Source organism: Paraburkholderia sp. BR13439 (assembly GCF_040948805.1).
GTDB lineage: Bacteria > Pseudomonadota > Gammaproteobacteria > Burkholderiales > Burkholderiaceae > Paraburkholderia > Paraburkholderia youngii.
In genome coordinates this window covers 229,389-287,059 of record NZ_JBFPKN010000002.1, presented here as the reverse complement: position 1 = coordinate 287,059, position 57,671 = coordinate 229,389, and the positions used below count along the sequence as shown (strand labels likewise).

Sequence of the window (57,671 nt, the reverse complement as noted above, 5' to 3'; positions counted from 1 at the left end):
TCGAGCTTGTTCAGGTCGGCGCTCTTGCTGTCATTCCTCAGCACCTCTTTCATGACGCGCTCCACGAGCTTCGACCTGGCGGCCTCCGAAGTCAGCGCCACCACTCTGGTCAGTTCGCGATTCATCCGGGTGCCACCATCACCACCGAGCTTGAGCGCGTCTATCAAGCAATCGCGTGCTGCGGTGCCGGGATTGCTCACGTGGTTGTAGTCCGTGAGCATGATCTTCGCGCCGTTGTGATCATAGGCAAACAACGTAAAGTTCTTCGAACGGAAGTAATAGATATGCACTCCGCCTCCGCTGTCCGCATAAGTGACCTGCGTCTCGTGCCCTGCATTTTGCTCCCGGTCCGCCTTGCGAAATTCGGTCAGAAACCGCGAGTACGCGGCCGGTACCAGTTCTAGCGTCAATGTCGTCGTCACGTTGGGTTACTCCACTTCGGATAGCTGCGAGTCGGGTTGAACATTCGCCCCGAAGCGATACGCGAATTCGCCGTCCGTCACGCCGACGTCCACATGCGCGACGTGCTCGCCGCGCATCATGCGATCGAGAAACTCGCGGCTCAGTGCAGGCAACATGGTGTTGGTCAGAATCGCGTCGATCATCCGGCCGCCCGATTCGCTTTCCGTGCAACGGCTCACGACGAGTTGCACGACGGCGTCGTCATAGGCGAAAGGCACGTTATAGCGATCCTCGACACGCCGCTTAATGCGCTCTAGTTGCAGCTTCACGATCTTCGCGAGCATCGCGGGACTGAGCGGGAAGTAAGGGACCGGCACGAGGCGGCCCAGCAACGCGGGCGCGAACACATCGAGCAGCGGTTCGCGCAACGCCGTGGCGAGCGCACTGGCATCCGGCGTCCGCTCAGGGTCGCTGCACAACCGGGCGATCAGATCCGTGCCCACGTTGGTCGTCAACAGGATCAGCGTGTTCCTGAAATTGATCGAGCGGCCTTCGCCGTCATCCATCGCGCCCTTGTCGAACACCTGAAAGAAGATTTCGTGGACATCGGGATGCGCTTTCTCGACTTCGTCGAGCAGCACGACCGAGTAGGGCTTGCGCCGCACGGCCTCGGTCAACACGCCGCCTTCGCCATAACCGACATAGCCGGGCGGCGCACCCTTGAGCGTGGAAACCGTGTGCGCTTCCTGAAACTCGCTCATGTTGATGGTGATGAGGTTGTGCTCGCCGCCGTAGAGCGCTTCGGCCAGCGCCAGCGCAGTCTCGGTCTTGCCGACACCCGACGTGCCGGCCAGCAGGAATACGCCGATGGGTCGATCGGGGTTGTCGAGCCCGGCCCGCGATGTCTGGATGCGCCTCGCGATCATCTCCATCGCGTGGTCCTGGCCGATCACGCGCTCGCCCATCAGACTAGCGAGGTTCATCACCGTCTTGAGCTCGCTGCGGATCATCCGTCCGACCGGAATGCCGGTCCAGTCGGCGACGACCGAGGCAACCGCCTGATAGTCGACGTTCGGCAGTATCAGCGGGTTTTCGCCCTGCCGCTCGGTAAGCTGCGCCTGCAGTCGTTTCAGCTCCGCCAGCGCCTCTCCCCTCGTGTGATCGTCGAGCGTGGGCGGCGCGCCCTCGCCTCTCAGGCGCGAGCGTAATCCGAGAATCTGCTGAACCAGCGACTTCTCGTCGTTCAACGCGGCGTCCAGTTCCCGCAAACGCCGTCTTTCCATTTCGAGCGCTGCCGAAGCCTGCGACTCGCGCGCCTGCACTTCGATGCCGACGCTTTTCTCGCGCGCGATGATCGCCTGTTCGGTCTCTAGCGCTTCGATCCGCTTGCGGGCGTCATCAATTTCCGGCGGTACTGCATGCTGGCTGATCGCAACGCGCGCGCACGCGGTATCGAGCAGGCTCACGGCTTTGTCCGGCAATTGGCGCGCAGGAATATAGCGATGCGAAAGCTTGACAGCCGCTTCGAGCGCTTCATCGAGAATCTGCACACGATGATGCTGTTCTATTACGCTCGCGGTGCCGCGCAGCATCAGAATGGCCTTTTCTTCGCTGGGCTCGTCAACCTGCACGGGCTGGAAACGCCGCATCAGCGCCGGGTCCTTTTCGATGTGCCTGCGATATTCGGCCCACGTGGTCGCGCCGATCGTGCGCAGATTGCCGCGCGCAAGCGCGGGCTTGAGCAGGTTCGCCGCGTCGCCGGTGCCCGCCGCGCCGCCTGCGCCCACCAGCGTATGCGCTTCGTCAATGAACAGAATGATGGGCTTCGGCGAGGATTGCACTTCGTCGATCACCTGACGCAGACGGTTCTCGAATTCGCCCTTCATGCTCGCACCGGCCTGCAGCAGGCCAATGTCGAGCCCGCGTACCTGCACGTTCTCCAACGGCGGCGGCACGTCGCCCCGCGTGATGCGAAGCGCAAATCCTTCGACCACGGCTGTCTTGCCGACACCCGCCTCTCCAACCAGCATCGGGTTGTTCTGGCGCCGGCGCATCAGCACGTCGACCAGTTGGCGAATCTCGACGTCGCGGCCAACGACGGGATCGATCTTGCCGTCGCGCGCCTGCGCGGTCAGATCGACCGTGAACTGCTGCAATGCCTGCTGCTTGCCCAATTGGGCGGGCGCGATACCGGCGCCGCTTTCGGCGGGTGCTTCGGCGCCGGCGAGAAAGCCGTCCGTGGCGCGCTGACCGCTTTCGGGCGAGCCTTCGACGACCCCTTCAAAGTTGTCGACCAGGGTCTCGACCCGAAGCTCGTCGAATTGCGCCGACACCTCTAGCAATGCGCGGCGCAAATGCCGCGTGCGCAACAGGCCAACAATCAGATAGCCGGTGCGCACCTGACTCTCGCCGAACAGCAGCGTAGCGAATACCCAGCCACGCTCGACCGCTTCTTCCACCTCGGCGGACAGATCGGAGATGCTGACGCTGCCACGCGGCAAACGTTCAAGGGCGGCCGTGACGTCTCGCGCGAGGTGCGAAGCATTCAGGCCAAAATGCCTGACGATGCGATGCAAATCCGAGTCCTGTAGCTGCAGGATCTGATGAATCCAGTGCGCCAGTTCGACGTATGGGTTGCCGCGCAGCCGGCAAAACACGGTGGCGCTTTCGATGCCCCTATAGGCAAGACCATTGAGCTTGCCGAACAACGCGCCGCGACTGATGTCTGCCATGATTTCGATCCTGTGTGACCGTGAGGCGGCCGCAAGGCGGCCGGTTCAGTTGAGCAATGCGCGAGCCCGCGTACGCCGGCCTTCATTCGACCGGTCTGAACACGACCTCGTCCGCGTCGCTGGGTTTCGGATAGCGGCCCATCCACGTGTTGAAGCCCATGCTGCCGCCCTGCCCCAGATGCGTTAGCGGAACTTCCTCTTTCTTCAGCACGAGTTGCACGTCCCAGCCCCGCTCCTCGCCCACGTACAGCTTGACCGCGGCCACCAGTTGCGGGAGCGTGTCGCCGCCCGGAAGAAAGCGATTGAACTCGTTGCGGGTCAGCGGCCCGACACGCAGCCGGAAGCGCTGCTGCGCGCCACGCACCTGTGCACCTAGCAATGCATCGCGGCCCAATGCCGCCATGCTCTTTCCGATGTGAAAACGCGCGTCCCGGGGTAATTTCATCCACCCGGCGACAAACTCGATCACGCCCATTTGCACGCCGAAGTAATGCTCAAGAAAACATTCGAGCCCCTCGGCATTGCGTGCCTGAGGCACGAGCCGCCCGGCGAAGAAACGCTTGTACTGATCCGGCAGCGCATCGCGCCCGTCGAGATGCGGCGTAGCGATGCCGATCAGCGCACCGATCCATGTGCGAAACCGATCGTCTTCCGGGCGGTCCATCTGCACGGTAGGCTGCGAATCAGCCCACGCGCGATAGAAGAGGCTCAGCATCCGGTGATGAAACACGTTGGCGAACGCGACCAGCGTTGGGTCTTTCGCATTCTGCTCGCGCTCGATCGCGTGTTCTGTGAGGTGCTGCGGCAACGGTCCGTGCGGCCCGAATAAGCCGAGAAACAATCCGACCACGCGCGCCGGCCGGCCGCTTTTTTCCGGCTCGAATCGCGCGATGCTGCGCGATGGGAACTCCAGCGTCGCGGCATGCGCGAGACGCACGGCATCCTCAGCCGGCCGGGTCGAATGACCGAGCCGCGGCCGCTCGGGATACCCGCATTCGAGGCGGCGCATGGCCTCGAAAAACTCGAAATCCCGGGGGCTCGCATGCAACGCCGCTGCGAGCGTTACAGGATCGGACGCTTGCCGAGCTTCGCGGGCCATCGGGCCACCTCATTTCGTTCGAGCGTGCGCAACACCGTCTCAGCGAACGAATTCAGCGAGACGTAGCGCGCAAAGAAATGCTGCAATACCGACGCGAACAGGAATGCACCGCTGCCTTCGAACGCAGCGTCGTCGCAGGTCAGCGTAACCTGCAGCCCGCGTCCGTATGTGACCGGCCCGGGCACCGGCACGCGTCGTGTGACCGGCTTCGCCGCGACATGCTTGACGCCTTCGATCTGCCGCCGTGTCGCGGCGTCGAACGGGTCGTGGTACAGGCCGAGCATTTCGCGCAGCGCCGCAGCGCCCGTTTCTCCCTCTTCGTCGAGCAGCGACAGGTAGTTCAACTGCAAATGACTGATCAGGCGCCAGGCGGATTCGCCGTTCGCCACCGACGCGCGAGGCCGGGTCGGTCCGGCTACACAGCGAATCGACGAAACGGGCGCGTCGGTGTCGAGTGTGAAATCGGTGTATGACTTGCTCACTGGCATATGCAGCGGTAAATCACGATTCGTGCACAGGAGCCGCAGCCCAAGCTGGCGCAGTTTGGTCGCATAGGGCGCGTCGTTGGCATCCACGAGTGCGATGAACGTCTCGCTGCCGCCGTAGCTTGAGCGCGCGCCGCGCTGCCTCTGGCGACCGGACAGCAGGCGCGGCTCGCGGCGCAACGTATAGAACGCCGCCTGCGGACTGTGCCAGTTACGCGCGGTGCTGTCGTAGAACGGTAGAAAGCTTTGCTCCGGCTCCTGGCGATCGCCGTAGCCCTGCACTTCGAGTACGCTATGCACTTCGAAATCCATCGGCCGGGTGCGGTCACCGAGGACGTGATATTCGGTTGCGCCCTGTTGCAGATGAATGCGGTCCGAACGTCGCTCGAACAGGTTGACGGCCGGCGTGCAAAACAGCCGAAAGTTGCCCGCGTCGATCGCGTTGTGGAGCCGCGTCGCACTGCGCTCGAGCCAAACCACGATCTCGAACTCGTTGCTCCGCGAACACGCGAGCGCCGCTCGCAATCCGGTGAACTCCGCAAACAGGAAGCGCTCCGGACAGGCGAAGTATTCCTGCAACAGCCGGTAACCGCTGAACGAGCGGCCGCCGTAGGGCAGCATCGCGTCGTCTTCGTCGAAGCCCTTGGCGCGCAGCGCCACGCCGTCATGGTGGATCTCGACGGTTTGCCCATCCTGCGCGGCCGTGCGCACCGTATAGCCGGTACGGTTCGCGATCAGCTGCTCGTACAGCAAACGCGGCAGATCGCCGGCGCCGGCGAGAAAAACCGGCAAGGCGTCGAGCGCGAGCGTGTTCACCGCCACGCCGGCCAACGTTCTGAACTTCAGGCGCAGACCCGCGCGTACCTGGCCCGCTTGCGCCGGCGGCACGAGTTCCGCGGCGGCAAGCGCCGCGGGCGTGTCGAAGTATCTCGCCTCCGCAATGGCGAGCGGCCACAGCCTCACGTCGTGCGCGGTGCGGTATTCACATGCGGTAGGCTCGCCGAAGCCGGTGAGGCTGCGCAAGACCGTGTGCCGCGCGACCGGATGGCCTGCTCCGGCCAGATCCTCCGCCTGATCAGGATGCAGTTGCACGACCGCCATCGACGGAACCGGCGTCAGGTAATGCGGGTAGATCATCTCCAGCAGATGCTGCGTGAACACCGGATACTGCGCATCGAGCTTCAGTTGCACGCGCGCGGCGAGGAACGCGAAGCCTTCGAGTAATCGCTCGACGTACGGGTCCGCGCAATCCAGGCCGTCCATGCCGAGACGGCCGGCGATCTTCGGATATTCGCTCGCGAACTCCGCGCCCATCTCCCGGACGTGTTGCAGCTCGCGATTGTAGTAATGCAGGAGTCGTGGATCCATGACGTTCAGCGCAAGCGTTGCGACACATGAAACTCGCCGGTCTCGAGATCGACGTCAGTGCGCAGATAAAGGGCGAGCGGCATCGGCTGGGCCCACATGTCCGCTTCGATCACAAACTGCAGAGAACGGCCGTCCATGCGGGTGTCGTCGATCTCGACGCTCACCTGAACGGTACTGGCAATCAGGCGTGGCTCGAAGTCGAGCAGCGCCGAGCGGATACGGTTCTGCAGCCCAGCGACGTCGATACCCGAGTGCGCTGTACCTACAAGATCAGGAATTCCGAAGTTCAGCGTGGAATGGCGCACGTGGGGGAATCCGGTCAATTCTTCGCCGCTCCATTGACGCGTGCAGTTGAGCAGCCACGCGATGTCGCGCGTAACGTATTCACGCAAACGCTTAGCCGTAATGACTCGCTGCTCCCGGCTCTCCTCGCGCTGCGCGGGATCGAGATCGGTCAGACGGTCAAGCAGCGACGGCTGCAAACGTTCCTGGGGCATCAGTTCTGCCATGACGTGCGCTTCCTCAACAACGTGTCTCGAACACGGGAAAGCCGGGCAAAAGGCAAACGGCCCGGCGCCGAGGCCTGCTTACTGCTTGGCGACCTGCTGGATATCGAAAGTGAAGTCCTTGGTGCCGCCGTTGGCTTTGCCTTCGTCGTCCTGCGGCTGGAACGCATACTTGAATTTGCCGAAGTGCAACGTAACGTTCTCTGTGAGCCGCTCGTCGCCACCGCTGCCGCCTGTCGATACCGACGTGATCAGTACACCCTCGCTCATCTCGATGGTGAGGAAATCGGTCTGCTGACCGGTTGCGTTGGTGACGTACAGATACGCGTCGTCGACGCGCGCACCCGTGCAGCAAGCGTTCAACAGTGCGTTCGAGCAACTGTCGACGTACTTCGTGATGGTGATGTCCTGAATGTTGGCCTTGCCTCCTGCCGCGTAGCCCGCGCCCGTGTGCAGGTTGCCCGTATTGCTGACGCCCCACGACCACGCGATGATCGGAACCTGGTTCTTGTGCTTCGAATGGTTGGAAGCCCCCTGGATCGTGACCGTTCCAGAACCGAATTTCAGGTGCATATCGAACGACATAGTTACCTCTATCAGTAGGCCAGATTGATGTTCTCGCCGTAGCGGCGAATGATCAGCGCCGGAACGCTCCCGCTCCGATGCTTAGCTGCAAGACAATGTGCGGCAGACGCGTCAAGCTGCCTGTGCGGACGGCAGACGCGACACCAGGCGCAGCGATACCGTCAGTCCTTCGAGCTGGTAATGCGGTTTGAGGAAGAACTTCGACGTGTAGTAGCCGGGATTGCCTTCGACTTCTTCGACGACGACCTGCGCGGCAGCCAATGGCTTGCGTGCCTTGCTTTCTTCGCTCGAATTCACCGGATCACCATCGACGTAATTCATGACCCAGTTCGACAGCCAGCTTTCCATCTGTTCTCGCGTGCTGAACGAGCCGATCTTGTCGCGCACGATGCACTTGAGGTAGTGGGCGAAACGGCAGCACGCGAACATATAGGGCAATCGCGCAGACAGATTCGAATTCGCCGTGGCCGCGGGATCGTCATACTCTTCCGGCTTCGCGACCGATTGCGCGCCGATGAATGCCGCGATATCCGAATTCTTGCGATGCACGAGCGGCATCAGCCCCATCTTGTCGAGTTCGGCCGAGCGGCGATCGGTGATCGCGATCTCGGTCGGACACTTCATGTCAATGCCGCCGTCGTCGCTCGGGAAGGTATGCACCGGCAGACTGTCGACCGCGCCGCCCGACTCCACTCCGCGAATGCGCGTGCACCAGCCGTAGTACTTGAATGAACGGTTGATGTTGACCGCCATCGAAAATGCCGCGTTTTGCCACGTGTACTTCGCCGAATCCGCGCCTGCGGTGTCTTCCTCGAAGTCGAACGCATCGACCGGGTCGGTCTTTGCGCCATACGGCAGGCGCGCGAGCGTGCGCGGCATCGTCAGCGCGAGATAGCGCGCGTCGTCCATTTCGCGCAGCGACCGCCAGCCGGCGTAGTCCGGCGTCGTGAAGATCATCGAGAGATCGCGCTTGCCCGACAGTTCGGTCCAGCTTTCCATGCCCAGCAACGTCGAATCCGCCGCCGAGATGAAGGGTGCATGCGCGGCGGCGGCAATCTGCGAAATGCCGCGCAGCATTTCGACATCCTGAGGACTGTGGTCGAAATAGTAATCGCCGACGAGGCAACCATATGGCTCGCCGCCGAGCTGGCCATATTCTTCTTCATAGATGCGCTTGAACACGGGACTCTGGTCCCACGCAACGCCTTTGAAGCGCTTCAGGTTTTTCCCCAGTTCCTTTTTCGACACGTTCACCACGCGGATCTTCAGCATCGGGTCCGTTTCGGTGTTGGTGACGAGATGATGCAGCCCGCGCCACGAGCCTTCCAGCTTCTGGAAATCCGCGTGGTGCATGATGGCGTTCAACTGCTCGCTGAGCTTGCGGTCGATCTCGGCAACATACGCGTTGATCGTCTGCATCAAATCGTCCGAGACGATGTGCGAGTCCTGCAGCACTTGTGCGGCAAGGGTGCGCACCGCTGATTCGACTTCTTCCTTCGCGCGCTCGTTCTTCGGCTTGAACTCCTTGCTGAGGAGCGCGGAGAACTCGCTGGCTTCGCTCACTGCGCCTTCAACATCCTGCTCGATCTGCTTCTGGATCTCCATGATCGCGCTCACTCCTGTCCGGATTCGGTGTCGGCCGCGGCGTCGGTATCGGCATCAGCGGGCTTCGGCGCCGCGCCCAGCGATTGCAGGAGCGCGGGGTCCTTGATTGCCTGCGCGATCAATTTTTCCGCGCCCGCCTTGCCGTCCAGGTAGGTGCCCAGATTGGCGAGCTGTGTGCGCGCCTCCAGCAGCTTTGCAAGCGCGTCCACCTTGCGCACCACTTCGGCAGGCGAAAAATCGTCCATGCTTTCGAAGCTGATATCGACGCCGAGCTGGCCCTCGCCTGTGAGCGTATTGGGCACGCTGAAATTCACGCGTGGTTTGATCGACTGCATGCGACTGTCGAAGTTATCGACGTCCACTTCCAGCGCCTTGCGCGCTTCTATCGGCGCAAGATCGTCAACATTTGCACCGGACAGGTCCGACAGCACACCCATCACGAACGGGATCTGCACCTTCTTCTGCGCACCGTACAGCTCCACGTCGTACTCGATCTGTACGCGTGGAGCCCGATTGCGCCCAATAAACTTCTGACTGCTCTGCTTCGTAGCCATTCGTCAATCCCTCAGGTATCCGTACAGTTATATGAGATCGCCGATCCGCGAGGATCCTTCGATCGGCTCGGAGTGTTGGCGGCGGGTAATTCACGCATCCATAACAGCGCAGCTTCGTGATCTATTCCATATGTTTCGTACGGAGCGCCAAGGGGTTCCCGCTCATGCTTGCCATCATCTTCGCAAACCAGAACAGCCGAGCTCGGCGCGATATTCCGTGGATGTTGCTGGTCGCGGCCGTGTTTCGGGCGCGATGCCCTAGTGTCGTCACTATGTGGGATGCGCTTGACCGCGGCATTCGTCTGAAATTCGGAATAATCCTGCGACGCAGCTGTTTTGCTAATACCCGCGCGATTCAACGCGTTGCGTTCACTGTGCGTCGTGATAGGAAATGCTCCGCAAAGCTCATTCGTTGATCCTCAACAGCGATTCAGACTCGGTCCGCCTATCTATTCAGCTACTCCAGCTACTCATCCGGCCCGGTACGCCCATGAAACTCTCGCTCGCCATCAAGTTCAATCTCGTGTTCATCGCGGTCTTCGCGATCGGACTAACGGCAATCGGTTTCGTTGCGGATCGGGTGCTGCAACAGCAGGCGCTCAACGAAACGCGTCACGATGCCGACGTGCTGCTCAGCGCCGCCTCCGCGATGCAGAACTACACGGCCCAACACATCACGCCCCTGCTCGCGACGCAGATCAAGTATTCATTTGTGCCGGAGTCGGTGCCGGCGTATTCGGCGATCGAAATGCTGAACTCGCTGCAGAGCGCGTTTCCAAACTTTTCGTACAAGGCGACGATGCTCAATCCCACCAACCCGCGCGACCGGCCGACCGATTGGGAAAATGAAGTCATCGAGCATCTGCACGATCACCCGGAATTGAAGGAAGCAACCGGAGAGCGCCGCACGCCGGGTGGCCACCAGTTGCTGTTTCTCGCGCATCCGAGCCGCATCACCGACACCGCTTGCATGCAATGCCACAGCACGCCGTCTGCGGCGCCAACCACGATGCTCGACAAATACGGACCGGCCAACGGTTTCGGCTGGACCATGAACGACGTGATCGGCGCGGAGTTCGTGTCGGTGCCGATGTCCGAATCGATTGCGCGCGGCCACGTGGTTTGGCGCAGTCTGATGCTGTCGCTAACCGCGGTGTTCGCGGTGGTGCTCGTCGTGCTGAACGCGATGGTGCATTTTCTCGTCACGCGGCGTTTGCAGATGTTGTCGCGCGCCGCAGACGAAGTGAGTCTCGGCAAGCTCAGTGATGTCGAATTGCCTGCAGGTGGCAGCGACGAAATAGCCTCGCTCGCGGTGTCGTTCGGACGGATGCGCACGAGCCTCATCACCGCGTTCGGAATTCTCGAAGAGCACCAGGAGTAAGGGGGCCGCCTATCGTGAACGACGCCATGACTTCGCACCCTGCCACGACACCCGCACAGATCGGCCGGTACCGGATCGAGCGCGTGCTCGGACGCGGCGCCATGGGCACGGTCTATCTCGCGACCGATCCGCACATCCAGCGCCAGGTGGCGCTCAAGACGATACACGCCGCGCTGCTGAACGACGGACAAGGCACGGCGGAACCAACCCGCACGGAACTGACCGCCCGCTTTCTCAACGAAGCGCGCGCCGCAGGACGGCTCGTACATCCTCACGTTGTCGGCGTGTTCGACTATGGAGAGGCACAAGGCGTTGCTTTCATCGCGCTCGAATATGTACGTGGCGAAAATCTTGCGCAACGGCTCGCCCACCATGCCCGCAACGGCGGCACGATACCGTTGATGGATGCGCTCACGTGGTTCGCGCAATTACTCGATGCGCTTGCGTATGCGCACGAACTTGGCGTGATCCATCGTGACATCAAGCCCGCGAACCTGCTGATCGCCTCACGCGGCGAATGCAAGGTGACGGACTTCGGCATCGCACAGCTCGATACGGGACGTCTGACGCAAGCGAGCATGATGATCGGCACACCAAGCTATATGTCACCGGAGCAGTATGCGGGCGGCGAGGTCGATGCACGTAGCGATCTGTTTTCCGCCGGCGTCGTGCTGTACGAAATGCTGAGCGGGCATTGCCCGTTCACCGGTGCATCGGCCACCGTCATGCATCAGGTGATCAACGAGATGCCGCCGCCTCCGTCAACGCATGCTGCATGGCTGCCCGCCGAACTCGATGCCATGGTACTGAAGGCAATCGCCAAGCGGCCTGAGGACCGGTTCGCGTCCGCACAAAGCTGGCGCAACGCTTTATTGACCTTGCAGCAAACATTGATGGCGCGGCTCGACCCCAACCATACCGTCGTGCGTGGGGGGCCGGCGCGTGAGGCGCTCGCGCCGCCAGCGGCCAGCGCCGCGGCTGGTTGGCCGCCGGAGTTTCTGGCTGAAGTGGAGCAGCGCCTCGCGAGCCATGTCGGACCGGTTGCATCGCTGCTCGTGCGGCGCGCTGCATCTCAGGCGAGCGATTCGCGCACCCTACTGGAACAACTGGCGCGCCATTTTTCCGGCGACTCGGCGCGTCGTGAGTTCGATACGCTGATCGAGCAGCATACTATCGCCTTAGCCGATGGCTCCATGCGAGGCGCGATGTCTGCTGCGGATGTATCCGCAGCGTGCACGCCGCTCGATTCCCGGCAGGTCGAAGTCGCTGTACGGCGGCTCGCATCGCACGTCGGCCCGATCGCGCGCATCATTGCCGAGCACGCCGCGCGTGGCGCGGACACGGCGACCTTCCGCGCGCGATTGGCCGACGCGCTGCCGGCGCAGGCGGACCGAGCGGCCTTTTTGCGTGCCCTCGACGATCTGCAGCCTTGAGCCGTGGGGAGCCGACGAAAAGGCAACGCAATCAGATCAGCGCGTCCACGCTGCTGTTCGTGATCTGTTGCGCGATCGACTGGAGATCGACCGAGTCCGGCTTGCCGATCAGCGCGAACGCCAGATCGTTTTGCCGCCACGATACGACGGTCATGCCGTTCAATTGCTGTTGCGCAATTGCCTTGTCCGGCCGCGCGTCTTTCATCACGCACAGAGCGACGGGCGCGCCGTCGGCGGGCAGATAGACGATCTGGACCAGCGGCTTGTCGTTGAAACGCAGGCGCGAGACTCCCTTGAACGACAGCCCCGCCGCCTGCAGATCCGGTACTCGCAACGCAACGCCGTCGACCTGCCGGATCGCCGCAACGGTTCTCGCGGAAGCTTTGAGGTCGGGCGTGATGTCGGCGACGGTATCGCGCGTAAAGAGCCGTTGATAGTCGACCGCCGCGCGAATCCACGGCGACGCCTCGCCCGATGCGACGCTCGTCGCACCCCCGCCCCCACCGCCCGGCATGCCCAGCAACGCGGGGCCGAGCCGCAGCGCGAGGCCCGCGCAAAACGCTCCGGCGACAAATGCCGCGGCGAGCCACAAACGCGCCTGCGGTTTTCGTGACCGCACGGGCTGGCTAGCTGTGGGGTTCGATTGCGCGAGCCGTGCGGCGCTCGCCATGGCGTCGATCTGGCGTTGCAATTCGACCGGCAACGGCGGCAGTTTCTGCGTTGCAAACGCCTCGCGATAAGGGAGTTGCGACGCGCGCAGCAATTTGACGCTCTCCTGCAATTCAGGCGAAACGGCGAGTTCTTTCTCGATCGATGCAGTCTCGGTCGGGCCGAGGTCGCCATCGACATACGCCATCAATCTGCTGTCGTCGGGTCTCATAGGTCGCCAGGCTGAAAGGAAATCGAGCGTGACCGGGATTCGCCCGCACTCGTCTGCACCAGGCAGGACGGGCACCGCTCGTTGGTCGTCAAGTCTCTATGATAGTCCGGGTTGCACGTTCTTCCCAGGTCGCACTCAGTGACGATTCCCCCCGGCAGCGGCCTCTTCTTTCGTTCGGCGGTCGAACGAGACCCCATATGCCGACGAACGTGCTACGAGCAACGGGTCGGCGGATGGCGCGATGCCGTCGGGCAGAATGGTCGGATCGAACGAAATGTCGCGACATGGCCCATCGATCTGCGTTTGCGCGCGATCGATCACGACTGTGCCCGCGTCGATCCGCTCGCGTTGCGGCGAATCGTTCCATTGCTGCGTCGAATCGTCGATCGGATCGCCGGGCATCGCCACGCTCAGCACCAGATGCCAGCGCAACGGCCCCTTCGCGAGTTGCATCACCAGATCGTGTGACAGGAAATCGGGATCGATTTGCGCGCGTGCTCCGACAGGACGCCAAGGGTTGTCCGGCACCACGTCCCAGCGGATGAAACGCTTCACGCCACGCGCATCGGTGGTCTGGAACGAACTGATACCGTAGTAGGTTGCATTGCTGAAGCGGGAAGATGGCGGGTGCGAACGGACCCATTCCATAAACGCACGGGCCTCCGGATGGCCATCGAGAAACGCCTGCACTTTTGCGGGATTGGCGTGACCGGTTCGTGGATCCGACGCTTGTGCGCGCAGCTCATCAAATAGCGCCTGCGGCGTGCGCACCGCGAAGATCGGCGCCGAATTCATCGCGAGGCGCCACTGTTCGCCCTGCGGCAGCGCAATGCGCAGCGCAAAGCTACGCACCATGCCATCGTCGTCGTCCTCTTGTGGATTGCTGCCCGGTATCGACAGGCGCCCGACGATGGCGTAGCTGCCGCGTTCGAATACGCTCGCGCGCGAAAGCTGTGCGCCGGCGCCGTTGCTGTCGAAGTGTCCGGTGACGCAAATACCTTTCGCATGATTGCGCCGGAAGCCCGGATGCGGCGTCGACGTCGCCTCGAATGCATCAACGATGCGCTGTGCGGTCAGGCCGGGCGCGAGCCATCCCGCGCACCAGGCAAACAGCGCGGCGAGCAGCGCGGGCACCGCGAATACCGCGAGCCAGCGCACCGCCAAACCGCGCCCACGCCGCCGATCAGGACAACCTGGCGTCTTCATGTGCGTCGTTGCGGCCGATGGTGGTCGACATCTGGCCGTCATATAGCTGCTTGCCCAGCGCGTCGAGATCGAGGCCGCCGTGCTCGCCAATCAGCGCATAGCCGAGTTGGCCACGCCGCCACGCCACGACGTCCATCCCTCCGATACGTTTGCTCGCGGGCACCGCATCGGCTTTCGCCTCTTTCAGCACGCATAGCGCGACAGGGGCGCCGTGCTCCGGCAGGTAGACGATCTGCACGAGCGGCTTGCCCCGAAAACTCAGGCGCTGCACGCGCTTGAACGAGAGCCCCTGACTGCGCAGATCGGGGATCTTCACAGCCAGGCCGTCGTCCCTGCGGATTTCGGCGACGGTTGCAGCGGTCGCGCGCAGGTCAGGCTGCAGCGAGGCGACAGTGTCGCGTGTGTAAAGCTGCTGATAGCTGGCGGCCGCAGCAATCCACGGCGACACGCTCGAATCGTTTGACTCCGTCATGATTGCGCCGCCGCCTGACAATTGAGGCAACAGACGGTACGCGAAGCCGCAGCAGACGGCGCCCGTGACAAATGCGACCGCGAGCCACGGCAACGAGGCGCGCGGCTTCGGTCGATGGAAGTTGCCGCCAGACGCGAGCCATGACTCGCCTGACTCACGGCCGCCGGCGATATCAATTGCATGGATTGCAGTGGCGTCATTGACCGCTTGAGGAGCGCGTGCACCCGCCAGACGCTGGCGTAACAGTTCGTCGACGTTGCGGCGCAAAGTCTCCGGCAGCGGCGGCAACGCCTGCCTGCCGAACGCTGCCGCGTACGGTAATCGCGACGCTCGCAAGGTCGACATGTGCAACGACAGGTCGTCCGACTCCCGGATCGCACGCTCGACATGCGGGCACTCGTCCGGCGGTAATGCTCCGTCGACGTAGGCTAACAGGGTGGCGTCATCGATCATCATCGGACTGCTCGCTGTGGGATGACCGCGCAGTCGTTGCCTCGCGGTGACCGAATCGCGTCCCAATAGTCTGCCGGGCGCGCGACAGCCGGCTCATGATCGTGCCGATCGGCACACCGAGCGTCTCGGCAGCCTCGGCATAGCTCATGCCCTCGACGGCCACGAGCAGCATCACTGTTCGTTGCGCCTCGGGAAGCCGCTCGACTGCCGCGATAATCTCGCCGTGCAGCATATTCTCTTCCGGCGTGCGCGCACCGGGATCGGCGACGGTTTGCAGAAACTCGTCGTCCCAGTCCATGCTCGAGCGGTTGCGCACGTTACGCGCTCTCAGTTCGTTGATCCAGGTGGAGTGGACGATGGAAAACATCCAACTAAGGGGAGACGTGCCAGGCTGCAACTGATCGGCGCGCTCCAGCCCTCTAACACAGGCGCGTTGGAGAAGATCCTCGGCGTCATGCTGGTTGCCGCTCAGGCGCAACGAGAACGCCCACAGTCGCGGCAGCATTCCCGGCAGCAGACCGGGCAGACTGTCATCCTCTGCTGTTGACATGATTGACTGGCTGATAACCGATGAATGACGGTCGGACAGGCCGACGAAAGACTGGCCGCACCGGGCCGAGCGGCGACGTCTGTATTGTGCAACGTCCGGAAAAAATTCGCAGACGGCGACGATCGCGGCCGACCCGGTCGAAAGATTTGGGCCGTCGCAGCGCGCGAATGCGGGCGTAACAGTGGGCTACATGCCCAATACGAGCAGAAGTTCTCATTTCACTCTCCTTGCGTCTTCGTCAATGAATGCACTAATGGCTTTCAAGGTCAATGATGCAGTGTGTAATTTACCCACGCCCGCCGAATCCACGCGGCATTCCCACCCACATATTGAGACTTGCATCAACGCCAGCAGCCCCGGCATGCTCAACGTAACGTCCGCATCGTCCAGCAACCTTCATCGTCCCCGACATGGGGTATTCGTCCGACTACCGCTATTCAAACCAGTCCAGTTAACGGAACGGGAGAACACTCGCGAAATATAAATCCGTCGAGGTCTGCCCCTTACACACGTGTCAGTTTTGTCGTTCAGCCTAAGTCACCATTACTCTGCACCTGCATCGTGATGCATCCTCCAGAGCAGGTAGCCCGGCGTGTGACGATTCTTCAATAAGTTTTGCAAACGAAAACTATCCAGAACTTGCAAACGAATCTGTACCGTCAACGTCGCGGTCGCCGAATCCGGGTTCAATGATGGGACTGGCGCGCGATTGCGCCTGATCTTCCTCAACGGCGGATATCGCAAACGCGCCGATGGCGAATTGAGTGAGACCGCACTAGCTCTCAAGGCGACAAGCCACGGCTGTTCCTCTCAGCGGCGTCTCCGAATTTCCGGCGCCATCTCTCTCGTTGCACGACAGGCAATGCCACACGGGAATAAAGATTCGTCGGCGATTGTTTTAGAGAAGCAGGCCGATGAGCCTCCGGCGAGTGCCCGGAGATCATGTCCATTATCGATAGTGGGGCATGAGGACGCGAGATACGGCTCAGTTGCCAGCGGGACCTGTCACGGCCGAAGCGAATGCCTTTGTTCTCAGGCATTCCACGGAATCTGAAATTTAGTAAGCCTGAAAATATCTCTTCGTCAACCTTGCGCACGTTCAGCGGGAAATCAATGATTTATGCGGAGTTCCGGGACGTCTGGAGGCGCTTCGGAACAATTGGACTTGATAAAAAATGGAGCTTGAAATGACCTTTTACCCGATTATTGGTACCCTTGCATTGGGTGCAACTGCCGGAATGCTGACGGCGTGCGGCGGCGGTGGAAGCGGTGGGAGCAACAGCGCGTCAGATCCTTCCGCTACGCCTTATGTTGCGACGACGCTGGTTTCAGACGGAAGCTCGCCCGCTGTACACACCGATCCCAACCTCCAGAACGGATGGGGAGTTGCTTTCAATCCCACCGGTACCTTCTGGGTATCGGATAACACCACCAACAAGTCGACCCTGTACGATGGGAATGGCGTGGTTCAGTCGCTGGTGGTGACGATTCCAGCCGGCAGCAGCGGCACGGCCGCCAACACTGGGATGGTGTTCAATAAGGCTTCCGGTTTTGCCATCAGTTCCGGCGGCAAGAGCACCAATGCCGTCTTCATATGGGCGACGGAGGGTGGAACGATTGCCGCGTGGTCGCCGAAGGTCCTGCCGACCGAGGCCGTCACGGCCTTTGACGGCGGGGTAGATGGCGCCAACTATAAAGGCCTGACGCAGTCGAGCGTCACCGGTCAACCGTATCTTTACGCTACCGACTTTCATAACGCAAAGGTCGACGTGTTCGATACGAACTTCACCAAGGTCCAGCTAACCGGCCAGTTCACGGATCCCAACTTGCCGTCGGGGTTCGCACCGTTCGGCATTCAGGCAATCGGCACAAAGATCTTTGTGTCATACGCGAGGCAGAACGCCGCCGCGAGCGCCCAGGTGGTAGGGGCCGGATTGGGGATTCTCGACGAATTCGATGCTTCCGGTAATTTCATCGAACGCATCGAGAACAATGGTGGTTCGTTGAACGCCCCGTGGGGTATCGCGCAGGCTCCGGCCAACTTTGGCCCGCTCAGCAACGCTTTAATGGTGGGCAACTTCGGTGACGGCACGATCGAGGCGTTCGATCCCGGTACGGGACACGATCTGGGTAAGCTCACGCTGTCCAACGGACAGCGGTTCGCACGACCAGGTCTATGGGGGCTCAGTTTCGGCAGCAATGTCGACAGTCAGCCCTCTAATACGCTCTTCTACGCGGCCGGCCCGAGCAAGACGACGGGCGTGTTCGGCCGGATCGACGCAATGCCGGCAAACTGATTCCTGGTTGCCGGAAAGAATGGGCGGGATCCGGCTAACGATCCCGCCGATATGGCTGCGAAGCGGCAGCGATGATCCCGTGTCTTCGTACGGCCTCGACGCGACGGCCTGGCATGCTTGCGTTATCGCGCACACTGTGCGCTGAGTGTGGGTGACGAACTTCGGCTCCCCCGTAGTGCCGGACGTTGACAGCAGAAGCGCAGGTTCATCGACGCGCGCCAGCGCGAGCCGCACCTCGTCTTCCGGGTGCTCAAGCAACTCGCTCCATGCCTTTACGCCCGTGCTCTGGGACGAGCCGTCGACAAGAAAGCGCCGGTCCGCATCGAGAATCGAACCATCCATGCTGGCAATTGCGCCGTACAGATCAATCTGGCCCAGATACAACGAAACCTGCAGCCGTCGCAATTGCCGCTCGAGTTCCGCGCGTGTGAGCCGGTTATTCAGCGGCACCGCAATCATGCCTGTCAACATGCACGCGTAATACGCGACGACGGTTTCCGGTTTGTTCGTCAAATGCAGTGCAACGCGATCGCCTGGTTTCAGACCCTGTGCGCTCAGGCCTTGTGAAAGCTTTCTGACATACCGTGCCAGACGACAGTAGGTCCATGTATCGTCGCCGGCGATCAGCGCAATCGCATCAGGGTGGGCTTCCGCGGACTCGAACAGGCGCTCTTGCAACGTAATGAGTCGCGGCGTCCGTGTGGGTTGGGGGCGTGTTCCGAGACAAGACATCTCGGTTGCTCCACCGGGCCGATTGGCTTTTGATGACTGGGCTATCCTGACAACACTCGACGCTCGCTATATATTCCGGCGCGCTTGCGCTGCGGCCAAGCCGAACGAGATCATCTGCGGGGAGCGGACAGTTTGACAATCTCGCGGATTGCCGAGCAGTCCTGTGAACGCACTCGCTGTGCGATTGGCTGCTCAACGCTGAACAAGGGGTTTGCCATCTGACTGCTCCTGTAAGGGCGTCATCATAGGCATCACGCGGCCCCTGAAAAAGCGGGGAGCGGAATGGCATGGAGGACGCCTCTCGAGTCGAAGCGGGCTTTGATTCGGGACAGCTTCAATGCATTGGGGCCGTAGGCGTGGGCTATCCGGTCCGATGCGCGGTCGGGCAGGAGGTTAGCGTACCCCCCCGGCAACGAGGTGGGCGCGAGTTCGCCGTCCAGGGACGCCGCCCACATCCGATGCAACGCCGCGTCGGCAAGCGGAGGCTCCCAGGCTGCGTAGATCAGAGCAGTGAAGTGCGGATCTCTCATGCCAAATGCGGTCGCGTCGGCGGCGACCCGTGTAGCGGCTCCATGACAATGATGGACGATGATCGAGGTTAAGGGCGACGTGCGCGCCTCGAACGCTGCAAGGAGTACGTCGATCGTCGCGCCCGTGAGGGCGCTGAACCACCGCGTCGCAACTTCGTAGCCGAGACCTTGGGCGAGCTTTCCATCGGTCAGGGAGAGGAGGTCGCGCGCAGCCGTCGGGGCGGCCCTGACGACAATGGGATGACCGGCTGCGGCCACCTCGCCGATGATTGCCTCGCCGGCTGCCTGCTCTCCAGTCCAGACAAGCGAGATCACGATCACCGGCTTACCGCCTGATCCGGTTGCCAAGACAGCGGCGCCGAACAGCTCGTCTGGTGCCCGGAGCATCAACCCGGCAAAGTGCGCGAGGACAGCACGCCCGTCAGTCCAGGGGAACACGATGGTACCGACCAGCGCGACATCCAGCGTGTGAAGACGTAGGCGCATCGACGTGACGACCCCGAAGTTCCCACCGCCGCCGCGCAGCGCCCAGAACAGGTCAGGCTCGCGTTCTCCGTGGCAGGTCACGATGCTTCCATCGAGCAGCACGACCTCGGCCGACAGGAGGTTGTCGCATGCCAATCCGAAGCGAGTCATGAGCGGTCCATAGCCGCCGCCGAGCGTGAGGCCGGCCACGCTCACCGCCCCATCGTTGCCGATCACCGCGGCAAGATCTCGTTCGCCCGCAGCGCGGTTGAGCTGAGCGCTCGTCACGCCCGCGCCGATCGTCGCTTCTCTGCGCCCGGTGTCGATCTCAATGGTCCGCAAGTCGCAAAGATCTGGCAGCAGACTGCCGTCGCGCGTAGACCGGCCGTTCCAGTCCTGCCCGCCGTTGTAGACGGCGAGTGGAGCATCGAAGGCGCTCGCCGCGCGCATCACATTCGAGACCTGAGCAACGGTGCTGCATCGGACCAGCATTCTCGGACGGGGATCCAAAGCGCCGTTCCAATGCGCAATTTTCCCGCCAACTGCGGGCATCATGAGCACCTGGCAGCCGGCCTCGATGAGCCTGCCCTTCAACGCCGCACAGTCAGTCTGATCGATGTTTGCGATTACTTTTTCGCGGTCCATTCCACTCACCCCATCCAGTACGAGAGCGCGTTGCCTGGAACTTCCAGCCGGGAACAGCAGGTCTCATCTCCGCTAACGAGCGGGCCGCCACCATTGACGGCAGCGACTTGTCCGGTCACGTTCCAGCGCAGCCGCACGTGCATTCCATCACCACGCTGCACGGCGCCTGTTTTCGGGGTCAACGCATGCCGCCGCTGGCAATAAGGTGTTGGCCTGTCAAGCAACGTGCGTCGTCCGATGCAAGAAAGACTGCGATCGACGCGATGTCATCCGGTCGGCCCAGACGGCCGAGCGGCGTCTGGCTGAGGATCAACTGTTCAACCTCAGGCGTGACCCACCCTGCTGTGCGCAAACCCTCGGTCGTCACCACGCCTGGATTAATGGCGTTCACGCGAATCTTCGCCAGTCGGAACTGACGACGATCCTCACCGGTGGATACGGCGCGAGATCGTCAGATATTCGCTCGCCGCGTCGTAGCTCTCATCGTGCGACATGAACACGCCGTCGGCGGCGGGTTCCTCCGCGTCGCCGCCCGGCACCACGTTGAGCAGCAGGCGTCCGCCGGTCGCCGCATCGAGCGTCGCCGCCGCGCGCGCGGCAACGCTCGGCCCGCCGAGCGAAGTCCGTAACGCGACCGGAACAAACGTCGCGTCAGCGGCGCGCCGCTCGCCGCGACCACCCAAGGATCGAGGCGGCCGCTGCCCGTGAGAATCAGCACGCCGTCGTAGCCACGCAGGTCGGCAGCGACAGCAATTTCGCCGAGGTAGGCCACGGTCGGTGCTCGTGCGCTCGACGACTCGCCGAGATAGCGCGTGTCGCCCGATGTCGGCAAAAATCAGAAGATGTCGGGATTCATCAAAGTGTCATCGCCGAAGTGGAAGAGCAGTGCTCAGCACTCCCCTCGCCCCGGCCCAGGTAAGCATCGCGCAACGTCTCCAGGTCCAGCAGTTGGGCGGCGCTGCCCTGCGCGGCCACCGTGCCGTTCTCGAGCACGTAACCGCGGTGGGCATAGCACAGTGCGACCGTTGCGTTCTGCTCGGCAAGCAGGAAGCTGACGCCTTCGCGATTGAGCGAGGCCACGATCTCGAAGATCTCCTCGACGATCTGCGGAGCCAGGCCCATCGACGGTTCGTCAAGCAGAACGAGCGTCGGTCTGGCCATCAGCGCGCGCCCGATCGCGAGCATCTGCTGCTCGCCGCCGGACGCGTAGCCGGCCGGCAGTCTTCGGCGCAGCTTCAGCCGCGGGAAGGTCGCATAGATCCGTTCGAGATCCGCTTCGAGCTCCGCGCGCCGGCCACGCCGCACGAATCCGCCAAGACGCAGATTTTCTTCGACGCTGAGACGGCCGAAGCAGCGGCGCCCTTCGAGGACCTGAACAAGGCCGCGCTCCACGAGTCGCCACGGCTCATCGCGGGCGATGTCGACGCCATTGAACGCAATGCGCCCCGACGTCATCTCGCCGCGTTCGGCATGCAGCAGGCGCGAAATTGCTTTCAGCGTGGTCGTCTTGCCGGCACCGTTGCCGCCGAGCAGCGCGACGATCTCGCCGGCGTCGACGTGCAGCGACACATCATGCAAAGCCACAATGATCTGCTGCCATGACACGGCGAGTGAGGTCGCTTCGAGCAATCGGGCAGCGGCCATCGCTTAGAGCTCCTTCTGGCAGTCGCGAGGCGTGATGCCTTTTTCCTTCGCGTACGCGTTCGCCGATTTTTCGATGATCGGCCGCAACAGCGCGCGATCGGCCTGGACCCAGTCGCTGATGACCTTCCAGTGTTGTCCGTCCCATTGCTGGAAGCGCACCGCCCCGCCGCCTTCGTGGTCCTCGCAGGTCAGCTTCAAAGGCTGGACCAGGCCAAGCGCGCCCAACTGTTTGAGTCGTGCGTCGTCGAGGTTCAGATGTTCGAAGCCCCAGCGGACCTGCTCGCCGCTCAACGGTTTGTTGCCGAACTTCTTCTGCGCGGTGCGCAGCGCTTCGACATTCAGGATCCCGTTCACGACGCCAAGGTTGTAATAGACCGTGCCGAAGCGTGCCGGATCCTTCAGATCACCGTTGCCGGCCTTGATCACGTACCCGTCGATCGCCTGAAGCACCGGATATTCAGTGCCGGACGGGTGTGTCGTGATCGAGATGAAGCCCTTGGCCGCCTCACCCGCGGGTCGAACGTCTTCTTCCGAATTGCTCCAGATATTGCCGATGATGTGATCGGTCGGATAACCGACTTTCTGGGCGCTTTTCAGCGCCACAGGATTCATCACACCCCAACCCCGCAAGATCACCCAGTCCGGTGCGATCTGGCGGATCTTCAGCCACTGCGAGCCCTGCTCGTTGCCCGGATGCGGTACCTCGATCTGCGTGACCTCGAAACCATACTTCTTCGCGAGCAGGTCGACCACCGGAATCGTTTCACGTCCATAAGGCGAGCCGTGGTAAAGCACGACGATCTTCCTGCCTTTGAGGTGCTCCAGGCCGCCAGAGCGTTGTCCGATGTAGTTCACGATCGCCGACACTTCGCTGTACGGATTGAGCTGCAGCGGGAAGACATATGGGAAGACCGCGCCGTCGGTCGAATCGGTCCGGCCGTGATTGATCGTAATCAGCGGCAGCTTGTCTGCGCTCGAGCGATCGAGTGTTGCGTAGGCAATGCCGACAGACAACGGATTGGTTGCCGCGGTCGGTGCGCCGTCCGGACCGCTGTTCTTCAGACGTTCGTAGCACTCGACGCCCTTCTCGACCACGTACTCCGTTTCGCACTCTTTCCAGACCAGCTTGACGCCGTTGACCCCGCCGTCGCGAGCATTGATCAACTTCATGTAGTCGATAAAGCCGCCGAAGAATCCCGTGCCGCCGGCTGCATACGGTCCAACCCGATAGCTTTGCAGCGGAAAATATTCGGTTCCGCCGGCATGCGCCTGCGATATAGCCACACCGGCTAGTGCCACGCTCGCCGCGAACAGGCGCAGAAGTTTGCCAGGTCCACCGGCGTTGAGTCGAGTAATGTAATTAGCCATGCTGATGTTTTCCGTCTGATTGATGGGTCGAAAGCTGGGAAGATTCGGGAAAGATTGTGTTAGCGCCCTTCCGGCCGTCTCGTTCGGTTGCGGCGCGCAACCTGAACGAGCCGGGCGAGACCATCGGGTTCCTTGATGAGAAACACAATGATCAAGGTGCCAAAGATGATCTTTTGCAGGTTCTGCAACTGGTCGGCCCCAATGCCGATCTGTGCGAGCGCGGTCGCGGCATTCGACAGCAGGATTGGCAGCAAAACGATGAATGCGGCGCCGTAGAGGTTGCCGCTGATACTGCCCATGCCGCCGATAATGATGATGAAAAGAACCTGAAACGACAGATTCAGACTGAAGCCGTCCGGCTCGACCGTACCGAGGTAGGCGAATGCCCAAAGCGCTCCCGCTATGCCGAGCACGAAGGAACTGAGCGCGAACGCAAGCAGCTTGCTCTGTCCGACCGGAATGCCGATCACGCGTGCGGCGATATCCATGTCGCGAACCGCCATCCAGCGGCGGCCGAGATCGCTGCGCACGACACTCGCGCCGAGCAGGAACAGCACCACCACGACGCCGAGCACGAACAGATAGCGTGCGGCCGGTGTATCGATTTGCCAGTGGCCGATTGCAAGGTGCGGCGCGCTAAGGACGCCCGACGTATCGTTATTGGAGAACCAGCTGACGCGAGTAAAGATCCAGACCACGAAGAACTGCGCGGCCAGGGTCGAAACAATCAGATAGAAGCCGCGGATGCGCAGGCTCGGCAAACCGAACAGCACCCCTACTGCCGCGCTGATGAAGCCACCGAGCAGCAGTGCAACAGGCAGCGGCAGCGCGGGTAGCCGGACCAACAGGTTATAAGCCGCGTACGCTCCCACCGACATAAAGGCGGCCGAACCGAGCGACAACTGCCCGGCATAGCCGGTCAGGAAGTTCAACCCCAACCCTGCCAGTGAAAGAATCAGGAATGGGACGAGGATCGCGTTGAGCCAATAATCGTTGGAGACCAACGGCACGGCCACGAACGCTACCAGTACGAGCGACAACGGCGTCAGCCAGCGCTTGAGATCCGCGCGTCGCGCGTCGAAGGTTGTGCGGGTCAGTTCCATCTTGTCTCCATCAAACGCGTTCCACCGCCGGTTCGCCGAACAGCCCAGCCGGGCGAGCCAGCAGGAAAAGCATTGCGATTACGTAAGGGAACCAGTTCTCGATGCCGTCGCCGATGATCGCGCCGAGATAGACCTCCGCAAGCTTTTCGCTAGCGCCCACCAGCAGTCCGCCGACGATCGCGCCAGTGATCGACGAAAATCCGCCGATGATCAATACCGGCAGCGCTTTTAGGACCACCAGCGATAGCGAGAACTGCACGCCCAGACGCGCGCCCCAAAGTAGTCCCGCGACGAGGCTCACGAAGCCGGCCAGTGCCCAGACGATTGCCCAGACCTGTGGAAGCCGCACCCCGACCGCGAGCGCGGCCAGCGGATCGTCGGCGACCGCGCGCAGCTTCAGGCCGAGACGCGAATAGCGGGTCAACGCGCTTAGCCCGATCACCAGTGCGCCGGCGACAGCCGCCGCGAAGAGGTCGAACTTACTGATCATGACGCCGCCCAGGCGCAACGGCTTGTCATCGATACCCAGCTCGAGCCCGTGCACCTGGGCTCCCCATAACAGTTGCGCGGCCCCTTCCAGGATCAGACTCAGGCCGAGCGTCGCCATGAACAGCGTGATCGGTGGTCGATTGACGAGCGGCCGTAGCACTAGCCGTCCGGTGAGCACCGCAATGACGACCAGCGCCGCCAGCGTGATCAGGATCGCGAGCCACGGGGCGATCCCGCGTTCGACCATGCACACATAGGTCAGCGCGCCAAACAGCACCAGCGCTCCCTGAGCGAAATTAAAGATCCCGGATGCCTTGTAGATCAGCACGAAGCCGATCGCAACGACCGAATACATCGCACCGGCAAGCAGGCCGCCCACCAATACTTCGACAAAGAATTCCATCGACTGGTCCCTCAGGCGTGAACTGACGTGCTCGCGTCGTGACGCGGACCGAGATAGGCCGCTAGCACGTCATCATTCGTGCGGACCTGGTCGGGCGTGCCGTCCGCGATCTTTTTCCCGTAGTCGAGCACCACGACATGATCGGACAGTCCCATCACGACGCCGATGTCGTGCTCGATCAGTACCACCGTGACACCGAACTGCGAGTTCACATCGCGTATCGTGCGAGCCATCTCCTGTTTCTCGGCCGCATTCATGCCCGCCATTGGCTCGTCGAGCAGCAGAAGGCGCGGCTTGGCGGCGACTGCACGCGCCAGTTCGACGCGCTTTTGCAGCCCGTAAGGCAGCGTGCCCACGGCGGCGTCGCGGTAGCGCTCCAACTTCAGTGCATCGATCACCTCACTCGCATACCTGCGTTGCTCTGCGTCGTCCCGGCGCGCGCGCCCCACGCGCAAAACCTGCTCGATCCAGCTGCTGCGCCGATGCAAACTGCGGCCCGTCAGCACGTTGTCGAGCACGCTCATGCGGCGGAACAGCGCGAGATTCTGGAACGTTCGCGCGATACCGAGGTGAGCGGCACGGTAGGGATCGATCCGTCGATACGCGAGGCCGTCGAACCGAACGACTCCCTGTTGTGCCCGATACACGCCATTGATCACGTTGAGAAGCGAACTCTTGCCTGCGCCATTCGGACCGATGAGCGCGCAGATTTCTCCGCGCGCCACCGAGAAGCCTATGTCGGTTATGGCCTTGACGCCCTTGAACGATAGCGAGATGTGTTCAAGGGCGAGCAACGGCGCTGCCGAGGTAGTCGCCTGGGTCATGCCAGGGCCGGCTTACGACGGCTCTCCAGTTCGCGAACCAGCGGAAGCACTTTGGCGCCGAAGTATTCGACTTCTTCGATGAAATGCAAGAAGCCGGTCAGTACCAGATCGACGCCGATCGCCTTAAGTTCGACGATGCGCTCGGCGATCTGCTGCGGCGTACCGATCAGATTGGTGCGGAAGCCGTCGTTGTACTGGACCAGATCTTCAAATGTCGATTTCGCCCAGTTGCCCTCGCCTTCAGGCGATGCGCTACCGGCCTGCTTGACCGCGTCGCCGAACGCATGGACCGCTTCCACATGCGCGTTGGCAATGATGTCGTCGAGCACGGCACGCGCTTCGGCTTCCGTGTCACGGGCGATCACGAACGCGTTCACCCCAATGCGCACCTGATGGCCGTTCGCTGCGGCCTTGGCGCGAATATCATCGATCTGCGCCTTGAGGTTTTCGGGCGTATTGCCGTTCGTGAAATACCAGTCGGACACACTCGCTGCGTTGTCGCGGGCAGCGCGCGAGCTGCCACCCTGAAAGATTTCGGGGTGCGGCTTTTGCAGCGGCTTCGGACTCAGCGTGTAGTCGTTGAAGCGGTAGAAGTCGCCCTTGAACGTGAAGTTGTCCTGCGTCCAGATCCCCTTGAGCGCCTGAATGAATTCCTTGGAACGGCGATACCGTTCATCGTGCTCGAGCCAAGGTTCGCCGATCGCGGTGAATTCGCCCTTGAACCAGCCGCTAACGACGTTGATCGCGATCCGGCCATTCGAGATGTGATCGATCGTCGCGAGCTGCTTGGCGACCACCGCGGGATGCCACGGTCCGGGCAAAATCGCTGCAAGTACCTTGAGGCGGGTCGTGGCGTGCAGCAACGCCTGGCTGAACGAGACCGACTCGTGCTGATGCTCGGCGCCATAGCCGGCCGTAAAGCGGATCTGGCTCAGCGCGTACTCGAAGCCTGCCCGTTCGGCGGCCTGGGCGAGACGCTGGTTGTATTCAAGGCTCCAGTCGGTGCGTTGTTCGATCGTGCTGACTACCAGGCCGCCGCTTACATTCGGTACCCAGTAAGCAAATTTGACGGCGTCTTGCGAGGTGGACAGGTTATGTGTCATGGAGGCAGATCTCGTCGAAATAGGAATGGTGTTACAGGGCAGATGTCATGCTGCGATCTGGACGTCGGCACGGCGCGGCCTTTGCGCGATGAGTGGCGCGGCACGCTCGATTGCGAGCGCGATGCGCTCGCTCAGCAGCGGACTGCTGACGCGGTGGTCATCGAAATCCGCCTCGGATCCATACACGCCGACAGGAAGCGTATGGGCCTGGAAAAAGCTCAGCAGTGGTCGCAACTGGTGGTCGATCACCAGCGCATGCCGCTCGCTGCCGCCGGTGGCAGCAAGCAGTACTGGCACGTCGAACAAGGTTTCGTGATGAACCAGATCGAAAAGATGCTTGAAGAGGCCTGTATAGGATGCGCGGTACACCGGGCTTGCAACGATCAGCGCGTCGGCTGTCTCGATCGCGCGCAAATGGGCTTCCAGGTCGCGGGCGGCACTCACGCGCGAAAACGTACGCGCTAGCGGTTCGGAGATTTCACCGAGATCCACGAGGTGAGAATGCACGTTGTGCTTATCGGCTACGAGCGCACGCTCGAGCCCCGTGAGCAAACTAACGGTAAGCGCACGCGTTCTCGAAGGTTGTTGCAAGCTTCCCGAAACCGCGACGATACGTAATGGTGTGGTCATAACAATTCCTCTCATCCTCGAAACGCACCGTACTCTCAGGAATTCCATCCGGCGACGGTGTGGGTTATATAACGCAAGCAATATGCCAATTGCGATGTGTTTCTCGACTACCGCTGCAAACCCCGGCGATCAGGCTTGGACGGCCTTTGTAAAGTCAATACGACAGGTCATTCGCTTAGTAACGCAAAGCATATTCATCGAGCGTATGAACGCTGTGGAGCAATCTGCTTTCGGTGTGCTGCCAGGCGAACAGCAGCAATTCAGATATGAATAGAAAGACGGTTTGAGAATGCTTTCGCTGAGCGCCCAATTGCCCAGGTCCCGGACCTTCTAGTCGATCGGATCATGCAACGTGTGCATGGAGTCGGGGTTCCCCCACCGTCAACTGCTGGACCAGCAGCATGTGAGCGAACTGCTCCTGGGTCAGCAACGCCGTGACGGATATGGGAGCTCTTTAACACCGCGCCGCTGCGCAAGCAGCATTTGGACTTTGAATATGAGAAATCAATGTTTCCAGCGCGGCAGCGGAGGTGGAACACTTGCTGCTCGATCAGCAATCCGGACCAGCGTCGTTGCACGATCGGGCCTCAAACGGGCTCTGTCGTAAAGCGGGTGGTCCAGTCCATACAGATGGCCCAACTCGTCTCCAGTCCAGCAACGCACGAAGAGCCGCACCCATCGGTGCAGCACCTGCATGAGAACGCTCGATCGCGCTCGACGCCACAGCAAATCGCCGCGGATCTCGCCGCCCGCTTTTCGTTGACCGCGGTCGAACGGGATCAGCGCGGCGGGACGCCAAAACCGGAGCGCGACGCGCTGCGCGCCAGTGGCCTGCTGGCTCTCAGCATTCCATCTGAATACGGCGGACGAGGCGCTACCTGGCAGACGACCCTTGACGTTGTCCGCATCATTGCTGCGGCCGACGGCTCGCTCGCGCACGTATTCGCGTTTCATCATCTGATGCTCGCGACGGTACGGCTGTTCGGAACCGAGCGGCAGTGGGGATCATGGTTCGAAAAAACGGCCCGCCACGACTGGTTCTGGGGCAATGCACTCAATCCGCTCGACGACCGGACAATCAGCCGGAGCCGCGAGGACTGGCTCGAATTCTCCGGCCAGAAGAGTTTCTGTTCGGGGGCGCTCGACTCGGAAATGCTGATCGCGTCCGCGCGCGACGCGCTGACGAACGCGTTTCTGGTAGCCGCCGTGCCAACGCAACGCAGCGGCATCGCGGTCGCGGACGACTGGGACAACATCGGGCAGCGTCAGACTGACAGCGGAACCGTGACCTTCGAAAGAGTCCGGGTCGATCATCATGAAGTGCTCATCGAACCCGGCCCGCTGTCAACGCCGTTCGCATGCTTGCGGCCGCTTATCGCGCAGTTGAGCCTTGCGCACGTTTATCTCGGCATTAGCGAAGCCGCCTTCGAAGACGCACGTCATTACACGTTGAATGAAGCGCGTCCGTGGCCGGCGTCGAAGCTCGCAAGCGTCGGCGACGATCCCTACATACTCGGCCAGTACGGCGAGTTCTGGGTCGGACTCGAAGCCGTGCGGACGCTGGCCGCACGGGCCGCTGACCGGCTCGACAGCGCATGGGCCCGGGGCAGCGCGCTGAGCGAGGCTGAACGCGGCGAAGTCGCGCTGGCAATAGCGACCGCGAAAGTCGCTGCCGCGCAGACAGGACTCGTCATCTGTACGCGGATGTTCGATGTCGCCGGCGCACGAGCGACGCACGGCTCGCTTAGGCTAGACCGCTACTGGCGCAATCTGCGCACTCATACGTTGCATGATCCTCTTGCCTACAAGATGCGGGAAATTGGCGAGTGGGCCCTCAAACGAACCTATCCGACGCCGAGCTTCTACTCATGAACGCCTCTCTTACCGACATATGGGACAACGGCCTCGTTGAGCCGGTCTCTCCCGCTGGCGCACTGCCCCATGTGTACAGCCTGCCGAATCCGCGCGGGCTGAGCAAGTCGATTCGGGGGCGCGCACAAGTGTTTGTCGATCCGCGCTCGCTGGCTCTGCTTGAACGGGTGCAAAGGGTCGCGCCGAGTGACGCAAACATTCTGATCTCCGGCGAAACGGGTACCGGCAAGGAACTGATTGCCCGTCACGTGCATGGTCTCAGTCAACGTAAGGACAAGCCGTTTGTCGCCGTCAATTGCGGCGCGTTCTCCGAGACGCTGGTCGAGAGCGAGCTGTTCGGGCACGAGAAAGGCGCGTTCACCGGAGCGTTCAGCGCGAAGCCAGGCTGGTTTGAAGCAGCGAATGGCGGCACGCTGTTTCTGGACGAGATCGGCGACCTGCCGCTGTCGATGCAGGTCAAACTGTTGCGCGTGCTGCAGGAGCGGGAGGTCGTGCGGCTTGGCTCGAGACAGAGCCTGCCAATCGACGTGCGCGTGGTGGCGGCGACCAACGTCCATCTGCCGCAGGCGGTGGCCGCCGGCCATTTTCGGGGCGACCTTTACTATCGGCTTAACGTCGTCCAGTTGGACGTCCCGAAGCTCTGTGAGCGACCCGGCGATATCCTGCCGCTGGCGCGCTATTTCATCGACGATTACCGCGGTCGTCTCGGTTACGGGCCGCGCGAGATCGCGCCACAAGCGGAGCGCAGACTGCTAGCGCATCGCTGGCCCGGCAATATCCGGGAACTGGAAAACGTCATTCATCACGCACTGCTGGTGGGCCGCCACGATACTTTGCAGGAAAGCGACGTACAGCTTGCGGCGTGCGCCCCACCCGCAATCGATCGCCTGCCACGTCCCGACGCACTGACACAGGACGCACAACAGGTCCTCGAAGCCGCTTTGCGAGAGCTTCTCGAGACCGAACGCGAAAATCTGTTTGAAGACATCGAGAATACCGTCATCAGGGTTGCATATGAGTACAGCCACCGCAACCAGATTCAGGCTGCAAGGCTGCTGGGGATCAGTCGCAACGTGCTGCGAGCAAGGTTGATTCGGGCGAAGGAGATTGCCGCGCTCAAATAACGGGCAGCCTGCATAGCCGCGCATCGCGCGGCTTGCTTCCCCCTGGCGTTTCTCGCGGCCTTCGCTAGGCAACTGACTCGTTCGCGGCTGATTCCGTCGTAGTCGGCCCCGCCCCGATCTGCCATACATAGGGCGGTTCGGTCCGGTTGATTTCCCAATCACCGATGATCCTCGCCTTGTAGATTAGCGGATTGTGCGATGCCGCGGTTCGGGCATTACGCCAGTGGCGATCGAGACGGCGGGCCTCGCTGGTGCCCGATGCGCTGAGCGCGTTGAACAGATCGGTCGTAGCTTTGAGAATCAGCTCACTGACAACGACTTGTGCGCGCGCGGAGTCGAGTTCCGCTGCGATGTTAGCTTCATGCTCAGCCTCCGCATTGCCGCCGAAACGTGCTTCGTAGGCGCGCTGAGCCGCCTCTGCCGCCTGAACGGTAGCCGCCTCGGCCGCGAAAACGCGCGCGCCTATCTCGCCGACGACCTGCTGCACCTGTGCATCGCGGGCGACCGACGGCGCGTTGCCGTGACTGAAAATGCGGCGGCGTGAGCGGACCTCGTGCGAGACGTCGCGCAGCGCGGCTCGGCCCACGCCGGTCAGCACCGCCAGCAGCACGAGCTGATAGAAGGCAGTCTGATACTTGAAGCGGGTGGAGAAATCAATGATGTTCTCCGCATCGACGAGTGCCGAGTCGAAACGGGTGGTGCCGCTGCCTGTCGAGCGCTGGCCAAAGCCATCCCAATCGTCGCTGCGAGTGACACCGGGCTGGTCGGTGCGGACCGCCGCGATGACGTTGCGCCCATCGTCGTCGAGCTGAGCGAAGACGTCGATCCAATCCGCGAAAATGGTCCCTGTGGAGTAATACTTCTCTCCTGTGACGAGCCAGCGCTCGCCGTCGCGTTTGACGCGGGTTTGCACCTCGCCGATCGAGACATTCCCGACTTCGGTCCAGGCGTTACCGATGATCTCCCCCGCTACGAAACGAGCAAACCAGCGCTCGCGGTTTGCGTCAGCTGGAGCATTCAGCCGATCCTCCACGAACGCAAAATGCCCGCGAAGCGCCTGTGGCAGGTTCGAATCCGCCTCGCCCAGTTCGATCAGCAAACGGATCAGGTCGGGCAAAGATGCGCCTGCGCCACCGTGTTCGACCGGTATGCGAACGGCGCCGAAGCCTGCCTCCTTGAGCCACTTGATTGGGTCATAAGGCAAAGCGCGTCGTTGCTCGCGATCGAGCGTGCCATCCGCGATCTTCTGAAAGATCGGCCGGAAGCGCGCGGATAGTTGCTCGTAGTCCGCACCGCGGGACAAGGAAGCGAAGGCGAGGACGGGTTCGGTTATTTCAGATCGATGCAAGGTAGCCATGTGTTCTCCGGAGTGAAGGCGCGCCTCCATGAAGCTTCGCCATGCCATAAGCACCTGCACATTGCGTACCAGTTCGCCAAACCCAAGCACATCGGCGACGGCCCAGTTTTTCCCGCAAGCACCGTGCTGTTCAGACAGCAAAGTGCTGCGTGTAAGCTGATAGAGCCGCAGTCAACAAATTGGATGCCGGCATCGGTGCCGAGTCTAATCACTGTACGGCCGTTGTCGCGCGTGCGTCCGCTCAAAGGATCTTCGAATTCGTCAGCAGGCCCCCTTTTCACAAATAGCCGCCGATCCTCCGGCGCAAGCCTCGCCCCGACGTCAGATATCGCCGATCGACAGTGGCAAGTGCGGTTCGCTCACGCCCCCGGCATTAATCAACCTGACGTAGCTCACATATCTCGCCTCGGCGAGCGTCTGGGCAGCCAACAAACTCCCGGGCAGCGGCGCCCTCAACTCGTTAGGCAAAATATCCGTCAGCAGCTGTTGATAGAGCACTCGGGCCGCCGGATCACGGTAACGGTTGTCGAGTTCCAGTTGCCCTGCCGTCGTCGCATAGTCGTAGTACTCGAGTTGGCTTCGGCCAGAGATGGTCGTCGACTCCGGTGCCCAGAACGAATAGGTGCCAAGCTTGTTCACCTGAGTGCGTACACCAATGATATGCGTCGGCGTACTCGACGCGTTTGGTATGTACGACTCAGGCAGAAGCTCCAACCGGACGGCTGTCCGCTCAGCGCAAGCCGCCCACGCTGCGCCCGTTGAAAGTGGGCAACGAGCCGTTCAGCGGATCGAAGGAGGTCGGCGGTTTCGGCGGCGCGCTCAGCGTGTTCGTGTAGTTGCGCACGACCGGCGGCAAATAGAAAAACTGCCAGCCGCCATAGGTCTTCTGATTTTCGAAGTCCTGATAGAGAAGCGGAAAACCAGCGCGTTTGATCGGCAAGTCGGTGGAACTGCTATACACGCCGTATATACGCGCGCCCTGTTGCATAAAAACCCAATCGTTCTTACCCGTCACCGGATCCGGATAGGCGCGGCGCAAATGATGCAGCGGCGCCGGAAAACGCGAGTCGTCGAGCAGTTCGTCAATCGACGCCGGCAGCGCCCTTCCAGCGCGGTAGTAGCGAAGAATCGCGAGCCGGTACTGATTGCCTACGAACAGCAGTTGCCGCTCCCGTTCGCGCTGCCGCTCAAGCGACCACACGTCGAGCGCGCCCATCAATGCGATCGACATCAGCATCAGCGCAATCAGGAGCGCCAGCAGAACCATTCCATTTTCGCGAGCGACAGGGCGACGTCTGATTGCCCGCGGGCTCACATCGCTCATTGCGCCGCTCCCGCCCGATCTTTCGGCATCCCCTGCGGACTGCTCGCCGGCATGACGTCGTAGACGCCCGTCTTGCTCTCGTCAGGCGATGCCACCGCCGCCCATTTATCGTCACCGTTGACGGGGTCGACCGGAATCGCGCGCAGATAGTGCCTTGTCACCAGATCGTCGAGCGTGTCTGGGTATTGGCCGTTGTCGCCATAGTATTTGTCGATGGCGTCACGCATCACCGCCAGGTTCTGTTGACGCACTTGCTCCTTGCCGCGCTCGATACTGTGCATGTAACGGGGCAATGCAACCGTCAGCAACAGACCGATGATCGCCATGACGACCACCAGTTCAATCAATGTGAAGCCTCTGGCTTTACGCGCAGGCACGGTTGTCATGATGCGGCTCACCACTGTTTGTATGGAATGCCGTTGATGCCGACCCGATCGGATTTCGATGTCACGTCGAACACGTCCTTACCGGCGCGCGAATTGCTGGCGGAACCGTTGTCCGCGTCACCGCCCTCACCTGGATTCGGTGCCTCGCCAAAGGCGCGCACGTTCCACGTGTCCTCGGCCGCAATATCCGCGTCGCCCGTAAAGAACGGATCGCGGGGCACGCGGCGAAGAAACATCAACAAGCCGCCTTTGGGATCTTTCGCATTCTTCACGCCCGTCACCATCACGGTCAGCGAGGGCGGATAGCCGGATGCATCCGCCTCCCGCTCGATCAGGCCGGTGTCGCTCGCTTCCTTGTAAGCGTCCAGTGCGGTGCGAATCTCGCGCAGCGCCGCGCTCAGTTGCTGCTCCTTCTGACGCTGCACGATCAGTTCCGAGAACGGCATGATCGCGAGCGCCAGGATGCCGACAAGCGCCAGCGTAATCACCAGCTCGATCAGCGTGAAACCGCGCTGGCGAGCGCCAGAACGGCCACGCGAAGCCAATGCGTCCGCCTGCGCTTTCATGGCTCAGTAACCACCGTTCTGAATCGGACGCAGCGGGTTGTCGCTCGGCATATCCCCTGGCGGCATCACGACGTTCCCCGGCGGAAACGCGGGCGGCGGAGCCGGCGCTTGAGCGGGTGCAGGAGCGGCCGCGGGGGCCTGAGCCTGAGTGCCTGGCTGTGCCGCATTCGCGTCTGGGGCCGCAGCGGTCTCAGCCCCGCTCTGCTCCGCTCCCGGAACCGCCACAGGGCCCGGCGGCGTCGCTGGCACGCTCGGCAGTGTCGAGAAACGGCCACCGTAGGGCGCGGGCGGAGGCGTGGTGCGCGGCGCCGGCGGCAGTTGGCCGAACGAACTGGTCGGCGGCACCGTGCCGGAACCCTGCGCAGCGGCTTGGGAATCGCGTGACGCCCCTGTCGTGCCGCCGCCGACACTGCCGGGCGCACGCATCGCGGGAACCGGCACCTGTTGAGTCGCCTCGGCGCCCACCGGATCGAGCCGCAACTGCTCCGCATGCACATTCACGTCGGTCCCCGACCACAGCTCTTGCGTATCGGCGTCGGCGGATTGCTGCGGACGCACGATATGCGGCGTAATCTGCAGCACGATTTCCGTCTTCAAGTGGTCGCCATTGTGATTCGAGAACAGGCGCCCGAGCACGGGCAACTGTCCAAGCCCCGGCACTTTGTCGGCGGTCACGCGGTCCTCATCCTGAATCAGGCCGCCGAGAATCTGGCTCTCGCCATCGCGCACCCGCAGACTCGTCGACGCACTGCGCGTGCCGATCTGATAGGCGAGCGAAGTGAGCCCCGTTGAGGAGTTACTGTTGGAAATCGTCTTGGTGATGTTGCTGACTTCGAGGTTCAGCTTCATACCCACGTCGCCGTCACGGTAGACCTGCGGCTCAACCTCGAGCTTGATACCGACATCGAGGTACTGAATGGTTTGTGCGAAAGACGGCCCGCTCGTGCTCGGCGTGCTCGAACTCGAAATCACCGGTACCTTGTCGCCGATCAGGATCCGCGCCTTTTCCTTGTTGCGCGCGCGAATGCGCGGGCTCGCCAGCAGGTTGGCATCGACGTCGCTGAGCTTGAAGTTCGCTGTGGCCGACAGACCGCTGACGTTATATGCATTGAGCGGCAAATGACGCAACGCGCCCCACGTGTCCACGGTAGACGGCGTCGACATCGTAAATGTATTAGGCCACTCGATACCGAGGTCGGTCAGCCGGTCGTGGGACACCTCCAGAACCTTCACTTCCAGCATCACCTCAGGCTCCGGCAGATCCTGCGCCGCGATCATATCCTCGGCGACGCGAATCGTGTCCGGCGTGCCCCGGATCGTGACGGTATTGGCGCGCTCGTCGACGACCACCTCCTTGATCTTCAACAGGCTTTTCAATAGCGACTGGACCTGCTTGGCTTCGACGTTCGACAACTGGAATGTGCGCACTTTCAGCTCCTGGTATTCGAGCTGCTTCGCAGCGGTAGCCGGGTAGATGAAAAGCGTGTTCGCGTTGAGCTGTTTCTTGTCGAGCTGGTTCTGCATCAGGATCATGTTGACCGTGTCCTGCAGCGACGCGTTGGTCACGAAGATCGTGGTCTTCAGGTCGGCACGCACGTCCCGATCGAAGATCACGTTCAAGCCCGAGGTCCTCGACAACGCTTCAAACACCATCCGTACATTCGCGTCGCGGAACTGCAGCGTCACCGGTGTGCGCATGATCGACGAAGCGGCAATCTCCTCATCTTTCGCCGCACGTTGCTGCTGCCGTTTTTCGTCGATCTCCTGCGCCATCTGCAGCGCCATCGCATTGGTTGGATTCTGGGCCAGCACGCGGTGAATGCGTTCGGAAGCCAACGTATATGAACCGCGCCGCATCATCCGGTCGGCCTCCTGCAGCGAGACCAGATCGCGGCGATCCCGATCGATCGCTGCGCCGATATTGCGCCCGCGTTCGCTGTTCGGATCGAGCTGGCTGGCCGCGTAGAGCTTCTGGATCGCCACATCGAATTGATAGCTCTGACGCAACTGGTCGGCTTCGTCGAGCAGCGCATTGACCTTATGATCGCGGTCGCGCAGATAGTTGAGCTGCAACTCGGCGTTGGTCGGATCGCTCTCACGGGTCGGCGAATGAATGCAGCCGCTGAAGGCAAGCATGGTTGCGATGCTCAGCAACGCGAGCCGCCCCGCGGCCCAATTGACAGTGGGACGCTGGTCGCCAGGCGATCGGGCAGCCGACAGATGTTTGCACGAGCCGCTGTCACCGTGGCGGCTCTCACCCCGGTTGCGTGCGGTTTTCATTTATTGTCCTTCGCTTGCGTGGTTAGTATCTGTCTCTCATTGAGAGGCAGATAAGTCAGCACGACGCCACTCTCCGAAATCGACTCGATGCGATACTGCTCGTCGATGACTTCACCCGGCGAAACGATCAGCAGGCGATCGCCGTTGCTGAGGAAAACCTGGGGTTTTGCCGCTTTGGCGTCGAGTTCGCCGAGGTAGGTAAACGGCACGGGCGGCGCGGTGGGCGGCGCAACGGGCTCCGGTGGCGCGGGGGCCACGACCACGGGCGGCGGTGGCGGCAGCCACGACGACGCGGCGAACGGATTGTTCGCCGATTCAAGCGAGAGTGGCGTACGCAGCGCGCGGAGTTTGTCGCGCGCTGTCGGTGCTGATTTCGCTGACCCGGTCGTTTTGACCGGAATCGGCGAACTTGCTGAAATTGCTGAACTCGCGGCGTTTGTCGCATTTGCCATGCTTGGCGGCTTCGCTGCGTTCACTGCGCTCGCCACACTCGCGACATTCGGTGCACTTGCCACAGCCGGCGCAGCAACCGGCACCGCACCGGCCGCACGCGCCGCCTCGTCGCGATGCAAGGCAACCATCCGCAGCGCAGCCCCGCTGCGAAGCGCGCCTTTCATCACAGTCACGACCGTCGGCGTGCGCAGCACGGGTTTCAGCTCACGCAAAGACATCCCTACCGCAGCGATCGCGCAGACCATCAGCAACACGCGGCCGACGAGATCGGGCTTCATGGCTGCGCTGCCCGATAGACGAGTTCGAAGCGCACCCGCGCATCCAGTACGTTGCCATCTACCGCGGGGCGCTCGACATGGATCTCGCGCAACGCCGCGTTCGGTACGTTATTGAGCACCGACGCCAGAAAACGCCGGATCGCACCATACTGATCCTTGACCGGCAGCAGCATCTGATAGCGCACAAAATGCGCGCTTGAATCGTTCGTCACGAGATACTCGGCCGAGCCGAGCGTCAGGTTGCTGTCGTGCGCCTGGGCGAGGATCGTCGCAATATCGTCGGCGCTCTGCGCGAAACCCGGGAACAGTTCGGGTAACGCATGAAGTGAAACCGCGTCGACAACCGCCGCACGCTCGGCGTCGGCATGACGCGCCCTGGCGGGGTGCGCAAGACGCTCGGAGTCGCGCAGTTCGTGCGAATCGACGTTTGCGTCGACTCGCATAGCCGCTACGGCGACCACCGCCGCCGCCCCCAGCAGCAATGCGCCGAGCAAGCCCGGCAGTCCGAGCGTGCGCCGCAGCTCGAAACGCCACGTGAGCAACCTGTCCTCCATCCGAGCGCCGTTCATGACTTTCTCCAGACGGCGGTAATCTGAAAGCGCACCGGCGTACCAGGCACATTGGTTTCGATAACGTGATCGTTGAGCACGGCTTCGCGCAGCAGCACACTGTCCTGCAGATACCGGAGGTACGCGATCATCGCGTCGAAGTTCTTCGCTTCCGCCGTGATACGGATCTGGCTTTGCGCAGGACTCTGATCGATGCCTATCAGCGCGACGTCGTGGTCCGGATAGTCCTCGACGATCGACAGCAGGTCCTGCCACGGCACGGTCAGCTCGCGCAACACCGCGAGGCTCTGGTTCTCCGCGAGCCGCGTGGCCGGCGTCGGCGGCGTCTTCGCGGAGTGCGATTCCGCAAACAGCCGGCGCCTCTGCGCGTCCTGTTGCGCTTGCACGCGGTCGCTTTCGTCGTAGGCGTGCCAGAGCCGTTCACCACTCACCAGCAACAACAGGCTGGCGACACACAGCAGCACCATCCCCGCCGGAGCGCCCTGCAAGCGGCGACGGCCAAAATCGATGTGAAGGCGGGGCATCATCGCGCGGCCTCCATCAAACGATACGCGACCGGCTTGTCCATCGCCGGTTGCGCGACGCTCTGCGTCGCGCAAAAGCGCCCCTCGAATGGCGCAGGATCCAATTCGGCGCCGCACAGACATATTCTGCATTCCTCGCGTTTCCCGCTCGTTCGTCCGGCGAGACGCTCGAACGACTGTTCGGCGTGTGCGGCGATCCGCTCGGCGTCGCTGGCGTCGCCGGGAAAAATACGCTGCGAGTCATAGGCGACCCAACGGTTCTCCTCGAACAGCACAGCCTGCATCAGCGTGTCCGCGACGAACAACAGCAGCGCCGTGCCGGCACCGGCGGCGGCGTCCTGCACGCGATTGAGCAATTCTGGCAGGCATAGCTTGAGAGACCGGACGTCGACGCCCGCAGCCATCCCCGCATCGTGGATGCCGTCGTGCAGCGTGCAAGCGATGGCACTCGCGAAGACCGCATGACCCCCGCGCTGCACCGAAAAGCGCACCTGCACGGACTCGGCCTCGATGCCATACAGATCAGAGAAGTGAGCGAGCACGATCTGGTTGGTTTCGCTTGCGCTCAGTGTGCGGAAGTCGCCTCGCAAGATGGCGTGGCTCGCCCAGAAATCGTCCAGCATGATGTGCGCCTGGCGTTTGACCAACACCGTGCGCGCCGTCTGCCCGGCGTCGGCGGCTAATGCAATGTTCAACGCGTCGAGCACGCCTCTTTCGGTGAAGCACTGCTCATCGGGAATGGCAACGCTCTTGGGTTCCGCAAGCGCTGCGGCATGACGGCGCGCAACCCTCCAGCGCGGCGCCGTCGCCGCCATGACCAGTTCGCGTGTACCGACGCCGATGGCGAGCGGACTATTCAACCATGGTGACACGGTTGATCTCCTCGAGTGTGGTTTCGCCCTGCTTCACGAGCGAGAGCGCGGCCGTGCGCATGGTCTGCATCCCATAGCGCAGTGCGGCTGCCTTGATGTGCCCAAGTGGCGCGCGCTCCGATAACAATTGCCGCAACTCGTCGTTCATGCGCAGCGTTTCCGCGACCGCGCGGCGCCCGCGATAGCCGCTGCCACGGCAAGCCGCGCAACCGGCGCCGTGGCGAAAACGGTAGCTGCCCACGTTGTCCGGATCGATGCCGGAACGGGCCAATGTGTCTCGATCGACCGTGTCGTCCACCACGCAGTCGGCACAGCACTGGCGCAACAGCCGCTGCGCGATCACGCCATTCAGGGCCGACACGAAGCTGTACGGATCGACGTCCATGTTCGTGAAGCGGCCTATCACGTCGAACACGTTGTTCGCGTGCACCGTCGTGAACACCTGGTGTCCGGTCAACGCCGCCTGCACGGCGATTTGCGCGGTTTCAGGATCGCGGATTTCACCGACCATGATCTTGTCCGGATCGTGCCGCAGGATCGATCGCAGTCCGCGGGCGAACGTCAGTCCCTTCGCTTCATTCACCGGTATCTGCAGGATGTCCCCCAGTTGATATTCAACTGGGTCCTCGATCGTGACGATCTTTTCCAGGCCGTCGTTGATCTCGGTGAGAATCGCGTACAACGTCGTCGTTTTGCCGCTGCCCGTCGGCCCCGTCACCAGCAGCATTCCGTAGGGCATGGACGCCACCGAGCGCATGAAGCGCGTGTCGTCGCTACGGAATCCCAGTGTTTCGAGTGTCAATCCGCCCGGCGCCTGCGAAAGCTGATAACGGTCGAGAATGCGCAGGACCGCATCTTCGCCGAACTGGTTCGGCATGATCGACACGCGAAAGTCGATTTCGCGGCCCGCGTACACCGCCTTGAAGCGACCGTCCTGCGGCACGCGGCGCTCCGCGATGTCGAGCTCGGAGATGACCTTCACGCGCGACAGCACCTGGTCCGCGACATCGCGTCCCTCGGCACGGCCGACCACGGTCAGCACGCCATCCACCCGGCACTTGATCTTCAGCCCGTTTGCACGGCACTCGAGATGGATGTCGCTCGCCATCATCTTCAACGCGTCGTAGATGGTGGAGTTGAGCAGACGCACCACGGCGCTGTCGTCGCTGCTGATGCCCTGCAACGTGAGCGCGAGCGAAGCGGGATCGGCGGTGTGCTGCACCTCATCGTCGAGGGCGAGCGAATCCATCGCGCGCACGTCTTTTTCGCGCATGGCGAGCCACGCGGTGAGGTCACCGACGCTCGCCAGCGCCCAGCTATACCGCGAAGTGGGCCGCGCCCGCATCCGGTGCTCCATCACGCCGCGCGTGCGGGCGTCGAGCGGATCGGCGATCACGAACAGCAGCGCGCCGTTCTGATCCGGCTCGCGAAAGCACACGCACAACCGGGTGGTGGCTTCGACGAACGGCAGTACCTCGAAATCCGCTTCCAGCCGGTTCAATTCCTGCATGCCGATCGACTTCATGCGGAACTGCCCGGCGAGCCGATCCACCATTTCGTCGGCGCTTAGCGACGCCTGCACCATCAACTCTTCCAGTGCGCGAATGCCCGAGCCGTGCCTGTCGCTGAGCGCGCGCAGCGCGTCACGCAATTCAACGCCCTGAGATTGCGGTGCCTCGCTGATCGTATCCATGCGTTTCCCCTCGACACGGCCTACTGGATGCTCGACGCAATTTCAAAGATCGGCATGTACATCAACACGACAATCCCTCCGATCACCACGCCGATGAAAATCATCATCGCCGGCTCGATCAGCCGCGAAATCAGATCGATCGTGCGCGACACTTGCGCTTCCTGGAATGCGGCGATTCTGTCGAGAACAGGACCCAGGCCACCGGTCTTCTCAGCGACGGTCAGCAAGCGATAGGTAATCGCGTTGGCGAGACCCGCTTGCTGGAACGCGTCGGAGATCCTCGCGCCATTGCGTACCTGCTGCATGGCACTTTCCACGGCCGTCTGATCGGCCCGGCTCACCAGTCCACTGGCGAGTGTGAAGGCACGCGTGGCGGGAATGCCGCCTTCGACCAGCATCGCTGTAGTGCGAAAAAACTGCGACTGCCGAAACACCCGGAAGTGCAGACCAATACCGGGCAAGGCGAGCAGGCGATCCGCGATCCAGTTGCGCGCGGCGGCCCGGCGCAGCGCGACGGCGACCGTCACCGCCAGCACGGCGAGGCCCACACTGAGCGCCATTCCGTGGGCATGCACCATACCGCCCCAGGCCATCAGCAATTGCGAGAGCAGCGGCAGCTCGCGTCCGCTATGCTCGAGCAGGGTCGCAAAGCGCGGCACGACGAAACCCAGCAGAAACAGCACGACGGCCGCGCCTACGAGCAGTAGCACGGATGGATAGATCGCGGCCGACACCACGCGGCCGCGCAGTTCGTGAAGCAGCGCACTGTTGCGTGAATAGCGCGTCAGACTGTCGGCAAGACCGCCGGTCTGTTCGCTCGCTTTCACGCACGCCACGAGGATAGGGGGAAACACGCGGCTAGCATGCTCGAGCGCCGCGGACAGCGAGTGCCCTTCTTCGAGCTGCCGCAGCAAATCGCCATACACCTCCGCCGACGCCTCGCGGCGCTCATTGCCGCGTAGCGTGCGCAATGCGTCGATCACGCCGACGCCGGCATCGAGCAAGGCCGCGAGTTCGCGCGCGAACAGCTCGACGTTGAATTTCGCGCCCGGCATCGCGCTCCAGCCAGACCGGCGCTGACCTCGCGCTTGCGCACGTACCGACACCACGCGCAATCCCCTTGCGCGCGCGAGCGCTATCGCGGCTGCGGACGAATCGCAGTCGACGCGAAGCGTTTGCACTGAACCGCTGGTATCGAAGCCGCGCAGCAGGTACTTCACGTCGATTCTCCTCGCTCAGAGCCGCACTACCAGGACGTGACGTTCGTGTTCTCACCGGTGCCGCCCACCTTGCCGTCCTTACCAAGCGAGTACAGGTCGTAGTCGCCATGCTCGCCGGGCGAGCGGTAATGGTAGGGGCGACCCCACGGATCCGGCGGCACCGCTTTCTGCAGATACGGGCCACTCCAGTTCGTTGCGTCCTGAGGTTTGGTCATCAGCGCCTGAAGGCCCTCCTCGGTCGTCGGATAGACGCCCATGTCGAGCCTGTATTGATCGAGCGCCTTGCTCAACGAGTCGATCTGGGCCCGCGCGATCTTGGTGTTCGACTTGCCAACCTGTTCGAAATAGCGCGGCGCGACCAGCCCCGCGAGCAAGCCGATGATGACCATGACCACGAGCAGTTCGAGCAGCGTGAAACCGCCGTTGCGCCGACGTGCATCGCCAATGCGTGGAGGGAGCGTCACGCTGCTGCGCATGGCGGCCCTGACCGGGAAAGATTCGTTGCGCACGGTGCCCCCTCTCTGTCGACCCACCGGCCCGATAACACCAGAGCCGTTTTGCTCATTCTTGTTCAGGTGGACACCGGCAAGAAGTAGGGAGACCAGACCAAAGGGATGGGTAAAGACCCTCCAGTTCCCGCGTCGTTCACAGGAAGCGATCGAGCGCGCGTGCCGGTTTCGACAACGGCAGCACACCCATGTCGAGCGCGATCAGCACGAGGCCGGTGACGTTCGTCACGTCGAGCTTGCGCATCAGGCTCGCGCGGTGCTTTTCGATGGTCTTCGGGCTGAGTTGCAGATACTCGCCGACCTGCCGATTGGTGCAGCCTTCCGCGACAAGCCTCAGCACCGCGCGTTCGCGAGCGGTCAAGGTGTGCCATAGCTGCGCATGGCGCGAAACGCCTGGCAGCGGATCGCACGATACGCCGTTCCCGGCATGCTGTTCGAACGCGGGGTTGCGTTTGCCCTCCATCACGAGGCGCATTTCGCCGACGAGTTCTTCGAACGAGGCGTCCTTGATCACGTAGCCATCGGCGCCCGCCGCGAACGCCTCCTGCACGTGCTCGTCGCTGCTGTGGATCGTCAGCGCGATGATCCGCACCTGCGGTATCCGATACTTGATCACGGCAATGGCCTCGATGCCGCTCATGCCAGGCATCGAGAGATCCATCAGGATCAGATCGGGCCGGATGGCCCAGGCGAGACTGCACGCCTTGATACCGTCGGTCGCCTCGCCCGCGACGGTGTAGTCAGGCAGGGAGGACACCATCGTACGGAGACCGCCGCGCAACAGATGCTGATCCTCGGCGATCAGTACGTGATAAGTCGTCGCCACTTTGCTCGCTCCTGGCGGCCCCCCATGACTAGTTCGAGGCGACGACGTCGTGGTAAGCACTCAGCAGTTCGGCCGGCGTTGCGAGACCGTCCAGACGCAGCCACGGCTTGCCGGGTGCCGCGCGGAAAAAGACCACGGCGGTGTGATTCATCTTGTCGCCACGATAGACGTTGAACGCGCGTTGAGCCGCGATACTAGCCTCGACGGTGCCGGTGTAGTGCTGCCACTCGGGGCCGGCATCGAAGCGGGCGGCGTAGGCCTTCAGGCGGGCTGTCGTGTCCTCTTCGGGATCGATCGAGATCGACACGAGATGAACCTTGTCACGGTCGGCGCCGAGCCTCGCTTGCAATTCCTCGAAGGTTTGACTGACCATTGGGCATATCGTCGTGCAACTCGTGTAGATGAACGTCAGGATGACCGGACGGCCGTCGTTCAGCTCGTCGGGGAGCGAAACAGCTTTGCCGTCGTCGCGAACCAGCGTCACCGCGGGCAGTGTGTATTGCACACTCGAGCGCACCGTGCCCGTGGTCATGTCATGGTGGTGATGCATTTGCATCGCGGTGTCGTGGGCCATCTCATGGGCCATCTTCCCGGCAGGCGCCGGCTGCATGTCCGTCACCTGATGACGTTGCACCTCGATCGCGGCGCCATCGGCGACGTCTTCGGCAGTCGCGGCCACGGCGCCGACGCCTGTCAGCCCTGCGCCGGTCAGCACGAGCGCGCCGATCATCCATGTGCGGTTCGTCTTCATGGGGTCTCCTGAGATAATGGAATGGCAATGGCGCGATGCAAGCAGCACAGCGACGCACCCGGCCGTTCAATTCAGTCTCATGAAATCGCCCGCGCACGTCATTGGATAAAGTCCCCCAAAGCGCGGTAGGGTACGTCTACCAGCGGTAACATCCACCCCGCATAAAGCGGAGTGTCCCCCGCGCGACGTGCGTAGTTGTCCCGTTGGCAGAGCGACGTGCGCGGACCTACAATTCATAACCAATGCTCAAGGTTTCCTTAAGCAAACTCGCTGGGGAGATCCCATGCAGGCACCTCCGCCCGCTGCACGGCAACTGAGGTTGCGCGACCTTGTCGATGCGATGCGCAAGCTTGGGATCGCGGCGCGACTCGACGAAACGCGACTGGACAACGTCACTGACGCGCGCGGCGCCGCGCTTGCGATCCTGTCGGCGCATGGCGCGTTCCTGTCGGTGAACCGCAGCGCCGCAGCGTTGCTCGGATACGCGAACGGCGAACTCGTCGGCCGCTCGCTGCTGGACATGGCGCCCGAGGGTGAACGCGCATCGCTCGCCGCTCAGCTATCGGTCGATCCCGCTCACGAGTTTGCTCCGATCACCACGATGCTGACCTTGCGCAATGGCCGTCCCACCTTGCTGTTACTGCACCGCCAACCGATCGCGTCCGACGAGGCGCAGCAGAAACCGCCCGATGGGCAAGCCGCGCAACTGATGCTCTTCGAGGAACCCCTTGCAGCCGATGCCTCGCTTGCGCCTGGCGTCCATCTCCCCGAAGCGGCGGCCCGCGATCGGCTGAAGTATCTGATGATCGGTCAGCAACGCGAGCGTCAACGCCTCGCCGCCGAACTGCACGACGGTCTAGGCCAGGCGCTCACGCTGATCAAGCTGATGGTCGAGGACTCGCGCATGCGCCTGCGTCGCGGACAAGCCGAAGACGCCGCGCAAAAGCTCGACGCCACCGTCCTGCAAGTGCGCGAGGCGATCGGCGAGATGCGACAGATTTGCGGCGAACTTCGTCCGCTAGCACTCGACCGGCTGGGTCTCGCCGTCGCGTTGAACACGCTGTGCCGGCGCGTCGAGCGCAGTGCCGAAGGCCTGGCGGTGAACTTCCGCTGCGACGTCGACGACCGCGATGTGCCCGACTACCTGAAGGCGGACATTTTCCGCCTCGCTCAGGAAGCCCTCAATAACATCGTCAAGCATGCAGCGGCAACCGAGATCCGACTCACCCTGCAACGGATCGACACCGGTCTGCTGCTCACCGTTCAGGACAACGGCACCGGCTACGACACGCGCCCCCTGTCACCTGAAGACATCGGTTCGATGGGCCTCGGCCTCGCCGGTATGCAACACCGTGTCGAATCGCAGGGTGGCTTTCTCTCGATCCACTCTTCCGACGCCATCGGCACACTCGTATCGGCGAGTTGGACGCTTTGACGGACACCGCCGGCTCGCCCACGCGCGCTGCCCTCATCCGGCTGCTGGTCCACTGAGCCTCGACGCTGGCAGTTCCTCGACATCGCCGGGGGCCGCTGGCGGCTCCGGATGCGCAACCGGCGGCTGGACTGGCTTGTCGGAATCGCGTTCCGCGCATTTGGTCGCGAGCGAGGTCAACAGCCCCATGCTGATCGCGACCAGCACGAGTTCCGTCAGATTCTCGATGGCGAGCTTGTGCATCACGCTCGCCCGATACTTCTCGATCGTCTTCGGGCTGAGGTTTAGATATTCTCCGACCTGCCGGTTGGTACGCCCTTCAGCAATCAGCTTCAGCACACTGCGCTCGCGCGCCGTGAGAATGTCCCACGCGTTCTTCGGCGCCACTGCTTCCCGGCCGGTAATGAAAGAGTCGACCATGTAGCCGTACACATCGGCGCTCAGATGCTTTTTTCCCTGCATCACCGCGCGCATCGCAACAATCAGTTCGTCGAACGAAACATCTTTCAGCACATAACCGTCGACGCCCGCACGCAGCGCTTCACGCACGTACTCTTCGTTTTGATGCACGGTGAGCGCCAGGATACGCACGTGAGGCGAACGGCGCTTGATCGCCGCGCTCGCGTCGATGCCGTTCATGCCGCGCATCGACAGATCCATCAGGATCAGATCAGGATTGAGCGCCATCGCGAACTGGCAGGCTTGCTTGCCGTCCGTCGCCTCTCCGACAACAGGAAATTCGCCTTGTGCTGACAGCATCGAGCACAATCCTTTTCGCAGCAGATCATGATCCTCGCTGACCAGGACGCGATATTTGGTATTCACGATCCCCACTCCTCGTTAGAGCATGGACGGTTGATTCATCAACCGTAAGCGCCTGTGGCAGGACGATTTTCTTCTTTCAAATATTTCTTTCTAATTCCTTGGATATTTCTTTCCAATAAATTAATATCTTCTTACTTTGACTTGACATATTTTTTTGACCCCATCCGATCGCCCGCGCGGCTTGCTGTGCAAGGTTCGCGCCATCTGGCTCGCGCCCTTTTCCAGATTCGGGAAGCACGTCTAAACGTTTAATTGGATTAATTAAGTCGGCGAAAAACGTTTCAAAACAGATACGTTCGACTGAAAAACTGATTTTGGTAATAACAGGAATAAAGTGCGTTTTTCCTGTATTTCCCGCATGCGAGGCAGTACAAACTACGCCATCCGTCCCTATCGGAACTATTTTCCTTCCTTGCAGCGAATGACGAACAGTAGCCAAGCCTGACGGATCTCACGATTCGTTACAAACGTAACATTTCTGCAAATCAGAAAATACCCCACCCGGCGCACCTCCAAAAGTAGGAGGGTGCCCCATTGCTCAGGTCCTTTTGCGCGATTCACAATGACGACGCGGAGGGATGTCGAACATGCGCAAGCGCTTTTCTTTGCTGTCGGCGAGTACGCTTCGGGCGGTCATGATGGCCCTCGGCATGACATCAACTGGGCTCGCGCATGCGGACATCTTTGGCGCGGTCGACAGCCAAGGTGCGATCGTCCTGACCAATACACCGGGCACGGCGGGACTGCGCGTGATCGTCGCGGGAGACCCGCCGCCCGAACGAAGTGCGAAACGTACAAACAGCACATTCAGCGCCGTGATCGAAGAAGCAAGCCGCACCTTTCGCGTGGCGCCCGAACTGCTGCGCGCGGTGATCGACGTCGAGTCGCGCTACGACCCGAATGCCGTATCGGACAAAGGTGCCCAAGGTCTCATGCAGTTGATGCCCGACACCGCGCGGCGCTTTTCGGGCGGCAACATGTTCAATCCCCGCGACAACGTGCTGGCAGGCGCGCGCTATCTACGCTTCCTGCTCGATCTCTTCCAGGACGACATGGAACTTGCGCTGGCCGCGTACAACGCGGGCGAGAACGCCGTGATTCGGGCCGGCTATCGCATCCCTTCGATCCCCGAGACGCGTCAGTACGTGCCGCGCGTGCTGGACCGCTACCGGCGTCTGCTGACGGTCAGCGGCTGATGCGCGCCGGCGGCGCTGTCATGCCGCCCTGCCCGGCTGCTACGGCACGATCCACGCGCTATCGGCAACGACACGCGTGTCCTCGGGTTGCGCAAAGCGAACGAGATAACCGCCCTTCGAGGCAAAGCGCTGACCCGGCGCGAGCGTCAGGCGCGGATAGTAGCCCGTCAGGATCCGATGGTCGAGCATGTCATCGACGCGTTCTACCAGGTAGTCTCTGACGAACGCATCGACCATGTGACTGAGGGTCTCGGCGAGCAGCCCGCACGCGAGATAGGTATCCGCCTGAACGCGCTCGTCGACGATCTGAATATGCCTGATCGCGAACCAGCCGAACGCGTAATCGACACGCACGCGTCGTCCCTCGGGCAGGTCGACCGGATAGGCGATACGCGCGGCGTCGCGCCACCTTTGCGGCAAGGGTATGCGGTCGAGGCCACCCATCAGTCCCGACACGAAGACCTGAGTCGAAGCGGGCGGCTTGCCCGCGACCGCCGCGATATCAGGTGGCCGCAGCCACAGCACCAGCGCATCTGTTCCACGCGCACCGCGAAGCGCTTCGGCAACGCTATCGCCCGGCGCGAGCCTGTGGCTCGATACGCTCACGCCGTGGTCCTTCAGTGCGCTCGCGAGCGCAAGCGCTGCCGCCTCGCCGCTGTCGCCCGCGCGATACACCTGGCGTACGGTCTTCACCATGCCAGCCGGTGAGCCGCTATTCGCGTCGAGAATACGCTTCGCGATCAGCCCGGCCTCGAGCAGAACGCCCTTCGAGAAATACATCGAGTAAAAGTCCTGGTCGGTCTCGACTGGCACGTCGACGTTGGGAAAGAGGCACGGCACCGCTTCCTGCTCGCAGAAGTCGTGAACGGGCGCCCAGTTCTTGCCGCCGATTCCCGACAACACCGCAAATACGGGTTGCTGCGTCAGATACGCCTTCAACTGCTCGTGCCAGGTCTCGGGTGGGCCGTGCAGTTCCCACACATGCAACTCCCAGCGTCGGTTGACCATGAACATCATCTTGCGCGAGGTGCGCAGCGGCGGCGTTGCGCCGAGCGGCGAAGCGTTCTTGTCGGCGAAATAGTGTTCCAGCACGTCGAGCATGCCGCGCCGTTTCACCGGATCCGCGTCCGGTGTGATGATCGTCGCGAAGTGCAGCACGGTATCCGTGACGCCCGGCGCCCTGCGCCTGTCGAGCCGCTTCAGATAGCCGATCAACGCCGCCATGTCCGCGTCGTTCAGCGCGAACTGCGGCATCAGATTGCTGAGTGGCTTGCCCTCGGAGTCGACGCCTTCGCGGATTGCACGGGCGATCGTCGCGTCCGTGTACGGCTCGCGATTGGCCCGCATGCCGTCGACGTAGGGTATCTCCAGCTCCTCGGGATTCTGAACCCGCGGGTGGAACAGATACTGCCCGCTGATCGGTGGAATGGTGCTGTTGCCTTCGCGCGCGCCGAGCCCGCTGCGCCGGTGGCAATTCATGCATGCGACGGCGGCGCCTTGCATGCGCACGCCGCCATCGTGGCTCGCTTGAACCGCTTCCCCGGAGCCGGCAATGCCGCGCTGGTAGATCGACTCGCCGGCATCGATGGGAGGCGCGCCGCGCGCTTGTTGCACGCCGGCCAGCAGCAGCGCGGCAAGCGCGGCCGCTACCCCAAAGAACCCGGCGCGGCGCATGACTAAGGAACCGGCCGGACCGGCGAGCCGCTCGCCGGCGAGGTATCGGCGCCGATCGTGACGGAAGCGTGCCGCCCCTGCCAAACAGGTTTGGCGAACGTCAATCTGTCGAGGGGCGGATTGAGCGTGACCTTGTCGATCACCAGCCGGTCTTTCCTATCCGTCCCGACCGGGCCGCTTTCGATGACGAACGGAATCCGCACGCCATCCACGTCCCTGAAGTCGCGATACATCACCTCGACGATCGCGGGCTGGCCCGAAGGACCGCGCGCCTCGCGGTCGGACTTCACATCGAGGAAATTCTGCGCGTCGACCCACACGTGGCGCGTCGCACCGGAGGGCAAGCGCAGCGCCAGACGATAGGTATCGCGTCCTTCGACCTTGTCGGTGCCTTCGAGTGCGACGTCGATGCCCTTCGCGGCGTGATCGAGCAACGGGCCGTCGATGACCTGCGCGTCGCGCGCGAACTTCACTTCATCGTTCGTATAGGGGCGCACATCCGGACCGCCGCTTCCCGACGGGCGCACTTTCCAGCCTTCCTTGCCGTCGAATACGTGCACGATCATCTGATTGGCCGCCGTGACCTCGAAGCGAGTAAGATCGGGACGTTTCAACGTGAGCATGAACGGCAGATTCGACGCGGGCGCATTCGGACTGTCCACGTGCCCGACCCACTCCATCGACATGACCTTGCGCCAGGCATCCGCGCCGCCGCGAGCCTCGGCGTTCCTCGCGACGATTTCCTCCGTGCCAAGGCGGTCGTCCGACCTCGCGGCCGGCATTTGCGCCAGCACGAACGCGGCGGCGATCGCCACAAGCACCCACCACCAGGCAATCCGTTTCATGACCTTCTCCAGGTGTGCTGCCGTCGCTAGCGAGCCGGCACCTTGACCATGGCGAGTTGCGGCTTGGCGAACAGCGAATCGTCGGCGGACTGATTCACCGTCACGTGCTGAATCGTCATCTGATGGGTCTGCTTCACGCCCGCGACTATTGTCTCGAGCGTATGCGGCACGACCAGGCCGTTTTCCGCGTGGTAATCGCGGAAGTAGACGGCGACGTTGTGCATGCGCCCGTCGAGCTTGCGCGGTTCGCCATCCATTTTCAGCTCGAGAAAGTTCGTCGCGTCGATCCACACATGACGCTCGGTGTGATCTTTCGTCGTCAGCAAGAGCCTGTAGGCGCGGTGGCCCTCCACGGTATCCATGCCCTGCACCGCGACCTGGCTACCCTTGCTCGCGTAGTCGATCAGCGGGCCGTCGAGATCGGCGGTGTTCGCGGCCGATTTCGCCTCCGCAGACGTATAAGGCTCGGCGTCATTGCGTCCGAGGAACGGCCGGACTTTCCAGCCTTGCGAACCGTCGTAGACCTGATACGCCGTCTGATTGTCGAAACGAAGTTCAAAGCGGCTCTTGTGCGGCCGCTTCATCGTCATCGTGAACGGCAGCTTGACTGGTTTGGTGCCGCCCACGTCGATCTGTCCTGTCATCGTTATCGTGTTGACGGCGTGCCACGCCTTCAGACCGCCGCGCGCAGCGACGTTGCGCTCCACGATCTGCGCCGCGCTCAGGTCGGCCGCCGACGCCGCGGCCGGCATCAGGGCCGCGGCCAGCAAGGCCGCCATCGGCACTGTCATCGAAAACAACCGCTTCATGGCTCACCCCTCCCTTTTGTTCGCGGATCGCTGGCGCGATCATTCGACCACCAGTCCATCGATATGAAACGTGCCGATCAGCACGTTGACGCGATCGCCTGCCCTGATCAGATTGCCTTTGTTGGAGAACACCACCCAGTATTGCTGGCCGACCTCCTGCGGACCGGTCTGCCGAAGCTGGCCGATCGTGTCCATCATCGGCACTTCGAGCAATGCATGACTTCTCTCGCCATACAGATACGGCGTCGAGTTCTTGTCGCCGAGCAACTGCGCGACCGCCGGGTCGGTGACGCGATAGCTGAAGCGCAACAGATTGCCGGAGGCGGTGCGCCGCACGCTCAGGTTGTCGACGCCATGCATCATTTGATACAGCTGCTGCGCGTGCTGCGGCACTTTCACCGGCATATACGGCGACGCCTTTGGCGAAGTCGCTGCCGCCGCCAGGTTCTGCTGCGCCGCGGCTGAATCCAGCATGACCGCGGCCAGACAGACACCCGATAGAACCAACGCGGCTCGCCACGCCGGAGACGATGGGTGTTTCATGGCAAGAGTCCCCCGGGACCGAACGGCAGCAAGCTTCCTGTCACCAGCCCGGCGAGACCGGCATTTTTACCATTGCTCGGCAACTCGACCGCGCCTATATCGACCTTCCCAGCCTGCGGGCGCGGTGTGCCGAAGAAGTCGTGGTTCGGCGCACCAACCGCCGTGGCTGCGTTGACGGCCGGCGAATTCGACTGGATCGCATAGTCGCCGAGCGGCACGCCGTAGCCGGCTCCCTTCGTAATCGTGGCGTTGGACAGCGACAGCGGCCCGTACGACATGTTGATCCAGTTGTTGCCTTCATCCGGCGTGGCCGACGGCAGCAGGCTGAAGAGCGGATTCGGCAGCACCGTGTCGGCAATCCCCGGAGGCACCGCGAAGCCGTTCCCGCCAGCTTCAGGCGGCACACGCGAGCCGTTGCAGTACTGGCTGACCACGTCCGGATTCGTGCCGATGTTGTTCGCGTGCGGGTAATCGGTGGCATCGGTCAGGATCGAATACTGCGGGGCCAGCGTCACCCCCGACTCGTGCGTCGCGGGCGACCCATCGCCATACCCGCCGATGTCCCAATACTTCGCATTCGGATCGCAATATCCGGTCTTCTGGCCCTTCTGGTTCAGCGTCGGGTTCAGTGTGACCGTGTTCTGCAAGCCCGGAATGTTCGGATTGAGTCCAGCCACGGTGATATAGAAGGAGCGGTTTTGCCAGAACACGTTGTTCGTCAGCACCGGGTCGGAGAACGTCTGGCAGTCCGTCACGTTGCCAGGACACTTCAGGTTTTTCGAGCTCGCGAACGCACTGATGAAGTTCGCCGTATGCCGCGCGACCTCGAGACCTGCCGGCTGGAACGTCGACGTCGTGATCGGGCTGCAGGTCGTTTCGGCGCCCACCGTCGTGCAGTTCGGCGGCCCGACGTTCGCCTGTGCAGCCAGCGCCGTGTTGAACAGCACGCCGGCCGACGAGGTCGAATCGTTCGAGATCACCGTGTTATTGATGAATTTCACCGCCACCGCGTCCTGCAGCGACACGCCTCCGCCCGCCCAGCCCGCCACGTTGTTCGCGATGATGTTGTTGATGACGGTAACGTCGTTCCACGATTTGCTGTCACTAGGACTGCGCTGCACGTCCGTGCCGTTGATGTTCTGCAAGCGCAGACCGCCGCCTTTACCGCTTTCCGCGGTATTGCCGACAATCAGGTTGCCGTCGATCACGAGGCCCGGACCGACGCCATCGGAAAGCTGCGGCGCGCAGTCGATGTCGACCGTCGAGTTTTCACAGAAGGTGCCGTCCGGCGGCACGCCCTGGGCGATGATGCCGCCGCCGTACGTCGGCAACGTCGGGTTGTTGCTCTGGTTGAAGATCACCCAGTTGTGCGAGATGTCGCCGTTGTAGCTGAACCCGAAGTGAGCGATGCCGCCGCCGTCGCCGCTGCTGATATTGCCGCACACAAAGTTGTAGTTGAAGTGATAGTTGTCGGCGCCCGAGCAGAACGTCACGCCGGCCGCGGACGAAGGCGTCGTCGAGTTGATTTCATCGCCATACGACGCGTTCGAGGTCACCGCGTTGTGGTGCACGTTCACGAATGTGTTGTACCCGAACGGCAACTCCGTGACGCCGTTCGCCGAGATCGTGCCGTCCGGCACTTCGACCTGGCCGACCGTGATGCCGCCCGTGAGCGTACCGGCGTTGCTCGACACGCGGTTGTTCGACACCTCCGTGTAGTGGTTCCAGCCGTGCAGGAAGATCCCGCCGCCGCCTTGCGAACTATTCGTGAAGGTCATGCCGTCCACCCGCGACGGATTGCACAGGAAGTTGCTGGGGTACTGGGCGCAATCCTTTTTACTGCTGGTGAGCGGCGTGCAGATGCCGTTCGCCGTGCAGTTCGCGTCTGCCTGCCCGTTCACGTCGGCCACGCCCTTGCCAAGCACCGTGATGGCGGCGCCTTCGTAGGCTCCCATCAGCGTGGGTTCGATCAGCAGTTCACCGAGATTGCCGTTGAGCGTATTGTCCCAGCCTATCGTCGGTTCCAGCGGAATCGCATCCACTTGCCGTTGCATCGCGCTGCTGCACGAGTACGTGCCGGTCGGGTCGTACGAGTTACTGGAACTGATCAGGCCACCGTTGAGCGCCACGCCGAACAGGCAGTCGACCTGCCTGCGCCACGGGTCCATCTTGCCGGACGGGTGGGGATTCGCGTTGACCGTCACGGAGCTCGCGCCGACGCCTTGCAAACGAACCGGCTTCCACATCAACAGCATCTCCTTGTAGACGCCGGGGCCGACGATGATCATGTCGCCCGGGGTTGCTTTGTCGATGGCAGTCTGGATGGCGTTGCTCGTGCCGTTCTCGCCAGCTACATACGTAGGTGCCTTACCGCCGATCGTGACAGTGACGGTATCGATCGACTTCTTGCCGTTGCCGGCCGTGATCACCAGTTCACCGCAGCTCGTCGCCGCGGTTACGCCCATCTGCTGGATCGTGCAGCTCGACTGCGCCGGGCTCAGGTTCGGCACCGTCACCGTGATCTGCATGTCGCTCCACGAGGTCACCGTCGCGGCGGCACCGCCGATTGTGACCGTGCCAGTGCCCTGCGCGGCCCCGAAGCCATAGTGGCGCGTGACGAACTTCTGGTTGAACGGCGCCGTGGTCGCAGCCGGTCCGGTATAGGCATGGTTGACTACGGTCTGATCGCCGAGCGCTTTGATCGTCAGCGTACGGCCGGCCGCACTGACCCACGGACCTGCCCCGCCGCCGCTCGAGTCGCCGGTCACCGTCGAGATGGCGGGAGTTCCGTCTGGATACGCGCAGTCAGGCTGGTTGTAGCCATCCGCGAAGGCCTGGACCGGCACGACCGGGGTATCCATGTACTGCGTCTGACCGGGCATGAACGGAATCTCGTAGCAGAACTGGCTGTACGCCGGGTTAAAGAGCGGGTCGCGTATCGTCTGGCCGGGGTGCGCCGGATCGGGCTTGTCGGGATCGTTCATGCAGGCCACCATCATGTTCGGCGAGTAACCCGTCGGGTTCGGCGGATTCACTTCCCACGTCGAATATTGCAGCCCGTTGAAGATGCCCCACTGATCCGCATACACACGCGACACTTCATTGCCGGCGAAGTCCTTCAGCGAAACCGGCACGTTCGGCACCGCGAACTTTTCGCCGAACTGCGGCGAGTACGGGTCGAACTCCGACGAGAAGTCATCCAGCATGAAGCCCGTGAAGTGAGCGGCGACGTGCGTGGAGCTGAACACCCAGAACTTCACGACCGCCGACATCTGGTTGGTCAGCGTGACCTCCTTGCGGTCGCACAGGTGCCGGGACGCGCCCGCGAATGGTGCGACTTCCTGCGAACCCGGGAACAGGCTGATGAAGTCGGGCACGATCCGCAGCGCACCGACGCACGGCCAGGACGGTTGAATGACGCCCGTAACCTCTTCGTTGCGAGTCTGCATGCCGAGATCCGTGGTCGGGTTCTGCGCATTGTTGGCGTTGTAGCTCGAATTCACCGCCGCCTGGTCGGGCAGGATGAAGATGTTGCCGAGACTGCCGAACTGTTGCGTCACCGGCGCGATGTAGTTGTCGCCGATCAGGATGTTCTTGTCCTCCTCCTTCACGAGTTCATAACCCGGCGGCACGATGACTTCGACCACGTACTTGCCCGCGGGCAGCATCTTCGTGCCGTCGCCGGACGGATTCGCCACGCAGATCGAGCAGTTCGTGCCGGTCGGCTTGCCGGTGGTCGGGTGGCGGCCCGTCACGCTCGGGAACTGGTACATCCCGTCATACGGCGCGGGCTGCAACTGGTTGAACGCGTGCATGCCGTCATAGCACTTGAATTGCGAGTCGTACGGCAACGGGCGCTCGGGATCGAGCCACTGCTTCGAGCCTTTCAGCGTGAAGAAGAACGGGTCCGTGGTTTCCTGGCCCGGACAGTTCATGTTCGGCACGCCGTCAGAGCGGAAGCCCTGCGCCCACTCGTCCCAACTGCTGGTTTTGGTCGTATCCACGAGCGCGAGGCTCTGGGTGCCGTCCGCGGCAACGCTCTCCTGATAGAGGTTCACCGTGACGTTCGGCACATTCGGCGTCCAGCTATTGTGAGAGAGTTGGGCCGGGTCGTCGAACGGCCGTGTCGACGCATAGACCACTTCGCCACGAATGCCGCCATTCTCGGTCGGGCCGAACGGCGTCTTGCCGAATTCGAGGAACGAGCTCTGACCGGAGAAGCCTTGCCAGCCCATGGTCGTCACCCATGGCGGATCGATCCGTCCCGTCGATGGATTGGTGCCTGAGCGATCGTTGCAGTCCGCGTCGTTGCAATACACCGAGCCGGGGAAGCGCAGCTTGGTCGGCAGGTGTGCCGTCGCGGATTCCTTCGTATTGGCGTAGTGAGCCGCAATGGTCGAGGTACCGCCGCCAGGTGTGCCATCAGGCGGGCCGCCCGCGTCGTAGACCGCATGGACGCCGGTCTGCTTGTAGCGCGTCGTATCGGCCTCGGCGATGTACCAGTTGAACAGCGGGAATACTTCGTTGAACGACGCATATCCGTTCATGTCGGTGGTCAGGAAATTCGAAAAGCTGCCGTCGCGGAACCGGATCGTGGTTGGCACGAGCGCGAGACCGGGCTTGCTGGCATCCGACACGCCATTGCCATTGGTGTCGAGGAAGGTTCGCGTGTACAGATTGGTGTGCCATTGAAGCACCGACAGCTCGCCGACGTTCGCCGTCTGCCCCCCCTTCACCGCGACGGCCGTCGCCAGCCCGTCGACGATCTGATCGTTCCACTGATCGAACACCGTGATTCTGTAGGTGCCATCGGGCAAGCCGCTGATGCTGAACGAGCCGTCGGCCGCGCACTTGGTGAAGGCGACATCCTCGCCGTCCGGATCGCCGACGCTCACGTAGCACTGCGTGAAGCTGAGCGAGTTGCGCGAGCCGGCGCCGTAGAGGTTTTCGTTAGGCGGCCGGCTGTAGTGCAGGTTGGTGATCTGGCCTTTGATGCCGTTGTTGCAGGTCACGCCCTTGCAAAGAAGCGGCAGTCGCGCATTGATGATCTTCGGATTGGCAAAGCCGATCGTCACGTGAAAACCCGCCGGCCCGAATTCCTGGAAGTACGCCGGGCCGCCGACTTTGATGAACGCATCGTGCGCTTTCTGGCCGTCGAGCGTGTTGGTCTGCAGCCACTCTTCGCCGCGTGCGATGCGGTCGGCCGCAGGGTACGCGGCCACACCGAAGCGCCCCGGCATCAGATTGGCGATGATCGCCTGACCCACCAGCGGTGACAGCGTCTTGCCGTCGGACTCGTATTTCGGGCATGTCGGGATCATGCCGACGATGCCGTCACTTGACGTCTTCGAGATCGGGCAAGCGTCGAGACCGGTGGCCGGGTCCTTCATTCCCGCCAGCGAGTTGGACAGCGGATTGTTGAACATGTCATAGGTCATCTGTCCGGTCGCATCGCCCGTGCCGCCCGCGTCGTCGAAGAGCTTGATTTCGAAGCCGCCGAGGCCCGGTTCGCGCGCCGTGCCGAATGCATCCGTACCGCCGCTCACGTCCACTTCACCGTTGACCGGCGCGTCATCTTCAAACACGAACACCGAGATTTTCGCGGTCTGCAGTGGGGTCTGTTGCAACAGCACGTTCACTGCCGTTTGCGCTGCTGCGATCGGCGCGCCGCCCATTGCGTGACCGCATTTGCCGGTACCGGGCGCGAAGTCCGCGCCGCCCGGACCGGAGGGGCAGTCCTTCGAGATGTCGAATTGCCGTGGCTTACCGTTCGACCCCGTTACCGGCGCGCCGGAGCCT

49 protein-coding genes and 3 pseudogenes (2 of these 52 cut by a window edge) are annotated in these 57,671 nt (G+C 62.3%); 7 read left to right on the top strand and 45 right to left on the bottom strand.

From position 1 onward, the window contains the following. The 8 genes from AB3X96_RS05225 to tssB all read right to left on the bottom strand — a co-directional run. Positions 1-422, bottom strand: partial view of a hypothetical protein gene (locus AB3X96_RS05225; RefSeq protein ID WP_368588863.1) — the 5' portion only. The gene continues 175 nt to the left of window position 1, outside the view; only the first 422 of its 597 coding nucleotides appear in the window; it begins with the start codon at positions 420-422; the stop codon falls past the left edge of the window. Between the two features lie 6 nt (positions 423-428). After that, positions 429-3,134, bottom strand: a complete 2,706-nt coding sequence (gene tssH / locus AB3X96_RS05220) for a type VI secretion system ATPase TssH (RefSeq protein ID WP_368588862.1) — start codon at positions 3,132-3,134, stop codon at positions 429-431. Between the two features lie 82 nt (positions 3,135-3,216). Then, positions 3,217-4,233: a type VI secretion system baseplate subunit TssG gene (tssG, locus tag AB3X96_RS05215; RefSeq protein WP_368588861.1), complete on the bottom strand. Its 1,017-nt coding sequence runs from the start codon at positions 4,231-4,233 to the stop codon at positions 3,217-3,219. Then, entirely contained in the window at positions 4,197-6,086 is a 1,890-nt protein-coding gene (tssF, locus tag AB3X96_RS05210) for a type VI secretion system baseplate subunit TssF (protein WP_368588860.1), read from the bottom strand. Before tssF ends, tssG begins: the two co-directional genes overlap by 37 nt. A 5-nt stretch (positions 6,087-6,091) precedes the next feature. Beyond that, positions 6,092-6,595: a type VI secretion system baseplate subunit TssE gene (gene tssE, locus AB3X96_RS05205; protein ID WP_368588859.1), complete on the bottom strand. Its 504-nt coding sequence runs from the start codon at positions 6,593-6,595 to the stop codon at positions 6,092-6,094. A 78-nt stretch (positions 6,596-6,673) separates the two neighbouring features. Next, a complete protein-coding gene (locus AB3X96_RS05200; protein WP_368588858.1) occupies positions 6,674-7,177 on the bottom strand; it encodes an Hcp family type VI secretion system effector in 504 nt (167 codons plus the stop codon). Positions 7,178-7,288: 111 nt separating this feature from the next. After that, entirely contained in the window at positions 7,289-8,782 is a 1,494-nt protein-coding gene (tssC, locus tag AB3X96_RS05195; RefSeq protein WP_368588857.1) for a type VI secretion system contractile sheath large subunit, read from the bottom strand. Positions 8,783-8,790: 8 nt separating this feature from the next. After that, complete coding sequence (gene tssB / locus AB3X96_RS05190) at positions 8,791-9,336, bottom strand: type VI secretion system contractile sheath small subunit (RefSeq protein WP_368588856.1); 546 nt, start codon at positions 9,334-9,336, stop codon at positions 8,791-8,793. Positions 9,337-9,826: 490 nt separating this feature from the next. On the opposite strand from tssB, the gene AB3X96_RS05185 reads away from it, so the two are divergent. Together AB3X96_RS05185 and AB3X96_RS05180 are read left to right on the top strand one after the other, a co-directional pair. Beyond that, the gene (locus tag AB3X96_RS05185; protein WP_368588855.1) at positions 9,827-10,717 is read left to right on the top strand and encodes a DUF3365 domain-containing protein; all 891 of its coding nucleotides are present in this window, start codon (positions 9,827-9,829) and stop codon (positions 10,715-10,717) included. A gap of 26 nt (positions 10,718-10,743) precedes the next feature. Beyond that, complete coding sequence (locus tag AB3X96_RS05180) at positions 10,744-12,150, top strand: serine/threonine-protein kinase (RefSeq protein ID WP_368588854.1); 1,407 nt, start codon at positions 10,744-10,746, stop codon at positions 12,148-12,150. Positions 12,151-12,181: 31 nt separating this feature from the next. On the opposite strand, the gene AB3X96_RS05175 is transcribed toward AB3X96_RS05180, so the two are convergent. From AB3X96_RS05175 to AB3X96_RS05160, 4 genes are all read right to left on the bottom strand, one after another. Next, complete coding sequence (locus tag AB3X96_RS05175) at positions 12,182-13,030, bottom strand: anti-sigma factor (RefSeq protein ID WP_368588853.1); 849 nt, start codon at positions 13,028-13,030, stop codon at positions 12,182-12,184. A 135-nt stretch (positions 13,031-13,165) separates the two neighbouring features. Beyond that, a complete protein-coding gene (locus tag AB3X96_RS05170) occupies positions 13,166-14,236 on the bottom strand; it encodes a catalase family peroxidase (protein ID WP_368588852.1) in 1,071 nt (356 codons plus the stop codon). Further along, the gene (locus tag AB3X96_RS05165; RefSeq protein WP_368588851.1) at positions 14,214-15,164 is read right to left on the bottom strand and encodes an anti-sigma factor; all 951 of its coding nucleotides are present in this window, start codon (positions 15,162-15,164) and stop codon (positions 14,214-14,216) included. The genes AB3X96_RS05170 and AB3X96_RS05165 overlap by 23 nt, the downstream gene beginning before the upstream one ends. Beyond that, complete coding sequence (locus tag AB3X96_RS05160) at positions 15,151-15,711, bottom strand: RNA polymerase sigma factor (protein ID WP_368588850.1); 561 nt, start codon at positions 15,709-15,711, stop codon at positions 15,151-15,153. The genes AB3X96_RS05165 and AB3X96_RS05160 overlap by 14 nt, the downstream gene beginning before the upstream one ends. Positions 15,712-16,898: 1,187 nt before the next feature. On the opposite strand from AB3X96_RS05160, the gene AB3X96_RS05155 reads away from it, so the two are divergent. Then, entirely contained in the window at positions 16,899-18,008 is a 1,110-nt protein-coding gene (locus tag AB3X96_RS05155) for a TIGR03118 family protein (protein ID WP_368588849.1), read from the top strand. A gap of 54 nt (positions 18,009-18,062) precedes the next feature. Here the strand turns inward: AB3X96_RS05155 and AB3X96_RS05150 are convergent. The 11 genes and pseudogenes from AB3X96_RS05150 to msuE form a co-directional block, all read right to left on the bottom strand. Further along, a pseudogene (locus AB3X96_RS05150) lies at positions 18,063-18,740 on the bottom strand (AMP-binding protein); the annotation flags it as partial. A 251-nt stretch (positions 18,741-18,991) separates the two neighbouring features. Then, positions 18,992-20,380 (bottom strand): FAD-binding oxidoreductase, encoded by a 1,389-nt coding sequence (locus AB3X96_RS05145; RefSeq protein WP_368588848.1) that lies wholly within the window; start codon positions 20,378-20,380, stop codon positions 18,992-18,994. Positions 20,381-20,558: 178 nt separating this feature from the next. Continuing rightward, positions 20,559-20,780, bottom strand: a pseudogene (locus AB3X96_RS05140) (SDR family oxidoreductase); the annotation flags it as partial. Positions 20,781-20,814: 34 nt separating this feature from the next. Next, a pseudogene (locus AB3X96_RS05135) lies at positions 20,815-21,212 on the bottom strand (LLM class flavin-dependent oxidoreductase); the annotation flags it as partial. A gap of 23 nt (positions 21,213-21,235) precedes the next feature. Next, a complete protein-coding gene (locus AB3X96_RS05130; RefSeq protein WP_368588847.1) occupies positions 21,236-22,024 on the bottom strand; it encodes an ABC transporter ATP-binding protein in 789 nt (262 codons plus the stop codon). A gap of 3 nt (positions 22,025-22,027) precedes the next feature. Further along, positions 22,028-23,392 carry an ABC transporter substrate-binding protein gene (locus tag AB3X96_RS05125; protein ID WP_368588846.1) on the bottom strand — a complete coding sequence of 455 codons (1,365 nt, stop codon included), beginning with the start codon at positions 23,390-23,392 and terminating at the stop codon, positions 22,028-22,030. Between the two features lie 59 nt (positions 23,393-23,451). Continuing rightward, positions 23,452-24,495, bottom strand: a complete 1,044-nt coding sequence (locus AB3X96_RS05120) for a branched-chain amino acid ABC transporter permease (RefSeq protein ID WP_368588845.1) — start codon at positions 24,493-24,495, stop codon at positions 23,452-23,454. Between the two features lie 10 nt (positions 24,496-24,505). Continuing rightward, positions 24,506-25,387: a branched-chain amino acid ABC transporter permease gene (locus tag AB3X96_RS05115; RefSeq protein WP_368588844.1), complete on the bottom strand. Its 882-nt coding sequence runs from the start codon at positions 25,385-25,387 to the stop codon at positions 24,506-24,508. Between the two features lie 11 nt (positions 25,388-25,398). Then, entirely contained in the window at positions 25,399-26,211 is an 813-nt protein-coding gene (locus AB3X96_RS05110; protein WP_368588843.1) for an ABC transporter ATP-binding protein, read from the bottom strand. Further along, complete coding sequence (gene sfnG, locus AB3X96_RS05105; protein WP_368588842.1) at positions 26,208-27,314, bottom strand: dimethylsulfone monooxygenase SfnG; 1,107 nt, start codon at positions 27,312-27,314, stop codon at positions 26,208-26,210. Before sfnG ends, AB3X96_RS05110 begins: the two co-directional genes overlap by 4 nt. Positions 27,315-27,359: 45 nt before the next feature. Beyond that, entirely contained in the window at positions 27,360-27,944 is a 585-nt protein-coding gene (gene msuE, locus AB3X96_RS05100) for an FMN reductase (RefSeq protein WP_368589069.1), read from the bottom strand. A 630-nt stretch (positions 27,945-28,574) separates the two neighbouring features. Between msuE and AB3X96_RS05095 the strand changes: the two genes are divergently transcribed. Next, the gene (locus AB3X96_RS05095; RefSeq protein WP_368588841.1) at positions 28,575-29,816 is read left to right on the top strand and encodes an acyl-CoA dehydrogenase family protein; all 1,242 of its coding nucleotides are present in this window, start codon (positions 28,575-28,577) and stop codon (positions 29,814-29,816) included. Beyond that, a complete protein-coding gene (locus AB3X96_RS05090; RefSeq protein ID WP_368588840.1) occupies positions 29,813-30,940 on the top strand; it encodes a sigma-54 interaction domain-containing protein in 1,128 nt (375 codons plus the stop codon). Before AB3X96_RS05095 ends, AB3X96_RS05090 begins: the two co-directional genes overlap by 4 nt. Positions 30,941-31,004: 64 nt before the next feature. Here AB3X96_RS05090 and AB3X96_RS05085 read toward each other — a convergent pair whose 3' ends face one another. The 15 genes from AB3X96_RS05085 to AB3X96_RS05015 form a co-directional block, all read right to left on the bottom strand. Next, positions 31,005-32,297 (bottom strand): acyl-CoA dehydrogenase family protein, encoded by a 1,293-nt coding sequence (locus AB3X96_RS05085; RefSeq protein ID WP_368588839.1) that lies wholly within the window; start codon positions 32,295-32,297, stop codon positions 31,005-31,007. A gap of 321 nt (positions 32,298-32,618) precedes the next feature. Then, positions 32,619-32,936, bottom strand: coding sequence for a hypothetical protein (locus tag AB3X96_RS05080; RefSeq protein ID WP_368588838.1), 318 nt, complete (start codon positions 32,934-32,936; stop codon positions 32,619-32,621). A gap of 91 nt (positions 32,937-33,027) precedes the next feature. Then, positions 33,028-33,621 (bottom strand): type II secretion system protein, encoded by a 594-nt coding sequence (locus tag AB3X96_RS05075; protein ID WP_368588837.1) that lies wholly within the window; start codon positions 33,619-33,621, stop codon positions 33,028-33,030. Next, positions 33,618-34,007: a type IV pilin protein gene (locus AB3X96_RS05070; RefSeq protein WP_368588836.1), complete on the bottom strand. Its 390-nt coding sequence runs from the start codon at positions 34,005-34,007 to the stop codon at positions 33,618-33,620. Before AB3X96_RS05070 ends, AB3X96_RS05075 begins: the two co-directional genes overlap by 4 nt. A gap of 8 nt (positions 34,008-34,015) precedes the next feature. Further along, on the bottom strand, positions 34,016-34,573 hold the full coding sequence (locus AB3X96_RS05065; RefSeq protein ID WP_368588835.1) for a type II secretion system protein: 558 nt from the start codon (positions 34,571-34,573) through the stop codon (positions 34,016-34,018). A gap of 3 nt (positions 34,574-34,576) precedes the next feature. After that, on the bottom strand, positions 34,577-36,853 hold the full coding sequence (locus AB3X96_RS05060) for a secretin N-terminal domain-containing protein (RefSeq protein WP_368588834.1): 2,277 nt from the start codon (positions 36,851-36,853) through the stop codon (positions 34,577-34,579). Next, on the bottom strand, positions 36,850-37,584 hold the full coding sequence (locus AB3X96_RS05055) for a hypothetical protein (RefSeq protein ID WP_368588833.1): 735 nt from the start codon (positions 37,582-37,584) through the stop codon (positions 36,850-36,852). Before AB3X96_RS05055 ends, AB3X96_RS05060 begins: the two co-directional genes overlap by 4 nt. Next, positions 37,581-38,153, bottom strand: a complete 573-nt coding sequence (locus AB3X96_RS05050; RefSeq protein WP_368588832.1) for a hypothetical protein — start codon at positions 38,151-38,153, stop codon at positions 37,581-37,583. Before AB3X96_RS05050 ends, AB3X96_RS05055 begins: the two co-directional genes overlap by 4 nt. After that, the gene (locus AB3X96_RS05045; RefSeq protein WP_176119767.1) at positions 38,150-38,680 is read right to left on the bottom strand and encodes a PilN domain-containing protein; all 531 of its coding nucleotides are present in this window, start codon (positions 38,678-38,680) and stop codon (positions 38,150-38,152) included. Before AB3X96_RS05045 ends, AB3X96_RS05050 begins: the two co-directional genes overlap by 4 nt. Further along, complete coding sequence (locus AB3X96_RS05040) at positions 38,677-39,549, bottom strand: hypothetical protein (protein WP_368588831.1); 873 nt, start codon at positions 39,547-39,549, stop codon at positions 38,677-38,679. The genes AB3X96_RS05045 and AB3X96_RS05040 overlap by 4 nt, the downstream gene beginning before the upstream one ends. Next, a complete protein-coding gene (locus AB3X96_RS05035; protein WP_368588830.1) occupies positions 39,530-41,242 on the bottom strand; it encodes a GspE/PulE family protein in 1,713 nt (570 codons plus the stop codon). Before AB3X96_RS05035 ends, AB3X96_RS05040 begins: the two co-directional genes overlap by 20 nt. 20 nt (positions 41,243-41,262) lie before the next feature. After that, complete coding sequence (locus tag AB3X96_RS05030; protein WP_368588829.1) at positions 41,263-42,462, bottom strand: type II secretion system F family protein; 1,200 nt, start codon at positions 42,460-42,462, stop codon at positions 41,263-41,265. Positions 42,463-42,488: 26 nt separating this feature from the next. Further along, entirely contained in the window at positions 42,489-42,938 is a 450-nt protein-coding gene (gene gspG, locus AB3X96_RS05025; RefSeq protein ID WP_176378121.1) for a type II secretion system major pseudopilin GspG, read from the bottom strand. Between the two features lie 169 nt (positions 42,939-43,107). After that, entirely contained in the window at positions 43,108-43,797 is a 690-nt protein-coding gene (locus AB3X96_RS05020) for a response regulator (protein WP_368588828.1), read from the bottom strand. A gap of 28 nt (positions 43,798-43,825) precedes the next feature. Further along, positions 43,826-44,548, bottom strand: a complete 723-nt coding sequence (locus tag AB3X96_RS05015; protein WP_368588827.1) for an SCO family protein — start codon at positions 44,546-44,548, stop codon at positions 43,826-43,828. Positions 44,549-44,831: 283 nt separating this feature from the next. On the opposite strand from AB3X96_RS05015, the gene AB3X96_RS05010 reads away from it, so the two are divergent. Beyond that, positions 44,832-45,983 (top strand): histidine kinase, encoded by a 1,152-nt coding sequence (locus AB3X96_RS05010; protein ID WP_368588826.1) that lies wholly within the window; start codon positions 44,832-44,834, stop codon positions 45,981-45,983. A gap of 33 nt (positions 45,984-46,016) precedes the next feature. On the opposite strand, the gene AB3X96_RS05005 is transcribed toward AB3X96_RS05010, so the two are convergent. Both AB3X96_RS05005 and AB3X96_RS05000 read right to left on the bottom strand, forming a co-directional pair. After that, positions 46,017-46,805, bottom strand: coding sequence for a response regulator transcription factor (locus AB3X96_RS05005; RefSeq protein WP_176108491.1), 789 nt, complete (start codon positions 46,803-46,805; stop codon positions 46,017-46,019). Positions 46,806-46,881: 76 nt separating this feature from the next. Continuing rightward, positions 46,882-47,244 carry a hypothetical protein gene (locus tag AB3X96_RS05000; protein WP_368588825.1) on the bottom strand — a complete coding sequence of 121 codons (363 nt, stop codon included), beginning with the start codon at positions 47,242-47,244 and terminating at the stop codon, positions 46,882-46,884. 196 nt (positions 47,245-47,440) lie between these two features. On the opposite strand from AB3X96_RS05000, the gene AB3X96_RS04995 reads away from it, so the two are divergent. Beyond that, positions 47,441-48,001: a lytic transglycosylase domain-containing protein gene (locus AB3X96_RS04995; RefSeq protein ID WP_368589068.1), complete on the top strand. Its 561-nt coding sequence runs from the start codon at positions 47,441-47,443 to the stop codon at positions 47,999-48,001. Between the two features lie 39 nt (positions 48,002-48,040). On the opposite strand, the gene AB3X96_RS04990 is transcribed toward AB3X96_RS04995, so the two are convergent. The 5 genes in view from AB3X96_RS04990 to AB3X96_RS04970 are tightly spaced (at most 39 nt apart) and all read right to left on the bottom strand, a layout consistent with a single transcriptional unit that may run on beyond the window. Beyond that, the gene (locus AB3X96_RS04990) at positions 48,041-49,675 is read right to left on the bottom strand and encodes a cytochrome c (protein WP_368588824.1); all 1,635 of its coding nucleotides are present in this window, start codon (positions 49,673-49,675) and stop codon (positions 48,041-48,043) included. Between the two features lie 2 nt (positions 49,676-49,677). After that, positions 49,678-50,520: a hypothetical protein gene (locus AB3X96_RS04985; RefSeq protein ID WP_368588823.1), complete on the bottom strand. Its 843-nt coding sequence runs from the start codon at positions 50,518-50,520 to the stop codon at positions 49,678-49,680. A gap of 26 nt (positions 50,521-50,546) precedes the next feature. Further along, complete coding sequence (locus AB3X96_RS04980) at positions 50,547-51,329, bottom strand: outer membrane lipoprotein-sorting protein (protein ID WP_368588822.1); 783 nt, start codon at positions 51,327-51,329, stop codon at positions 50,547-50,549. A 39-nt stretch (positions 51,330-51,368) separates the two neighbouring features. Continuing rightward, positions 51,369-51,872: a hypothetical protein gene (locus tag AB3X96_RS04975; protein ID WP_368588821.1), complete on the bottom strand. Its 504-nt coding sequence runs from the start codon at positions 51,870-51,872 to the stop codon at positions 51,369-51,371. Then, on the bottom strand, positions 51,869-57,671 hold the 3' portion of the coding sequence (locus tag AB3X96_RS04970) for an Ig-like domain-containing protein (protein WP_368588820.1). The gene runs 2,276 nt beyond the window's last position; 5,803 of the gene's 8,079 nt are visible here — the last part of the coding sequence; the start codon falls outside the window, past its right edge; the stop codon is at positions 51,869-51,871. The genes AB3X96_RS04975 and AB3X96_RS04970 overlap by 4 nt, the downstream gene beginning before the upstream one ends.

What these genes read in the sequence shown, in the direction of transcription:
- tssH (WP_368588862.1), bottom strand. Translation starts at nt 3,134, where the DNA reads ATGGCAGACATCAGTCGCGGCGCGTTGTTCGGCAAGCTCAATGGTCTT.
- tssG (WP_368588861.1), bottom strand. Translation starts at nt 4,233, where the DNA reads ATGGCCCGCGAAGCTCGGCAAGCGTCCGATCCTGTAACGCTCGCAGCG.
- tssF (WP_368588860.1), bottom strand. Translation starts at nt 6,086, where the DNA reads ATGGATCCACGACTCCTGCATTACTACAATCGCGAGCTGCAACACGTC.
- tssE (WP_368588859.1), bottom strand. Translation starts at nt 6,595, where the DNA reads ATGGCAGAACTGATGCCCCAGGAACGTTTGCAGCCGTCGCTGCTTGAC.
- AB3X96_RS05200 (WP_368588858.1), bottom strand. Translation starts at nt 7,177, where the DNA reads ATGTCGTTCGATATGCACCTGAAATTCGGTTCTGGAACGGTCACGATC.
- tssC (WP_368588857.1), bottom strand. Translation starts at nt 8,782, where the DNA reads ATGGAGATCCAGAAGCAGATCGAGCAGGATGTTGAAGGCGCAGTGAGC.
- tssB (WP_368588856.1), bottom strand. Translation starts at nt 9,336, where the DNA reads ATGGCTACGAAGCAGAGCAGTCAGAAGTTTATTGGGCGCAATCGGGCT.
- AB3X96_RS05185 (WP_368588855.1), top strand. Translation starts at nt 9,827, where the DNA reads ATGAAACTCTCGCTCGCCATCAAGTTCAATCTCGTGTTCATCGCGGTC.
- AB3X96_RS05180 (WP_368588854.1), top strand. Translation starts at nt 10,744, where the DNA reads ATGACTTCGCACCCTGCCACGACACCCGCACAGATCGGCCGGTACCGG.
- AB3X96_RS05175 (WP_368588853.1), bottom strand. Translation starts at nt 13,030, where the DNA reads ATGAGACCCGACGACAGCAGATTGATGGCGTATGTCGATGGCGACCTC.
- AB3X96_RS05170 (WP_368588852.1), bottom strand. Translation starts at nt 14,236, where the DNA reads ATGAAGACGCCAGGTTGTCCTGATCGGCGGCGTGGGCGCGGTTTGGCG.
- AB3X96_RS05165 (WP_368588851.1), bottom strand. Translation starts at nt 15,164, where the DNA reads ATGATGATCGATGACGCCACCCTGTTAGCCTACGTCGACGGAGCATTA.
- AB3X96_RS05160 (WP_368588850.1), bottom strand. Translation starts at nt 15,711, where the DNA reads ATGTCAACAGCAGAGGATGACAGTCTGCCCGGTCTGCTGCCGGGAATG.
- AB3X96_RS05155 (WP_368588849.1), top strand. Translation starts at nt 16,899, where the DNA reads ATGACCTTTTACCCGATTATTGGTACCCTTGCATTGGGTGCAACTGCC.
- AB3X96_RS05145 (WP_368588848.1), bottom strand. Translation starts at nt 20,380, where the DNA reads ATGGACCGCGAAAAAGTAATCGCAAACATCGATCAGACTGACTGTGCG.
- AB3X96_RS05130 (WP_368588847.1), bottom strand. Translation starts at nt 22,024, where the DNA reads ATGGCCGCTGCCCGATTGCTCGAAGCGACCTCACTCGCCGTGTCATGG.
- AB3X96_RS05125 (WP_368588846.1), bottom strand. Translation starts at nt 23,392, where the DNA reads ATGGCTAATTACATTACTCGACTCAACGCCGGTGGACCTGGCAAACTT.
- AB3X96_RS05120 (WP_368588845.1), bottom strand. Translation starts at nt 24,495, where the DNA reads ATGGAACTGACCCGCACAACCTTCGACGCGCGACGCGCGGATCTCAAG.
- AB3X96_RS05115 (WP_368588844.1), bottom strand. Translation starts at nt 25,387, where the DNA reads ATGGAATTCTTTGTCGAAGTATTGGTGGGCGGCCTGCTTGCCGGTGCG.
- AB3X96_RS05110 (WP_368588843.1), bottom strand. Translation starts at nt 26,211, where the DNA reads ATGACCCAGGCGACTACCTCGGCAGCGCCGTTGCTCGCCCTTGAACAC.
- sfnG (WP_368588842.1), bottom strand. Translation starts at nt 27,314, where the DNA reads ATGACACATAACCTGTCCACCTCGCAAGACGCCGTCAAATTTGCTTAC.
- msuE (WP_368589069.1), bottom strand. Translation starts at nt 27,944, where the DNA reads ATGACCACACCATTACGTATCGTCGCGGTTTCGGGAAGCTTGCAACAA.
- AB3X96_RS05095 (WP_368588841.1), top strand. Translation starts at nt 28,575, where the DNA reads ATGGCCCAACTCGTCTCCAGTCCAGCAACGCACGAAGAGCCGCACCCA.
- AB3X96_RS05090 (WP_368588840.1), top strand. Translation starts at nt 29,813, where the DNA reads ATGAACGCCTCTCTTACCGACATATGGGACAACGGCCTCGTTGAGCCG.
- AB3X96_RS05085 (WP_368588839.1), bottom strand. Translation starts at nt 32,297, where the DNA reads ATGGCTACCTTGCATCGATCTGAAATAACCGAACCCGTCCTCGCCTTC.
- AB3X96_RS05075 (WP_368588837.1), bottom strand. Translation starts at nt 33,621, where the DNA reads ATGAGCGATGTGAGCCCGCGGGCAATCAGACGTCGCCCTGTCGCTCGC.
- AB3X96_RS05070 (WP_368588836.1), bottom strand. Translation starts at nt 34,007, where the DNA reads ATGACAACCGTGCCTGCGCGTAAAGCCAGAGGCTTCACATTGATTGAA.
- AB3X96_RS05065 (WP_368588835.1), bottom strand. Translation starts at nt 34,573, where the DNA reads ATGAAAGCGCAGGCGGACGCATTGGCTTCGCGTGGCCGTTCTGGCGCT.
- AB3X96_RS05060 (WP_368588834.1), bottom strand. Translation starts at nt 36,853, where the DNA reads ATGAAAACCGCACGCAACCGGGGTGAGAGCCGCCACGGTGACAGCGGC.
- AB3X96_RS05055 (WP_368588833.1), bottom strand. Translation starts at nt 37,584, where the DNA reads ATGAAGCCCGATCTCGTCGGCCGCGTGTTGCTGATGGTCTGCGCGATC.
- AB3X96_RS05050 (WP_368588832.1), bottom strand. Translation starts at nt 38,153, where the DNA reads ATGAACGGCGCTCGGATGGAGGACAGGTTGCTCACGTGGCGTTTCGAG.
- AB3X96_RS05045 (WP_176119767.1), bottom strand. Translation starts at nt 38,680, where the DNA reads ATGATGCCCCGCCTTCACATCGATTTTGGCCGTCGCCGCTTGCAGGGC.
- AB3X96_RS05035 (WP_368588830.1), bottom strand. Translation starts at nt 41,242, where the DNA reads ATGGATACGATCAGCGAGGCACCGCAATCTCAGGGCGTTGAATTGCGT.
- gspG (WP_176378121.1), bottom strand. Translation starts at nt 42,938, where the DNA reads ATGCGCAGCAGCGTGACGCTCCCTCCACGCATTGGCGATGCACGTCGG.
- AB3X96_RS05015 (WP_368588827.1), bottom strand. Translation starts at nt 44,548, where the DNA reads ATGAAGACGAACCGCACATGGATGATCGGCGCGCTCGTGCTGACCGGC.
- AB3X96_RS05010 (WP_368588826.1), top strand. Translation starts at nt 44,832, where the DNA reads ATGCAGGCACCTCCGCCCGCTGCACGGCAACTGAGGTTGCGCGACCTT.
- AB3X96_RS04995 (WP_368589068.1), top strand. Translation starts at nt 47,441, where the DNA reads ATGATGGCCCTCGGCATGACATCAACTGGGCTCGCGCATGCGGACATC.
- AB3X96_RS04990 (WP_368588824.1), bottom strand. Translation starts at nt 49,675, where the DNA reads ATGCGCCGCGCCGGGTTCTTTGGGGTAGCGGCCGCGCTTGCCGCGCTG.
- AB3X96_RS04985 (WP_368588823.1), bottom strand. Translation starts at nt 50,520, where the DNA reads ATGAAACGGATTGCCTGGTGGTGGGTGCTTGTGGCGATCGCCGCCGCG.
- AB3X96_RS04980 (WP_368588822.1), bottom strand. Translation starts at nt 51,329, where the DNA reads ATGAAGCGGTTGTTTTCGATGACAGTGCCGATGGCGGCCTTGCTGGCC.
- AB3X96_RS04975 (WP_368588821.1), bottom strand. Translation starts at nt 51,872, where the DNA reads ATGAAACACCCATCGTCTCCGGCGTGGCGAGCCGCGTTGGTTCTATCG.